Source organism: Enterococcus haemoperoxidus ATCC BAA-382 (genome assembly GCF_000407165.1).
GTDB lineage: Bacteria > Bacillota > Bacilli > Lactobacillales > Enterococcaceae > Enterococcus_L > Enterococcus_L haemoperoxidus.
Genome location: NZ_KE136480.1, coordinates 922,744 through 980,414, shown reverse-complemented (window position 1 = coordinate 980,414; position 57,671 = coordinate 922,744). Strand labels below are relative to the sequence as shown.

At 36.0% G+C, this 57,671-nt stretch carries 49 protein-coding genes (2 of these 49 only partly in view); 6 read left to right on the top strand and 43 right to left on the bottom strand.

The window, feature by feature from the left end; translation table 11 throughout:
- From mutL to I583_RS15100, 10 genes are all read right to left on the bottom strand, one after another.
- Window positions 1-1,769: the 5' portion of a DNA mismatch repair endonuclease MutL gene (gene mutL / locus I583_RS15145; RefSeq protein WP_010762289.1), read on the bottom strand. 316 nt of this gene lie to the left of the window's left edge; the window shows 1,769 of its 2,085 coding nt (coding positions 1-1,769); it begins with the start codon at window positions 1,767-1,769; its stop codon lies beyond the left edge, outside the window.
- Window positions 1,770-1,807: 38 nt separating this feature from the next.
- Window positions 1,808-4,375: a DNA mismatch repair protein MutS gene (mutS, locus tag I583_RS15140; protein ID WP_010762288.1), complete on the bottom strand. Its 2,568-nt coding sequence runs from the start codon at window positions 4,373-4,375 to the stop codon at window positions 1,808-1,810.
- Window positions 4,376-4,377: 2 nt separating this feature from the next.
- Window positions 4,378-4,746 (bottom strand): YlbF/YmcA family competence regulator, encoded by a 369-nt coding sequence (locus tag I583_RS15135; RefSeq protein WP_010762287.1) that lies wholly within the window; start codon window positions 4,744-4,746, stop codon window positions 4,378-4,380.
- Between the two features lie 251 nt (window positions 4,747-4,997).
- Window positions 4,998-6,050, bottom strand: a complete 1,053-nt coding sequence (locus tag I583_RS15130) for a WxLIP family cell surface protein (RefSeq protein WP_010762286.1) — start codon at window positions 6,048-6,050, stop codon at window positions 4,998-5,000.
- Between the two features lie 86 nt (window positions 6,051-6,136).
- Complete coding sequence (locus tag I583_RS15125; RefSeq protein WP_010762285.1) at window positions 6,137-6,721, bottom strand: WxL domain-containing protein; 585 nt, start codon at window positions 6,719-6,721, stop codon at window positions 6,137-6,139.
- The gene (locus tag I583_RS15120; RefSeq protein WP_167584609.1) at window positions 6,722-6,994 is read right to left on the bottom strand and encodes an LPXTG cell wall anchor domain-containing protein; all 273 of its coding nucleotides are present in this window, start codon (window positions 6,992-6,994) and stop codon (window positions 6,722-6,724) included.
- 13 nt (window positions 6,995-7,007) lie between these two features.
- On the bottom strand, window positions 7,008-9,413 hold the full coding sequence (locus I583_RS15115; protein WP_010762283.1) for a MucBP domain-containing protein: 2,406 nt from the start codon (window positions 9,411-9,413) through the stop codon (window positions 7,008-7,010).
- 288 nt (window positions 9,414-9,701) lie between these two features.
- Entirely contained in the window at window positions 9,702-11,210 is a 1,509-nt protein-coding gene (locus tag I583_RS15110; protein ID WP_010762282.1) for a helix-turn-helix domain-containing protein, read from the bottom strand.
- 202 nt (window positions 11,211-11,412) lie between these two features.
- Window positions 11,413-12,210, bottom strand: coding sequence for a TIGR00282 family metallophosphoesterase (locus tag I583_RS15105; protein ID WP_010762281.1), 798 nt, complete (start codon window positions 12,208-12,210; stop codon window positions 11,413-11,415).
- A 117-nt stretch (window positions 12,211-12,327) separates the two neighbouring features.
- Window positions 12,328-13,236: a helix-turn-helix domain-containing protein gene (locus I583_RS15100; RefSeq protein ID WP_010762280.1), complete on the bottom strand. Its 909-nt coding sequence runs from the start codon at window positions 13,234-13,236 to the stop codon at window positions 12,328-12,330.
- Window positions 13,237-13,712: 476 nt separating this feature from the next.
- Here I583_RS15100 and I583_RS15095 point away from each other — a divergent pair, with 476 nt between their 5' ends.
- Window positions 13,713-13,910: a helix-turn-helix transcriptional regulator gene (locus I583_RS15095; protein ID WP_010762279.1), complete on the top strand. Its 198-nt coding sequence runs from the start codon at window positions 13,713-13,715 to the stop codon at window positions 13,908-13,910.
- 117 nt (window positions 13,911-14,027) lie between these two features.
- Here I583_RS15095 and I583_RS16605 read toward each other — a convergent pair whose 3' ends face one another.
- From I583_RS16605 to I583_RS15060, 8 genes are all read right to left on the bottom strand, one after another.
- A complete protein-coding gene (locus I583_RS16605; RefSeq protein ID WP_279625133.1) occupies window positions 14,028-14,255 on the bottom strand; it encodes a family 1 glycosylhydrolase in 228 nt (75 codons plus the stop codon).
- Window positions 14,256-14,373: 118 nt separating this feature from the next.
- Window positions 14,374-18,156, bottom strand: a complete 3,783-nt coding sequence (locus I583_RS15090) for a SpaA isopeptide-forming pilin-related protein (RefSeq protein ID WP_143139994.1) — start codon at window positions 18,154-18,156, stop codon at window positions 14,374-14,376.
- A gap of 118 nt (window positions 18,157-18,274) precedes the next feature.
- The gene (locus I583_RS16800; protein WP_143139993.1) at window positions 18,275-18,901 is read right to left on the bottom strand and encodes a hypothetical protein; all 627 of its coding nucleotides are present in this window, start codon (window positions 18,899-18,901) and stop codon (window positions 18,275-18,277) included.
- On the bottom strand, window positions 18,831-19,994 hold the full coding sequence (locus tag I583_RS15080) for a WxLIP family cell surface protein (RefSeq protein WP_010762276.1): 1,164 nt from the start codon (window positions 19,992-19,994) through the stop codon (window positions 18,831-18,833). Before I583_RS15080 ends, I583_RS16800 begins: the two co-directional genes overlap by 71 nt.
- Before the next feature lie 72 nt (window positions 19,995-20,066).
- Window positions 20,067-20,885, bottom strand: a complete 819-nt coding sequence (locus I583_RS15075; RefSeq protein ID WP_010762275.1) for a WxL domain-containing protein — start codon at window positions 20,883-20,885, stop codon at window positions 20,067-20,069.
- 58 nt (window positions 20,886-20,943) lie between these two features.
- On the bottom strand, window positions 20,944-21,792 hold the full coding sequence (locus I583_RS15070) for a WxL domain-containing protein (RefSeq protein WP_010762274.1): 849 nt from the start codon (window positions 21,790-21,792) through the stop codon (window positions 20,944-20,946).
- The gene (locus I583_RS15065; protein ID WP_010762273.1) at window positions 21,789-22,082 is read right to left on the bottom strand and encodes an EF2685/EF0750 family sortase-dependent surface protein; all 294 of its coding nucleotides are present in this window, start codon (window positions 22,080-22,082) and stop codon (window positions 21,789-21,791) included. Before I583_RS15065 ends, I583_RS15070 begins: the two co-directional genes overlap by 4 nt.
- A 126-nt stretch (window positions 22,083-22,208) precedes the next feature.
- Window positions 22,209-22,889, bottom strand: coding sequence for a winged helix-turn-helix domain-containing protein (locus I583_RS15060; RefSeq protein WP_010762272.1), 681 nt, complete (start codon window positions 22,887-22,889; stop codon window positions 22,209-22,211).
- 377 nt (window positions 22,890-23,266) lie between these two features.
- Between I583_RS15060 and I583_RS16355 the strand changes: the two genes are divergently transcribed.
- From I583_RS16355 to I583_RS15045, 3 genes are all read left to right on the top strand, one after another.
- Window positions 23,267-25,195, top strand: coding sequence for a MucBP domain-containing protein (locus I583_RS16355; protein WP_010762271.1), 1,929 nt, complete (start codon window positions 23,267-23,269; stop codon window positions 25,193-25,195).
- Between the two features lie 62 nt (window positions 25,196-25,257).
- Window positions 25,258-26,703: a helix-turn-helix domain-containing protein gene (locus tag I583_RS15050; RefSeq protein ID WP_010762270.1), complete on the top strand. Its 1,446-nt coding sequence runs from the start codon at window positions 25,258-25,260 to the stop codon at window positions 26,701-26,703.
- Window positions 26,681-27,019, top strand: a complete 339-nt coding sequence (locus I583_RS15045; protein WP_010762269.1) for a MucBP domain-containing protein — start codon at window positions 26,681-26,683, stop codon at window positions 27,017-27,019. The genes I583_RS15050 and I583_RS15045 overlap by 23 nt, the downstream gene beginning before the upstream one ends.
- Before the next feature lie 90 nt (window positions 27,020-27,109).
- Here the strand turns inward: I583_RS15045 and I583_RS15040 are convergent, their stop codons facing one another.
- From I583_RS15040 to I583_RS14940, 21 genes are all read right to left on the bottom strand, one after another.
- Window positions 27,110-28,582, bottom strand: coding sequence for a MucBP domain-containing protein (locus I583_RS15040; protein ID WP_010762268.1), 1,473 nt, complete (start codon window positions 28,580-28,582; stop codon window positions 27,110-27,112).
- Window positions 28,583-28,749: 167 nt separating this feature from the next.
- A complete protein-coding gene (locus I583_RS15035) occupies window positions 28,750-29,349 on the bottom strand; it encodes a response regulator transcription factor (protein ID WP_010762267.1) in 600 nt (199 codons plus the stop codon).
- Window positions 29,342-30,442 (bottom strand): sensor histidine kinase, encoded by a 1,101-nt coding sequence (locus I583_RS15030; protein WP_244264890.1) that lies wholly within the window; start codon window positions 30,440-30,442, stop codon window positions 29,342-29,344. The genes I583_RS15035 and I583_RS15030 overlap by 8 nt, the downstream gene beginning before the upstream one ends.
- A 27-nt stretch (window positions 30,443-30,469) precedes the next feature.
- The gene (locus tag I583_RS15025) at window positions 30,470-31,222 is read right to left on the bottom strand and encodes an ABC transporter permease (RefSeq protein WP_010762265.1); all 753 of its coding nucleotides are present in this window, start codon (window positions 31,220-31,222) and stop codon (window positions 30,470-30,472) included.
- Window positions 31,219-32,103, bottom strand: a complete 885-nt coding sequence (locus tag I583_RS15020; protein WP_010762264.1) for an ABC transporter ATP-binding protein — start codon at window positions 32,101-32,103, stop codon at window positions 31,219-31,221. The genes I583_RS15025 and I583_RS15020 overlap by 4 nt, the downstream gene beginning before the upstream one ends.
- Before the next feature lie 174 nt (window positions 32,104-32,277).
- Window positions 32,278-32,985, bottom strand: a complete 708-nt coding sequence (locus I583_RS15015; RefSeq protein WP_034683632.1) for a hypothetical protein — start codon at window positions 32,983-32,985, stop codon at window positions 32,278-32,280.
- A gap of 28 nt (window positions 32,986-33,013) precedes the next feature.
- Complete coding sequence (locus I583_RS15010; protein ID WP_010762262.1) at window positions 33,014-35,626, bottom strand: YfhO family protein; 2,613 nt, start codon at window positions 35,624-35,626, stop codon at window positions 33,014-33,016.
- 28 nt (window positions 35,627-35,654) lie between these two features.
- Entirely contained in the window at window positions 35,655-36,263 is a 609-nt protein-coding gene (gene lepB, locus I583_RS15005; protein WP_010762261.1) for a signal peptidase I, read from the bottom strand.
- A gap of 18 nt (window positions 36,264-36,281) precedes the next feature.
- On the bottom strand, window positions 36,282-36,797 hold the full coding sequence (lepB, locus tag I583_RS16600; protein ID WP_244264889.1) for a signal peptidase I: 516 nt from the start codon (window positions 36,795-36,797) through the stop codon (window positions 36,282-36,284).
- A gap of 196 nt (window positions 36,798-36,993) precedes the next feature.
- Window positions 36,994-37,659, bottom strand: a complete 666-nt coding sequence (locus I583_RS14995) for a hypothetical protein (protein WP_010762259.1) — start codon at window positions 37,657-37,659, stop codon at window positions 36,994-36,996.
- Window positions 37,660-37,842: 183 nt separating this feature from the next.
- A complete protein-coding gene (locus I583_RS14990; RefSeq protein ID WP_010762258.1) occupies window positions 37,843-38,916 on the bottom strand; it encodes a WxLIP family cell surface protein in 1,074 nt (357 codons plus the stop codon).
- Window positions 38,917-39,008: 92 nt separating this feature from the next.
- On the bottom strand, window positions 39,009-39,803 hold the full coding sequence (locus I583_RS14985) for a WxL domain-containing protein (RefSeq protein WP_010762257.1): 795 nt from the start codon (window positions 39,801-39,803) through the stop codon (window positions 39,009-39,011).
- Window positions 39,804-39,831: 28 nt separating this feature from the next.
- Window positions 39,832-40,635 carry a WxL domain-containing protein gene (locus I583_RS14980; protein ID WP_010762256.1) on the bottom strand — a complete coding sequence of 268 codons (804 nt, stop codon included), beginning with the start codon at window positions 40,633-40,635 and terminating at the stop codon, window positions 39,832-39,834.
- Window positions 40,636-40,642: 7 nt separating this feature from the next.
- Window positions 40,643-40,990, bottom strand: a complete 348-nt coding sequence (locus I583_RS14975) for an EF2685/EF0750 family sortase-dependent surface protein (protein WP_010762255.1) — start codon at window positions 40,988-40,990, stop codon at window positions 40,643-40,645.
- A gap of 18 nt (window positions 40,991-41,008) precedes the next feature.
- Window positions 41,009-43,558 carry a lectin-like domain-containing protein gene (locus tag I583_RS16350; protein ID WP_010762254.1) on the bottom strand — a complete coding sequence of 850 codons (2,550 nt, stop codon included), beginning with the start codon at window positions 43,556-43,558 and terminating at the stop codon, window positions 41,009-41,011.
- Between the two features lie 44 nt (window positions 43,559-43,602).
- Complete coding sequence (locus tag I583_RS14965; RefSeq protein WP_010762253.1) at window positions 43,603-44,289, bottom strand: winged helix-turn-helix domain-containing protein; 687 nt, start codon at window positions 44,287-44,289, stop codon at window positions 43,603-43,605.
- Window positions 44,290-44,537: 248 nt separating this feature from the next.
- Window positions 44,538-45,698: a tyrosine-type recombinase/integrase gene (locus tag I583_RS14960; protein ID WP_010762252.1), complete on the bottom strand. Its 1,161-nt coding sequence runs from the start codon at window positions 45,696-45,698 to the stop codon at window positions 44,538-44,540.
- A gap of 662 nt (window positions 45,699-46,360) precedes the next feature.
- Window positions 46,361-48,013, bottom strand: coding sequence for a peptide ABC transporter substrate-binding protein (locus I583_RS14955; RefSeq protein ID WP_010762251.1), 1,653 nt, complete (start codon window positions 48,011-48,013; stop codon window positions 46,361-46,363).
- Window positions 48,014-48,184: 171 nt separating this feature from the next.
- Window positions 48,185-49,741, bottom strand: coding sequence for a ribonuclease Y (gene rny, locus I583_RS14950; RefSeq protein WP_010762250.1), 1,557 nt, complete (start codon window positions 49,739-49,741; stop codon window positions 48,185-48,187).
- Window positions 49,742-49,999: 258 nt separating this feature from the next.
- Window positions 50,000-51,049, bottom strand: coding sequence for a recombinase RecA (gene recA, locus I583_RS14945; protein WP_010762249.1), 1,050 nt, complete (start codon window positions 51,047-51,049; stop codon window positions 50,000-50,002).
- Window positions 51,050-51,156: 107 nt separating this feature from the next.
- Window positions 51,157-52,404, bottom strand: coding sequence for a competence/damage-inducible protein A (locus I583_RS14940; protein WP_010762248.1), 1,248 nt, complete (start codon window positions 52,402-52,404; stop codon window positions 51,157-51,159).
- 181 nt (window positions 52,405-52,585) lie between these two features.
- Here I583_RS14940 and I583_RS14935 point away from each other — a divergent pair, with 181 nt between their 5' ends.
- On the top strand, window positions 52,586-53,761 hold the full coding sequence (locus I583_RS14935; protein WP_010762247.1) for a hypothetical protein: 1,176 nt from the start codon (window positions 52,586-52,588) through the stop codon (window positions 53,759-53,761).
- A 53-nt stretch (window positions 53,762-53,814) separates the two neighbouring features.
- Here the strand turns inward: I583_RS14935 and I583_RS14930 are convergent, their stop codons facing one another.
- From I583_RS14930 to I583_RS14920, 3 genes are all read right to left on the bottom strand, one after another.
- Window positions 53,815-54,603, bottom strand: a complete 789-nt coding sequence (locus tag I583_RS14930) for a TraX family protein (RefSeq protein ID WP_010762246.1) — start codon at window positions 54,601-54,603, stop codon at window positions 53,815-53,817.
- A 177-nt stretch (window positions 54,604-54,780) separates the two neighbouring features.
- Window positions 54,781-55,404: an NAD(P)-dependent oxidoreductase gene (locus tag I583_RS14925; RefSeq protein ID WP_010762245.1), complete on the bottom strand. Its 624-nt coding sequence runs from the start codon at window positions 55,402-55,404 to the stop codon at window positions 54,781-54,783.
- Between the two features lie 70 nt (window positions 55,405-55,474).
- Window positions 55,475-55,897, bottom strand: coding sequence for an Rrf2 family transcriptional regulator (locus I583_RS14920; protein WP_010762244.1), 423 nt, complete (start codon window positions 55,895-55,897; stop codon window positions 55,475-55,477).
- Window positions 55,898-56,086: 189 nt separating this feature from the next.
- On the opposite strand from I583_RS14920, the gene I583_RS14915 reads away from it, so the two are divergent.
- Window positions 56,087-56,890: a hypothetical protein gene (locus I583_RS14915; protein WP_010762243.1), complete on the top strand. Its 804-nt coding sequence runs from the start codon at window positions 56,087-56,089 to the stop codon at window positions 56,888-56,890.
- 58 nt (window positions 56,891-56,948) lie between these two features.
- Here the strand turns inward: I583_RS14915 and I583_RS14910 are convergent, their stop codons facing one another.
- Window positions 56,949-57,671: the 3' portion of a VOC family protein gene (locus tag I583_RS14910; protein WP_010762242.1), read on the bottom strand. 258 nt of this gene lie beyond the right edge of the window; only the last 723 of its 981 coding nucleotides appear in the window; its start codon lies beyond the right edge, outside the window; the stop codon is at window positions 56,949-56,951.

The window sequence follows — 57,671 nt, the reverse complement described above, 5'->3', positions numbered from 1 at the left end:
CTATTTTGACCAAAGTCTTCTAAATGAATACCAACTTCTGCTAAGGTCTCTTTTTGTTCTTTGATTTTTAGCGCATCACTGTTTGGATAATCAATGACGATTGGTACTAATAACTCTTGTAGGTCGTTTGTTACTTCACCAATTTTTTCTCTAAAATACTCATATTTGATTCGTTCTTGGGCTGCATGTTGATCGATGATATATAGGCCATCTTTGCTTTGAGCAAATAGATAGGTGCCATGCATCTGACCAAAATATTCTAGTTCTGGAAAACGTTCTTTAGGATGTTCATCCGCTAACTTGTTTAACACTTTATTTAAGTCATTTTGAGCTCCAGTTGCTGAAAAATCAAATTCTGGATGATGGCTTAATTCTTCTTCATAGACCTGTTCATCAACGGTCACCTTTTCTTTTGAATCAGGCACTTCTTCCGACTCAGTCGCTTCTGTTAGATGGCGCTCATCAGAAATTTTTGGCTCTTCCATTTCAACTGGTGAACTAAATGCATACGCCATCAATGCTTCTTTTTCAAGCTCTTCTTCTGTCTGTGGTTCAGCTTGTTTTGGCCAATTGTTAGTAGGTGCTTGAGGTTTATATTCTGGCGACGTTTCTTTAACAAAGAAATTTCCACTACTAGGATCATAGCCTAAACTTCCTGGTTTTCGAATAGGTTTGCTAGTTTCCTCAGGTTCTGTTAAAGGAATTTCCATTTGCTCAACTTTTGGCTGTAGCTCGACTTTCTTTTTAAAACGAAGATTATCTACAGCGTTTGGAATCAACTGTTCATGGCTTAATACTTCCCGAATCTCTTCACTGATCAAAGCCATCAATTCTTTTTCTTTACTTAAACGGACTTCTTGCTTTGTCGGATGAACATTGACGTCAACAAGTAACGGGTCCATCTCGATCTCTAATACAGCAAGAGGAAAACGACCGACCATCAATTTCGAGCCATAACCATCTACGATTGCTTTATTGAGCGCAAAGTTTTTGATATAGCGACCATTGATGATCGTTGATAAATAATTCCGACTTGCTCTAGTGACTTCTGGTAATGAAACATATCCCGTTAACTTAAAGTCTAAATCTTCCGCTTCGATCTTCAACATTTTTTTCGCAGTCCCAATACCATAAATTCCAGCGATCGTTTGTTTCAAATCGCCATTGCCAGCAGTATTCATCATCTTATTTCCGTCATGAACCAAGCGAAAAGCGATTTTGGGATGACTTAACGCTAAACGGTTAACGATATCGCCGACATTTGCTAATTCAGTTTGAATCGTTTTGACATATTTTAAACGAGCTGGTGTATTAAAAAATAGGTTTGAAACCGTGATTTTTGTTCCTTTTCTTAATGCAGCTGGGCGATGTTCTTCAACCTTACCGCCCTTCATTTGAACATAACTACCTTCTTCTTCTTCAGAAACAGCCGTTTCTAAGACGATTTCTGAAACGGATGCGATACTGGGCAGGGCTTCTCCACGGAATCCTAAACTGCGTATACGAAACAAATCGTCTCTGGTATGGATCTTACTTGTCGCATGGCGTTTAAAGGCGCTAAGAATATCTTCTTTTGCGATTCCTTCCCCATTATCGATTACTTGGATCGTTTTAAGTCCTGCTTCTTCAATAAAAATATCGATTTGAGTGCTTCCTGCATCAATCGCGTTTTCTACAAGTTCTTTGACAACTGATGCAGGACGTTCTACTACTTCACCAGCAGCGATCTGATTGGCAAGCTGTTCTGATAATTCTTGTATTTTCCCCATCTAAACGATCCTTTCCTTGCTCAGCTTTTTTATTTCGTTTAAATTCTTTTTTGCAGTTCATGCAATTTATTTAAGGCATCCATTGGTGTCATTTCTAATAAATTGATTTTCTTCAAAGTATCAATCACACCTAACTCATCTGTCGATACTTCTTTAAATAGTGATAATTGTTCCGTATCTTCTTTGATCTCATCTTTGTATTCCACAGCTTTAAGTGGCTGTTCATCTGATTCTAAAGCGGTAAGAATTGTCGCTGCACGTTCTAATAACGCGCTTGGCAACCCTGCGATTTTAGCTACGTGGATCCCATAACTTTTATCAGCTGGTCCATCCATCATTTTATGCAAAAAGACGACTTCGCCATTTTTTTCTACTGCACCGACATGGATATTTTTCAAACCAGTCAAGGTTTCATCTAAGACAGTTAATTCGTGATAATGGGTCGAGAATAATGTTTTTGCATTAACTTCTCTATGGATATATTCAATGATCGCCTGAGCCAGTGCCATTCCATCATAAGTAGCGGTTCCTCTACCTAATTCGTCGAATAAAATTAAACTGTTCGGTGTTGCATGACGTAAAGCTTGATTTGCTTCCATCATTTCCACCATAAAGGTACTTTGCCCAGCGATCAAATCATCTGATGCCCCGATTCTTGTGAATATTTGGTCAAAAATCGGTAAATCCGCAGATTCAGCTGGAACAAAACAACCTATTTGAGCCATTACGACTGTTAGTGCTAATTGTCGCATATAAGTACTTTTACCGGACATATTAGGTCCCGTAATCAATAGAATGATATTCTCTTTGCTCATATGAACACTGTTAGGGATATATTCTTGATGACCCAAAACTTTTTCTACAACTGGATGGCGACCTTCAACAATATGCAACTCTTTGCTATTGCTTTTTAGAATGGGACGGACATATTGGTATCTTTCACTGACTGTTGCAAAAGCCTGCAAGACATCCACTGCACTGATTGTTTTTGCTAGTTTTTGTAGACGTTCAATATTGGCTTTGACTTGTTCTCTGACTTCTAGGAATAATTGATATTCTAAATCCACTGATTTTTCTTCTGCTTCTAAAATCAAGGTTTCCATTTCTTTTAGTTCAGGTGTGATAAAACGTTCAGCGTTTGCTAGCGTTTGTTTGCGTTCATATTTTCCTTCGGCTAAGTTGGCTAAGTTGGATTTTGTCACTTCGATGTAATAACCAAATACTCGATTAAACCCGACTTTTAAGGTCTTGATCCCTGTTTCTTGGCGTTCTTTAGCTTCTAGTTCAGCTAACCATTGCTTGCCGTGGCGCATTGCATCACGATATTCATCTAATTTTTCATTGTAATTGTCTTTAATGATATTTCCTTCTGTGATTGCAAGCGGTGCTTCTTCGTTGATGGCATTATTGATCAGTTCAACGATATCTTCGGCCGGGTTTAAATCTAATAATAAGTCATTCCATTCACCTTGATTGATACCAACGATCAACTCACGAACCAACGGCACTTGTTCTAATGAGGTTTTTAATTGAATCAAGTCGCGTCCGTTCACATTTCCAAATGCTACACGCCCAGCTAAACGTTCTAAATCATAGACTTTTGTTAAGGTAGATTGTAAGTCAACACGCTCAAAGTATGCATTCAATAACGATTGAACCATTTCTTGTCTTGTTTGGATTTGTTTCTCTTGAATCAATGGACGATCTAGCCATTGCTTTAATAAACGTCCACCCATTGCGGTTTTTGTTTCATCTAGCAGCCATAATAAAGTCCCTTTTTTCAATCCAGTTCGAATCGATTGGGTCAATTCTAAGTTAAATTTAGAATAATGATCCATTTTCAAGAAATGATCTGGTTGATATTCTACTGCTTTTTGAATGTGTGACAATCCACGTTTTTGCGTCACGGTTAAATAGGTTAATAATTTGCCTGTTACTTCCACTTCTAGCGGATGGGTCAATTCACTTGTTAAAAAGCTAAATTCAGCATTTTCTTCTGCTTGATTTTGTTCAGAAAAAATAATGTTCAAACGATCTTTTAATGTTTGCTGCAGCGTTTCTGATAATACGCTACCTAATACGATTTCTTTCGTCTGCAGCGCTGATGCTTCATTGATTACAGCGTCTTCATCGCTTAATACAGCAGTTTTTAGTTCTCCTGTACTTAAATCTACATAGGCCAACCCAAACGTTCCATTCTCTTCAACAATAGCCGTTAAATAATTATTGTCTTTAGCATCTAAGCCTTTACTGGTCATCACAGTTCCAGGCGTAATCAGTTGAACAACTTCTCGCTTGACCATGCCTTTGGTCGTTTTAGGATCTTCCACTTGTTCACAGATCGCTACTTTATAGCCTTTTTCGATCAATGTATCGATATAGCCTTGCGCTGCGTGATGAGGAATCCCACACATTGGAATCGGGTCATCCGCATTGCGGTTACGGCTAGTCAAAGTTAATTCTAATAATTGTGATGCGTTAATTGCATCTTCATAAAACATTTCATAAAAGTCGCCTAATCGGTAAAACAAGAAAGCGTCTTGATACTGGTCTTTGATTGCTAAATATTGTTCCATCATTGGTGTGTGTTTTGTTTTTTGTGGCATTGTTACCCTTCCTTCTCTAGTTCTTCATTGATTCTATATTGGATCATATCTGTGACGTGCTGCAAGAGGTCATTGGCTTCCATCAATTGTTCTCTATATGCCACAACTAAAGGATGTTCATCGAATTCTTTTGTCAGCTCATCTGCTCGTTTGATTGCCGCTTTTTCTGCCTCTGGTTTATCATAATGGGCAAATTGAACGGCATCTTTTTGGGCTGCTTTGATTTGTTCTACTAAATCAGTGAGCTTTTCATTTTTTTGAACTTTTTCTTCTAATTCTTTATAACGTTGAATCAATTCATCTTCACCAAGTAAGGTTAATAATTTCATTAATTCTTCGTTGATTTTTTTATCTTTAATGGATGGCTCCATGATTTCACACCTTTATTCTGGTTAAGATTTTGTTATAAGTTAGGTCTACTTATTTTAACATAATTCCAGCAGAATCAACAGTTTGTGGAAAATAAAACAGCCTAAGTTTCTTTTTTTGTATGACTTAAATGTCCGCTGAAAAGACATCCTCCTAGAGAAGAAACTATAAAAATAAGTAAATCGAAAAAAACAGAGAACCTTTTTTTACTCAGGTTTCTCTGTTCTTTCTCATGATCATTCGCTATGCATGGTTATTTTTTCTTTAATTCTTCGACTTGTTCTTCTAAAGCTTTGATTTTTTGTTGTCTTTTTTTATATAAAATAAACAAAAGTATCAACACTAGGAAGATTAAAAATAGAATTAGATATAACCAGTAATTATGTTTATCTTGATGAATATACGCTTGATCGTTCATTTTTTTTGCTTCTTCGGCTTTGATTTCAAACTCTTCTTCAAAATCCCAGTTTTTCCCTTTAGACTCTGCGTGTAAGGATAGCAAATACTTACCTGGTTTAAACTCAGTTTCTTGTAAACTTATTGGATAGTTAAAAATGGAATTTGGCGCCATTTGTCGTTCGTTTTTTTTCGTTTCATATAGTATCTTATCTGTATTTTTTTTCTTGATCGTCGCTGTTAGATTCAAGCGGTTCAGATAGGCCGCTTTTGGATTAGCTAAGTGAGCAAAAATGACATTTCTATTATTAACTTGTCCTAAACTAACTTTTGATAGGCTTAAATCTGGTTCTACTTCGTTTTTACCATGTAAAACTAGGGCAATCACGTACCCAAATTGATTTTTTATCGCTACACTTGCAGTTGAGTCTTCCGTTTGGTCTGTATTTTTACTTGTAAAAATAATTCCGCCAGATAAAATTCCTGAAAAATCTTTTTCAGGCATTGTTATTGTGTATTCAACTTCTTTTGATTCATGAGGTGCTAATTTGATTTTAGGCGTTTTCGTTTGGATCAATTTACTCAAATCATAGGGTAGGTCGATTGATTGATTTTGATCGCTCTTGATATATTCAACAACACCATTTGAATTAGTCGTTGCTGTCTTGACTTGAGTATTGATGATTCGTTCTTGATTAGATTGATTGGTCACTTTGACTTTTATTGTTTCACTTTCTTTAGGTTCAATCCGTAGATCAAAATATGTTTTAGCCTGATCGACTTGCGTTGCTGAAGGAATTGCTTTTACTTCATAACCTGCATCTTGCGCCCAAACATTCACTGTTCCTACCAAACACCCCAAAAAAACAACTACTAGCGGCAACAAAACTTTACGTATTCGTTTTAACATGTATATGCCTCCATTTTTTTATTTCTATGTACATTAGGAGTGGACGTAAACTGTTTTTTAGTTCTGTTCCACTCCTTACTATAATGTTAATTATTGGCCGGTTGATCTAATAATGTCCAGGTTAATGTTGTTTCATATTGTTTAGCAATTTTAACTGTTTCTCCTGGGACTTCTAAAATTGCAGCATTTGTGTCAAAATCTTCAATCGTCACACCATTACCTTGACCTTCTGTTGCTTCTAAAATTGTTGTTCCTGAACCATCTGTATTTAAGACAACATCTGTCTTAACATCCGCTGAACCTGTTGATTTTGCTGAAATTGTTGGTGTTTTTAGTGTGATTTGTGCATTTGACAATTCTTTTGCACCAGCTTTAAGTTGACCGTTTTCAGCTACTTGGACAGTCCAGCCAGCTTCTGTTCCTCGGATATCTTGAACTGTTGTAGTTGTTTCGGCTTTATTTTTATACACTTCGTCTTTCGCTGAAATTGGATTAGAACCAAAGTCGAAATCAGCAACATTTAATAATGTCAATGCGCCTTCTTCTGGTGCAGTAAAACCAATATCACTTTTTGATTCTTGATTTTCAATTCCCTCTGCATTTACGACCATACTTCCACTAAATACCATTGATACGACTGCAAATCCTACTAAAATTTTGTTTGTTTTCATTTAAATTCTCTCCTTATTCTTTAAACTTTTATATGATACCATCCCTGTTACGAATAACAGAATGAATACTCCACTTATCAGTAACACTGTGTTTTGTACCTTATCACCAGTTTTTGGCAAAAATCCGATTGCCTGCTGTTCTTTTTCATCTACTTCATAAAAGCCAACTGTCACTTTTGTGTTCTCTTGCGCATAGCTTTCTTCCATTTCCGTTAAATATAAAAAGTAGCAACATAATAATAGTACAAGCCATTTTATTTTTTTATTCTTCACTATTAAACGCCTTTCAATCATTTGATACGACATCATATAATTCCCAGCGAATCTCACCAGAGTACTGATCCGCACGCGCTTCTCCCGACTTCACAGTTACTTTCAATCCGTCATCTGACGTTCCCCATTGATGACTTAGGTTGTATTCATCATGGCTCGTTGTAGTGGCTGATTGAATGATTGTTGATGAATCTGTGGCTAACGTAACTGGCTTTCCATCTTTTATATAGGATAGCGCTTCTGGAAGTACGTGTTTTGTTTTATTTCCAGTTAGCGGCTTACTCAACGTTGCTCTCAATTGCCAATTAGAACCTAGCATTCGTGTATCTTTTATGACAAGGTCTTTATCCTTTGTCTTGATCTTGTATTCTTCATCCTTAGCTGAAAGCGAATGTGTCCCAAAGCTGATCTGTGTTGGAACAGCTGAAAAATTCAATTGTCCATGATACTTATACGTAACGGTTTGTTCTTCATCGGAAAAAAATCCATTTTCATTTTCTGGAGTTTGTAGCAATGTATAACCAGAAATTTCTTTGGCTTTCGCTTGATAAGGTATGCTTACTTTACCGTCTAAAATTTCTGTTGATGCAATCTCTTGTCCATCTTCGTTTAAATACTTCACAATAACTGATTTTCCTTGAACAAAATCAACTATCAGATTGGCTTCATTACTTGCCTTGACTTGCTCATTAGCGGTAGTAATTGCTGTATTTGCAATCATAAGTTGGTCGATTTGTGGATCTGTGAGTTCTTCTGGTTTTACTTTGACACTGCCAATCAATTCAACCGTGTATGTTTTACCATAAAATGATTCGTCCGCTAAACTTTCTGGCGTAGCTTCAAGTAGTAACTCGTTTTCTGTATTTTTATCAATCGTAAAACAATCAACTACATCTGCACCCGACTCATCTTTGATCATGACATCTTCTGTCGCAATCTCTAATGAGTCTGCCAACTTATCCGTCATTCTAAAGGTATGAATAGGCGTTCTGGAAGAGTATTCTGGAACTTTTTGAGAAATACTGTATAATCGTTTTTTCTCGTTACCATTATAGTTAAACTGTTCACCCACTTTGACAGGTGCTTCCAGCTCTTGTCCACCAACAATATCTCCTAATCCTGGGAAATCATCATAATCAAACATGGCTGTACTTTCTTCGATGCTGATTGGCATATTGGTGTGGATATCATGCCCGGAAATAACACTTCCTAATACTCGACCTTGTGTATCATCTAAGGTCACTGAAGCTCTTGGCGCCAAAACTGTTCCAATAAATAATGAAGCATTACTTCTAAACTGAATTTCTTTTTCCTCATCATTAAAATTATGAATAAGATGTGTAGCTACTTTATAGGTTTTATCTTTTAATTCGTCAGCAATCGTATGACTGTCTGATCTTATTAAAGGAACAGCTTGATCTGCGTATTTCCCTTCGAAAAAGACACCTTTATTCCCTTCAAACTCGTATTCTTTATTCCCTGGTAAACTTGGGTACGCTGCCGCATGGAAGAACGTGCTACCACTGAAATTAAACGATGGGAAGTGTTTATAATTGATAATCACATACGGTGGTAGCATTGTATCTGGATCATAGTTGGTATAATTGATTGAAATATCTTGAGCATCTTTAAAGTGCTCGATTCGTCCATCTATATCAACAATCGCAACAGCTTGACTTGTTACGCCTTTTTTCAACGCGATATTGATTTGAATCGAAGATTGTCCGCCCCAATCATTATAGTTCACAACTTTTTTCTCTGTATTTACTTCTGCAGATTGAACCGCTGAATTACAGAGCACAGCTTGATCAGTATCGATCAATTCTGCATAATAATCACTGACCGTCTGAATATTACTTGTTACTTGTGAAAAATTAGAAACGCCATTGTCTACAAATGTTGGAAAGGAGTCAAGCGACTCATTATAGATTCTTTTAGAAAAATTGTCCCGCATCCCTGGATAATATTGCAAAGCATTGTTCAGTTCATTTTCTGTAGGCGGATTACTTATGTAATAATGCAAGTCTTCTCCTTCTACATATTTAAAACTTGTTTCATTCGCGTACCAGCGAATAACATCACTTCCAGTGATCGTTTCAGAAACAACAGCTGGATCGATCTGTTCTAAATCCCACTGCCGCAGTGAACCTTGATAATTTTGAAAACCACCTTTTGATAATCCAGATGAACCATTAGACGTGATATTTTTTGCTAAAAACTGACCAACAAGTTGTTTTTCTTGTAGCTGATCCGTATTAAAGTAAAGTGTACCGCCAGCTGTCAAATTCGTTTTTGTTGAAACACCTAGCGGATAACCCGTTGGTGGAGAAGGTGTTTCTGCAAAAACGGTACCTGCTGAACCAATAGTATGTACAAGACAGAAAAACAAAACGATCAAACTTAAACTATACTTTTTCATCGATTCTCCTATCTGCTTATTTCATTATATAAGACTTATACAAGCAACTCTTTCGCTACAATGAATAATACAATTTTTTTCAGAAAATAATTACATATTTCTGAAACAATCTGTTTCAAAATTTGAAAAACAGCATTCAAAAGTGATCAAAAACCACTATTAACAGTCAAAAAAGGCTAAAACAAAACATTTGATTGTTTCGTTTCAGCCTTTATAAAAAAGAAAAAATTGATATAATCCGTACATAATATATATTTTTCCCATTTCATGACCCATTATGTTCGTTTTTCACAAACCTAAAAAAATTGTTTTATAAAAAATTTGATTGATTTTATCGATCATCTTACCCCATTGCTCTGGATTTAACTGTTCATCAAAGTAGAAATGTTCTGTTTCAGGATTTACAGCTTCATAAGAATCAGAAATAACTAAATCAGCGAACATTGGATCATTCGTAAAAATAATTCGATCACGATTATATACATCTGTAATAATCTTCTTGATCCCATCTGCCAAAATCAAATTATTATTAAAAATAACACAAATCGACATATTCCCTACTTTTTTATTTAAATACATCCCGGAATAGATTGTTAATGAAAGAATCGACATGACGCCTTTCAAGGATTTCTTGTTTATTTTAGAATAGAACTCCTGTTGCTCAATAATCTTGGTGATTTTTTTAAAAACCTCCACATTTGCTTCATCGTAGTCGATTATGGAATGAAACGAGAGCCCGTTTTTATAGTAGCCGGAAATATCAATATTGATGTGTTTGATATAAATCAACAAAATAACCAGATAAAAATAAAAGTTTATATACCCTTCTTCCGTGTACTCCAAATCAAATTCTTTTTGAACTTCTGCCATCAACGTAGTGGTGTATGCTGCAATCGATAAGGAGGATTGTTGATAATTTTGAACGATTTCTTTTTTTGTTTCCAGAGAGTCCAAATTATAAATCAGTCCTCTCGTTGCATATAATAACAAAGCTCTTTCTTTACAATACACCTCTTTTGGTAATCGCTGTTTCAATGAAGTCAGCAATGCCGACTCTTTGGTATCGAAATAAGCAATATCTGCTAGAAAATCTTTGGAGATTTCTATATAGTTTTTTTGCCAGAGAACTCTTTTCAGTGTAATTAGTTGAATAAATCGTAATTTTGCCCGTTGTGATTCTGACAACGTAGCCGTATGATCAAAATATTCTTCAATCTCATTTATCTTCCACCATGATTCAGGATAATTTTTGTTATCAAATTCTATCGACTTGAACACAGACCAATAGGAATAAAAAGCAAACAGACGGATACCAAGCTCATTACCAGTTAAAGGACTCGCCAGTTGCTCAAACGAAATCTTCCCTCCAAATGGAACTAACATCTGCTTTAATTCACGTACTTGCTTGTAAACGGATGAGCTACTCATATGTAAATCAAGAGCCATCGCTTCAATCGAGCTATAATGATTTTTTAATAGCGCATCTAATATGAAAAAAACACCACTTTTTTTGACGTAAAACAAATGGGTATAATCAATCAAATACCCTATACTATATGGTTTAGTCGATTCGATTTGATACATTCCTGTCTGGTTGTTTTGGATCAAATGAACTTTTCCACCGAATATTTCACCCACTTCTTGCGCTAGATCATTGATATATCGACTAAGTGTACTTTTCGCGAGGTCGTATTTTTTCATTAGCTCATTAAAACTTAACCCGTTTTTTGAGAAAACGATCGACTTAAATAGTTCAAATTTCATTCGCTCTTTTTTTCCCATAAAAGAATTCCGCATAAAGACCTCCTTACAATCTGCTTTATAGCCATTCTACTGTCATTCTTGCCTTAATTATAGAACACTTTACTTCTCACTTGTTCAAAAATGCTCAATCACTGTTTTTAGCAAAAATAAAAAAGCCAGATGCGACTCCTTTTAATACTTTGGAGCTAACTGCTTCTGTCCTTTTTATTTTTATCTTAAGATAACGCTAACCATACTATTCTTCAAAGGGGCGATCTTCACTGATTTGGATCGGTTCGATTTTTTTAGCTTGTCCAGTTTGATCATCAATGTCAATGACACAAGCCGATAATAAGCTTCGACCTTCTTCAACGACTTCAAAACGTTTTGGTAATGCTGTCCTGAACTTCTCAATGATTGGTCCACGCTTCATCCCTAAGATACCATCATATGGTCCTGTCATACCAACATCACTCAAATAAGCTGTTCCTGCTGGTAAAATCCGTGCATCATTAGTCTGAACATGCGTATGGGTCCCCACAACAGCACTAACCTGTCCATCTAAAAACCAGCCCATTGCTTGCTTTTCACTAGTCGTTTCTCCATGAAAATCAACAAAAATCAGCGGCGTCCGCTTGCGAGCTTCGGCAATCAGTTCTTCTGCTTTACGAAACGGATCATCGATATCTGCCATAAAAACACGAGCCTGCATGTTGATCACAGCCAGTTCAAGTTGATTGACCTTAACAAAAACCATCCCTTGTCCAGGTGTTCCTTCTGGAAAGTTAGCTGGGCGAAGCATTTTTTTAGCATCGCCAATAAATTCAAATATTTCTTTATTATCCCATGTATGATTGCCTAATGTGACAACATCTACACCATCTTGTAAAAATTTCTTATAAATCTTACCAGTGATTCCGCGACCTGCTGCAGCATTTTCGCCATTAAGAATCGTTACTTGGGGACGATATTTTTTCTTTAATTTTGGTAAATAAGTGGTTATCGTATCGCGACCTAGAGATCCTACGACGTCTCCTATAAATAATATACGCAAAAAACTTCCTCTTCTCTTTTGATTTACTGTTTTTATTATAGAGGTTTTTGGAGTAGAAAGGAAGAGGTGGAGATATCTTGAGAGTTTGACTGTGCTGAGTGTATAAGAAAAAGGTACTTAAGTATATTTTACAAAAATAACTGGATAATCTTTTTTATCAATGTGTTCATCAATACCATCTAAAACTAGTTTAACATCAGTGCTAATTTGATTAGCTAATACAAGGTCTCCTATATCCTTAAGTAAATGAATATACTCTTGAATTCGCTGAATATATTGATAATCACCGATAGTTATATAATCTAACAAATTCTCTAAATATTTTAGATGAATTCGATAATTAATATTTTTTCGTTCCTTATCCTGCATTTTTGCTAAATGAATATATTTTTTAGCACTAGTATAATCCTTTTCATATATTCTTGTTGTCGTTGCATTTAAGAGGATATAATAGAAAGCATCATCCATAGGCTCCGTTTGTAGTTTATTTTTTTTAGTGGAAAAAATCTTTTTAATCAATATATCAGCCTTTTCCTTTTCAAGAATTCGCATCGCATTTCTGATAATTATATAGTCATAATGTTGATAATATTCTTTATTAGACAACATAGTAAATATATTATCTAATTCCTCCACACCGATCTCATCAACTTCACTCCATACTTGAGCAAAGTAACTCTTTATAGCAAAATAATTGGATAATTCTCTTAAATCTTTATTTTTATCAGATAGTTCATAGTAGTAATTAATCAAGTCATCTTTCCTATTCTCACCGTGTAAATTCTCTGCACAATTAGTAAACAAAAAATGAAATTTTTGTTGATCTTTACTTAATGGTGCCATAGAAAAAACTTCTTCTGGTAAAAGCGATAGGCTGTCTAATATTCTTTTCAAGTCATTTATTTTGAGTTCTTGTTTTCCACTCTCAATTCTAGAATAAACAGAAGGATCTACATCAGGTAAAATTTCTTTTTGAGTAAAATTCAATTTTTTCCTAAAAAATCGTAAAGCTTCATATATTTCCAAAACTTACTCTCCTTCCAATGACATATTTGCACAAAAACATTGATTTTCACCTTATTTCTTATTACTTTATGAGGATTTAACAATTTATTTAATAATATATTTATAACCAGCTTAATTTTTGTTAGTATTAGCATTAGATATCATATATTTATGATAACTTGATAAACATAAATATGCTTAAGGAGGAAAAGAAATGTTTTTTACTGCACTCGCTTGTATTATTAGTGTTTATACTTGGCAAGTAGGACCTTAGTACCTAAAAAACTCCTAGCAATCATAAAACTTGGGGAAGTTATTCATGCTAGAAGTCATCGATAAATGGATTGTTTTCCATTTATCTGTAGTTCACCACTACGTATTAAATATAACACACTAAGGTCAAATTAGTATATATTTTTTTGAGTAAAATTTGTTAGTAAATGTTTTGTACGTTATTTTCTTACCATCATAATCACTAAAGAAAGAGGCGATTCACTATGAAAAAAACAATCAAAAATAATTTGCAAGAAACCCGTAATAACAGCAATATGACCCAAGAAGAACTTGCCAATCAAGTCGACGTGTCGATTCAAACGATCCAAAGCATTGAAAAAGGAAAGTATAAACCTTCTGACTCATTAGCGCTTAATATTGCCCGTTCACTAAACAAGGAAGTTACTGAGATTTTTTCTTAGGTCGCTAAAATATAAGCTTTTTTTTGCAGAAAAAATTGACAGAACATTCAAAAAAGATCAGATTCCATCTTACCTAGAATCTGATCTAACTTCAATTTGCCCCTTCAAACTCTATCGTTACAACTTTTTTCCATTACTCTCGATAACTCTTTGATACCAGTAAAAGCTATCTTCTTTATACCTAATCAATTCCCTGTTCTCAGTATCTGTATGATCTACGTAAACAAACCCATACCGTTTTTTAAAGCCACTGGTCGTGCTGATTAGATCAATAAATGACCATAGGCAAAAATCAAAAACGCCCACGTTATTTTCAGTTATCGACATCTGAATCTGCTCAAGCAGTTTCTTTAACTACTCAATACGATATTCAGCAGGCACTTGTTGCTCTTCCGTCAGCGTATCGATTGCTCCTAAACCATCTTCAGTGATAAGCAGAGGAATTTATATTGTTTCAGTAGCCTTACGGTTCTTGAATGATTTCCCAAGTAACTTCCCCTGTATATTCATCAGCCAATGTCCCTTTAGCTGGTACTTCCAGTTTAAAGCCTCGGTTTTCACTTCCCGCTGTATCTAAAATGAAATTAAAATCTTTTTTCCCTTTATCGTTAGCATCTTGTTTATTATTCACTAATTCCCCACCCGATCCATTTAAAACAATATCGGTTCCGCCATTTCGGTAAATCAAACGGGCATCTTTCAAGACCTTGTTTTCTTGTGTCGTAAATTCTTTCGATAGAAAAGCATTCAAGCGAATGTTGCCTCGTGTTTTCCCTTGTTTCGTTGTGGAAGATGTAGTGATTTGGCGACTGTCTCTAAAGGCAACCTTAAAATCATCTGAATTAGCATAAGAAAGTACCTGTGTAAACGGTGATACAAATCCTGTTTCAAAATTTAACAGCTCTGGCACCTTCAATGAAATCAGCCCTTCGTATTTATAGTAGACTGCTTCACTATCATAAGGAATCGTCAGCGCTTCTTCTGAGCCGTTCATTTTCCCTTTATCAAAGGTTAAAAAACGATAATCTAGATTTTCTAGCGCTAACGCATCAAGTTGGTCTGTGATTGCTTTTTGCTCTTTTAAATTAACGATAGTGCCATTACCGCCTTTGATTGTTATCGGATCAATCATTTCTATATCCGTTCCATCCTGGTAGGTAAAATGAACATTGATTTTCCCTTCTTTAACGTAGGGAATCGTCAGTTTATTTTCACCTGTTGGCGTCAAAGTGATTTCCTTACCTGGATCTTTATACTCCTGATTAGACACATAGCCCTCTGGCGGACTGATTTCTTTCAAGGTATAGTTTGTAACGACATATTCTTTTAAAAGGATTTGTCCATTTGCATTTGATGTTAGCGTATCTTTTACCTTTCCATCTTTATCGATGATCTCGTATGTTGCACCAGCTAACGGTTTATTGGTCACAGAATCGATCATATTAATCGTCATATCTTTTAAAATCAGATTTCCGCCGCCACCTGCTCCAGAATTATCGATATCAAATTTTCCTGACCAATTATTGTTTGAATAATTTTGCGTTGTTGTGTACCCCCGATAATCAATAAACGGATGGCTTGAACTTCCACCTGAGTAGCTTTTCGAACCACTAGTGTTAAAATTCCATTTTAATTTTACGATCAACCCATTTTTCAGCTGATCATCATTGATGGTGATATTCCACGCTGAATAACCACCACCACCCACTGAAATAGTTGATACTGGTAAAGGATTGCCGTCTACATCTGTCACTTCTCTTAAACTTGAGAGTTCTCCCGAGTCCCTTGGCGGAATAATATTTGCAAGGTCGATTTTCGTCCCTTTGATTAAAGCAAATCCGTTGTTTTTATTGACTGTCAAGGTTCCTTCAGCAATATTGGCGTACGCCTCACTTGTTTTTAGTGTAAAACTTTTTACTAACTGGTTATTAAAATAAAGACTGGCCGACGTTGCATTGACTGGGTCAAAGCTATCATTTGTTTGACTGATCGTTGCATAATCACTCGCAGCATTATAATAATTATTTTTGCCTAAAGTAAAACTAACGATGATTGATTGGGTCAATTTTTTGTTTTTCACGCGAATTTGATTCTCTTCGATACTTATTTCAGGATAGTCTTCACTGTCAGAAGTGATTTCTTCATCTGGCAGCAGTTGGGTATAAGCTGTTGTAGAAAATTGTTTGACCTTGTTTACTGTAAACTTTTTATCTAAAATCGATACATCCATACTTTTATAATTGATAACGACCTCATTATTTGTAAGATCAGTTCCTGATGGATTTATCAGTAATTTCACTTGGTTTACAGGTTGTCCTTGGATTTTTTCAGCCAGATCATACATGCCATTTTTTCCTAGTACAAATGGTGAATTTGTAAAAAGATAACTTGGTATATAAGCGTATCCATCCGTTGGAAATTCTTTTTCTGTAGAAGAAGCAAATGCCAGTTTTGGGGTGATGGTGTTTTTCGCCCGCAATACTTTAGGATCGATCGTCTGAAGATCAACACCTGTTTCGTAGGTGATCGTAAGTTTTTCTTTGGTTTCTTTTAAGAATTTGATTTCAAAAGTGTTGGAGGAATCAATCACTTCATAATCGGTTCCTTCAACTAACTCCTTTTTCACACCATTTCTTCCAAATTCCACAGAGCTGATTTTTAAATTTTTCAAGGTTCCAGCTTTGACACCATCACCAAATGTATCTGTTATTTTCGAGATTTTTTGATAAAGAGAATTGATGGTTGCTGTCCAGGTAATACTACTCTTCTCTGTATTGAAGTCTCCTTTTTTTACATTATGGGAATTTCCTTTAAAGGTTGTTTTTCCGCTTGTTTCGTAGCCATTCCCTGAAAGTATATAGTTACTATTATACGATGGTGTAACCGTCTCATCTATTCCAGTATAAATATCCAAGCCAAATGTGTTCGTCGTATCCTCACCTAAGTATGTCAGTGTTATCTCACCGAATGCAGTACTCGTGATTTTCCAGTTACTGATTGCTTTTTTAGCCCCTTCGACAATAGAGCCATTGGCATTGAATGTGACATTATATTCTTGAGCCAATTTTGTATCAATTGCCACCAAAGCTGGATCCTTATCATTTGTCAGAGTGAATGTATCCCCTTTTTTTAGTTGCTGATTGGTTCCATTGATGTAGATCGGTGTTTTAACAATCATTTCACTTTCTTTGACATTAGTATCTGCAACAATTGTCCCTAATCCTAAATAGCCTAATTCCACGACAAAGAAGTTAACTGAAAACCGGCTGTAACTGATAAAATTATCAGAAGTTGTTCCTGGATAAACATTAAATGTGTTCCAAGATGATACTGTTCCTCTTTTCCCGTTAGAGATAGGGTTAAAACCAGTGTAGTCAAACTTTATTTCCCCCTCTGAAACTTCTAATGCTTCATGGAATCTCTCTTTAAACTTAATTTGGCTCAACACATTTGTTTTTTCAATCACATCAAAATCTTCATTGACCTTTAATTCTTTTTTTTCACCTATGCGCGTTCCATCAATCATTGTTTCATACGTATAGAATTTAAATGATGAAAGGTCTTGTGTTGCATTAACGTAACCGTCACTCCAACCACTTGGCATTAATTTTGTTGAGAAACTGACTTGAAGATTATTTTTTGATAAATCTACACGGGCGTAATTGACGTCCATTGCGCCATAAGCACCGCCACTTGCCGGCATCAATGTTGTTTCATTCTTATCTTTGTCAAAAGCCTTTCCATAAAGATATTGTGTGCTGGTTTTCTCATATAGATGAAAGATATAATTTGTTGGCGTTTGTGTTTCAAAAGGCATGGTTTGTTTGGAATTCAGTTTGCTATCAAATTTGATACGTGTGACTAAATCCAATTTATATTCTGCCGACTGGACATCTTTTATCATCGTTAAAGCTAATTTTCTTGTTACTGGATCAATGCGATAAGCCGCTGTATCACTTAACTGACCTTCTATGACTTGCGAAAAAGTGAACCCTTCTGGTAACGTCGTTTCAAACGTATCGCCTGTTTTATAATTTTTATTCGTGAATTTAAACGTCATCGTAGCTTTAACTTCCGAATCATTTTTGAGGTAATCTTCTTGCTCTAATACTCGACTTTTTTCGCTTGGAACGATGATTTTCACTTCTTGAAAAATATTATCTGTGATTGCTCTGGTTGGTTGTACTTCTTGCGCTTGGAGCTTATTTTTAGAACTTAAAGAAGTAGCGATAAATATACCTGTCACTAAACTAACCCCTAAAATAAGCAAAGAGAGAATATACTTTTTTCTTTTCATAAGCCGTGAAATAGAACACTATTTCAACTGTTCACTCCTCTCGTTTCGTCCGATGTTCCACAACACTTTATATTTCGTTTTCACCTTTGTACGTAAATTCAATCCGTTCAGTAGAAAAGTAACTGCTATTTAGGTACAACTTTTCTTTCTGCTTCGTCCAATGACTATTTTCTAACGTCATATGTACGACTTTATTCAAATTAGAACCTGGCTGAATTTGTTTGATTCCTTTTTTTGTGTACTGCAAGGTAAGCTCTTTTTCAGTTTGATCAGAAACTGTGTATAGATCGGACTTTTTTTCCAATGTATTGATTTCCTCTTTAGAAAAGCTCGCTTTCGCTATTTTAGCGAATAATTGTACTTGTTTCCCATCATATTTATTGACCCCTGCGGCTGTCCATTTTCCTGTAAACACAAGCGTAAACCCTTTTGTTTTTTGGTAATCCGCAATAGCTAATTCCCACATATTCCCTTGGCTCGTTAGCTGCATGGCTTGATCGGTCGATACCCAGTTGCCGCTGATTTTATTGGCGAATGGATAACATATATACCCTGCAATACCACCGCTTATTAGAAGCATAAGTAGTAATGTCAGAACAAGGTAGAAAGAAAAAGGCTTTTGCTTATCTTCGTTTATGGTTTCCTGAACTTGGGGAAGATCGTTTATCGGTTGTTCGTTGTTTTCGTTTGTCATGTTCTTTTCCTTTTTTTTGCTTTTTTTGACGCGCTCGTCTTGCTTGTTCTTTTCGTTTTTTCTTCTTTTTGGATAAAATGACCAATAGAATAATAAGAACAATAACAAGTAAAATGAAGATTCCCCCACCAATCAAGATATAGAACAAATAGTCCTTCTCAAGATCCACTGCTTGTTCATTCAGCTCGTTTGCTTCTTTTGCACTGATGACAAATTCTTGATCGAATTGCCATTCTTGTCCTGTATCTTCTGATTTTGCTTTAACTTTGGCAACATATGTACCTGCTGAAAAAGGTTGATTCTCCCAGCTAATCGGAACATTATAGTTAGTGTTTGGCGCTACTCGATAGCCTTTTACCTTTGTTTCATGCAAAGGCGCGTTGTCTCCTTTTTTACTGACAGCAGCATCATAGGAGACGTTATCGATAATCGTTGCTGTGGGATTTTGCAGATTTACTTTTACTGTATTGCGCCCTGCAACTTGGGAGGCAAAGACTTTTTTGAGTGCTAAATCGGATTTTGGCAGATCGTCTGATTCTCTTAATTGAATCGCTACTGAATACGCAAAATTATTAGAAATGTTGAAACCTTTTTTTGTTTCTTCGGTTTTCTTTTCTCCTGCATCGGCACTTGTCACACGAATTGCACCAAGAATCAGTCCTTCAAAAGGCTCACTTGGGATATCTAATGTTACTTTCGTAACGGTCGTGCCTTTTGCTGGAATGCTGACCGTTTGTTCTGAGGTCGCAATACTTGATAAAGGATATTTTAAAGAAGAATCTTTGTTGGTTTCATCTTCTGTATAGACAAATGAACCGCCATCTCCTGTATAGGCTGGGTTGATGTTGATATTGACTGTCGCGTCTTTGTCCCCTTGGTTATAGAGTTGAAAAGAGAGTTCCTGTTTTTCTCCCGGGTTCACTTTTAAATCATAATAGCCGGCATCTTTTGTCACTTGATTATCTGGTAAAATTGCTTTGACGGAAATGGGAATTTCTTCTCCATACGCTGGAGAAAATGGTAGTAGGATCAGCAAAGCTAAACATAAAAAGACTCGTCTGCTCCAGCTCATCGATTGTTTTAGTAGAGTCATACATTTTTCCTTTCTAACAAAATTGGCAAAAAGTTCCTAAAAATGGAACTTTCCACCAATAAAAACTGGGTTTTACGGTCCGACCGTTAACGTCCAATTTAATTTAGCTCCGTAAGCCTTGGCTTGTACACCATCGCTTTGTGGAACATTTAGTTTTACATCTGTATTTTTGTCTGTTAACGCTGGGGAATCAGCTTTTCCGTAGTTTGATTCGTCGTAATCTTTTTGGAAGACAACTGAACTGATGGTTCCGTTTGTGGTTGTTTGGTCAGTCTTTCCAGCTTTAGATGTTAGTACCGCAATACTGCCAGTTGTATCCACACCTTTTACAGGAACTTGAACAGCACCATCACTTGGGATCGTCAATCCTGTCACAACATCCGCCACATTTCCAGTTTGAACATTATTGGTCAAGGTTTGGTTGTATAAATTGACTCTGGATGCTTTCAAGGCATGTCCTCCAGTTTCTTTAAACAGCGCTTCTTGTTCCACTGTCACAGCCCATGCTGTTCCTTGCACACCAGAAACATCACCGACTTGTACAAAGTGAGGAATCGCGTATTTTGTCGTATCGCCTGTTTTTTGATAATGTTCATAAATAGCATCATAATTTTTTGTATCAACACTTGTTTCGTTACTACCAAAATCAAAATCTGGAACATGCATTAATTGAATATTTTCAACGGTTACTCGTTCGTTGTTTCCGTCTACGATATCGATTTTTTCATCTGTACCAGGTTTGATCGTATTGATGTCACCAGATTGAGGCACAAAGGACGCTTTTCCATCTGTTTTTACTGCTCCTGTTTCGGCAAAAGCGGGTGTTGCTAAGCTTAAAATTCCCGCTGCTGCTAAGCTTAATCCTAAAATTCTTTTTATAGTTGTTTTCATTTTTCCGCTCCTTATCTTTGTTGCTGATGAGATGTTTTTTTATTTAATGATTCGATTTTTACGGTTCTACAGTCAATGTCCAAGTTAAATTCGTTGAATAAGCTTTCGCTTGTGATTGATCACTGGCTGGCACATTTAATTTGACCCCTTCGTAGCGAGATGCTGTAGGTGTTTTAGTCGCATCGTAGTCTTCTTCAATATAACTATTTCTAAAAACAGAAGAAGTATACGAGTTCAATGTGAAGCCAGGTGTTTTGTTTTCCAACACCACTAATTCATCTTGTGTATCACTTTTAACTGGGATCGTTGAAAACGCGCCAAATTCATCCGTCTCATTTAGTGCAACACCTGCAACTTTGTCCACTAAATCTGCGGCTGCATAGGCGGTACTTGTTAATGTATTTCCATAAATTCGAATACGAGAATTGTCTAATTGTTTCGGTGTGCTATCGTTTGTTTTGAATACGTCATCTTGTTGAACACTCAATTTCCATTTTGTTTCACTATTCCCGGATAAATCTGCTACTTGAACAGAATGAGGCATATAAAATGTTTCAGTGCCTTGCCCTTTTGTTCTTTTTTCAGTTAGCGCTTCGTATTCAGTTGTTTTCAACTCTGTTTTATTTGTACCAAATGAAATGTCTGGTAAATGGGTGACATAAACATTATTTGCTTCTGGTAGTGGTTTGGGTTTCGTTGGATCTGTCGGATCTGGGTCTGGATCTACTGGATTAGGATCTTTTGGTCCTTCTTCTGGTTTCGATGGATCGGGACGATCCCCTGCAGTAAATTCTGTTTCAGCTTTTGTTTTGGCTGCTGCACTTGTTTCCTCTGCATAAACTCCTGTAGAGCCGTAACTTAATACCAATCCACTCAACAATAAACTTGCAACTAATTTCTTTTTCATTCTTGTTCCTTCTTTCGTGTGTTTTTATTTTTTAAGTAAAACCCTAGATAAATGAAAATCAACAGACAAATCCCGATAATAAGTAAGTACAGGCTTAACGCTTCCCCTGTATGAGGAAGTATTCCTTTTTTATTTCCAGAAAAAATAGTATCAATAATCGGTTTTTTCGGATGGTCACCTTGAATAAAAGTAATATCTGATTGCGTTTTTCCAGAGGCTTCTGCAGTTGTTCCATAAAATAGGACAAATAAGAGCAGTAAACAAATACTAGATTGAATTAGTTTTTTCATAATTGCCTCCCCTCTGCCTTAAATAACGATATTCTTTTCTACTAAGTACCGATTTTGTTTGTCGGAGGATTTGCCTTGTCTAATGACTCGTCAGATTCTATTGCTCACCTCCTCTCCATGTTTGCTTCATTCGGATAAAGTTAGCATGTAGCCTCTTGAGCGGATTGTTTTGAGCAACTCTTTTTTTCCATCACTGGCTTGGGCTATTTTTGCTCGAATTTTACAAACAATATTCGCTACTCTACTTTGCCCACTTTCACCCAATAACTCACTATCTTTACCAAAAATAGATTCCGCAAGCATTTCATAGGTGCAGACCTCTTCCTTGTTTTCATAAAGAAGAGCAACCAGATAATATTCTGATTTTGTCAGTGAAATGGTTACATTATTAACATTAAGGCTTAGCTTTAACGGATCTAATTGCAACATTGACTCTTCTTTCATTTTCATGTGTTGCGTCGGTTTCATTGTATTTAAGCTGTTGCTAATAGCCAAATCTATTTCTTCAAGGGAGTAATCTTCAAAAATCCCACAAACACCTAATTGTAAATAAATGTTTTTTTCCTCTACTTGTTTTTCAGTAGTGCTTATCCAGATCGGAATCGAACGACACATTTTACTTTTGATAACCCATTCACAAACCTCTACAACACTGAATGTCTGATTTTTACAAATGAGTAATGCATCTATATCTTGTAAGTCCTTCTCATCGACTACTTTTTTATTTTCTACTAAACATCCAGAGGCTTTATAGGAAATAAATGTTTCACTACTCTTTTTTTCTGTGTTTAGTATCCCAACCCTCATAACATTCCTCTCCTATTCAATAAAAAATCTCAAAAACAAATCACAATTATTTTTATTTTGCTTATTTAATATTCGTCTAGATACAAATAAAATACAATCACACGAAAGAAACTATTTTCCCGTTTTTTTGCAAATGTCCGCATTTTTTCCGAACTTACAAAAAAATAAAGAAATTCTTTTGATTATTTTATAGATGTTATTAGTGAAAAAGTGTACTATATTAGTTGATTTCTTTTTCTTATATAAAATATTTTTGATATTAAAAAGTTATCCAGAAAGAATAATCTATAAAAATAGACGATTTTTAATCAAAAATAAACTTCACAAACAGATTGATTCTTTCACTTTATAACTATATTTATTGAGGAGTATTACTATTGAACAACGCAAAAAAAATTTTCCTACCTTCGATGCTCTGTTTGAGTATTTATACTTTAGTAAATTTGCCCATCGAAGCGACAGCTATCAACCAAGATGACCCAACGACAATTGAACCCATACCTTCTTCTGAATCGGCTCCGTACAATTCTTCTCTACACTCATCCAGTCCAGATCTTCCTTTTACAAGAGTTGCATCAGAAATAGTATCCGTTCCTGACAAGGTTCTAAGAGAAACTATTTTAAAGAAATTAGGAAAATCAACAGATGATGTACTTACTAAGCAAGATATGGAGAGCCTGACTTCTTTAACGATAACGAATGATACGTCTATACAAATCAACAATTTGGTAGGTCTAGAATACGCGACAAACTTAGGGGCTATCTCTTTAGATAATAACAACGTGGCGGACTTTACCCCTTTAGAACAATTGACATCGCTCGTTTTCGTCAGTTTAAGTGGGAACTTTTTAACCTCTAGCACTTTTCCTGATCTAAGCAAAAGTACTGGAATTACTCATATCTCAGTAACTTCTAGCCAACTAGATAATGCGGTCTTATCAAAATTCACTACATTTATGAGCCTTGAACGTCTATATTTGGATAAAAACATGTTTATTACGACACTTGAACCTTTGAAAAATTTACCTAAATTACGTTCCATTTCTGTTCAATTTTGCGGTATTACAGATTTTACTGTAATCAATGATTTTCCAGCGTTGAATGACCTAGCAGCGTTTGGGCAAAATACCGGTCTAACAAGTCTTCCAGTAACGATGTCCCGGAGTATCTTAGACTATGATGCCACACAGCAAACAATGTTTATTCCATTTGCTGGAATGCCTAACCGACTCACAAATTTTGATGGTTATGTGCCGCCATTTACCACATCAACTTCTGCTAGTAACACTGTACTTGAATTCAATGATGCACAATTGCCGGCAGATCGCTTACAAATCACAGATCTCGGAATTACTGTCTCAGCTGTTACAGAAGAGGAATTTCATAGTCTCGCTAGTATTACATATAATGCTCGGATAAATAATCCTGTAGGAAGCTATGAGACCCCACCTCATTTTAGTTTCTATGCCATTTCTGCTGGAACGTACTTCCAACAATTTAACGTGATTGACGAACCTGAAGACGGAGCACCAGTGACCATTAAATACCAGGATGAAGCAGGTCAGCCCATTAGTGAATCTACTGTCTTAGAAGGAAAAATCGATGCCTCATTCACCGCTGTACCTAAAGACATCAATACTTGGGTATTGAAATCAACCACTGGGAATACAGAAGGCTCTTTCACACAAAATCCACAGGAAGTTATTTTTACCTATGAAAGAGCACTTGGTGAACCTGTAATGATCTACTACACAGATATAAATGGGAATACACTTGTTGAACCAGAAAAATTGCAGGGAAAGCTTGATACACCTTATACTTCTGTAAACAAACAAATAACAGGCTGGCAACTAATAGCACTTCCTAAAAATGCTAGTGGCTCGTTTACGAATCAAGCACAAGCAGTCCATTACTTGTATAAAAAGATAGAGAAACCATTGATTCCTTTGACCAATTCACATTCTACATTCCCCAGAGAATATTTTGGTTACGGAACTGACCCTATCATTAGCAGCATTACTCACATCGTTAAGAACCAAGTAGACGTTTCTGAGGCATTGAAAGAGGCTCTAGTGTTGCCAACATTGTTTCCGAATACGCTGCCAGCCACTGAAAAAATGATTGATTCCAAAGAAACGGTGAAACAACAATCTAAGGAAAAACAAACACATCATGATGGTAAAGGCTCTGTGACGATTAAGTTTGTTGATGAACAAGGCAATGAACTTGCTGCGCCGAGTACTATTACAGGGAAAATCGGAGAATCTTACAGAATCACAGCCAAAAAAGTAAAAAAAATAAACTAAGCACTGGCTTAGAAGCAACTTTTTTAACAGCTTTGCTTCTGACCAACAATGGGGAGAAAATCATGGAATACTTACAATTTTTAGATGAAGAAGATCGCGATAAGTTACACTTACTTATGAACTTACAACTTTACAACGATCAATATTTAACGCAAAAAAGATTACTGGAGCTCACAGGGTTATCGAAGTTTTTATTGGAAAAATATATAAAAGAGTTAAATGAAGAGTGTCCAGAAATAACGATTTCTGAAGAAATTTACGATGAATTGATTTATCAGCCGATCTCTAATGATATGATTCAAAAGATACAACATACTTTCGCTCAACGTTCATTGAAATTTCGTTTTTTTATTGAGGTGCTAGTAGAAGAGAAAACGATAAAAAAATTTCAAGAAGAACAACATATTGCAAAAACAACGCTTTACCAAATTCGCAGCAAAGTGTTAACTCAGCTAAAAAAAGAGCGGATCGTGATTCAAAAAAACAAACTGACTGGAAACGAGATGAAAGTACGTTCCATTATTTTTGACCTTGTTTCTTATTTCTATTTTGGAGAAGACTATCCATTTTCCAAGGATAGCAATCAAGAAGTACAACAGCTTTTACAGTTGTTGACTACGCATTTTGATTTAGACTTAACCTTTTTTCAGAAAAAAAAGTTAGCATTATTTATCCACATCGTCTACATTAGAATAAAAAAGCACCACGATGTAAAAGAAAACCTGTGTTCTATCAATAAAAAGACCAATCACTCACTTGCACAACAGATGACCTTGATTGAGCAAGCACTTCATCCAACAAAAGACTCGGTTCCTGAATCGTTCAATGAAAGTAACTACTTATTAGCCTTTCTATTTGTTTCTGAAATGTTTACACCTGAATTGACATTCAATCAAGAGTTGTTTACGCAAAACCAAGAGGCTACACAAGAACTAGTAGAGCGTATAGCTGCTCAATTTCAAATTACAGATTTACAAAAAACGCAGCTATATGATTCTTTTTTAAAAAAATTGTTAAGTCTATCTATTTTCAAACAAAGTTATACTACGTTTGTCGAAACGGCAGCGTATAGCTATTTTGCTGAGGTTTATTATCCCTTACATACATTGATCTTGCGGTTTATCCGAAAAACTCACTTTCTGATAGCTCTAGAACTGTCCAAAAACGATCAAGCAAAACTTTACTATGACATAATGTTTTCCGTATTATCTATTTTAGAACCTTCTCAATTAGGAACACCGATCAATATTTATATCGATTTTTCACATGGAATAGCCTATACAGAGTATATTTGTCAAAGCTTGCGGCGCTTTCGTGATTTAAATGTTAGTATTCAGAAGAAATTTAACAATGACACCCATATCTTTTTGTCTGATTACCATCTAAAAGAAACAAGTTGTCGGCAAATCATTTGGAAACAGCCGCCAACTCCGTCTGATTGGGCAAAATTTGCTGATTTAGTGATTGAATTAAGGGAGAACGAAAATGAAAAAAACAATATCTTTTAATCTGTGTGTATTAACAGTTTTTCTTGCTTTTTTACTAATCGCCCAGCCAACAACGATTATTTTTTATGCTAAGGAGGAAGAACGTCAATACTGGGAATTAGTGAGTCACTCTGCTTCACAAGAAGGAATATTTACAAACGAACCTCAAGAAGTTGTTTTTGTTTATCGGAAAAAGACAGCCTCGATTCCCTCGCGAATGCTCACAATAGAATATCCTACTGTAGTGGTTCCTCCTGGACAGAAACCGACCACACAATACGGAATATTATTAGGAAATCTTTCCGGGATCTTTCTTTTTGGTTCAACTCGATTGTAATCATTGAATGAGAAGCTGATCCAAAAAAAATAAGCATGAAGCAACCTTTGAACAGTTTGTCTTCATGCTTATTTGAAGTTTAATAGAGCCTCAAGGTTCTGGAATCGCAATTGTGATATAGCTTACTTCATACGTAACATTTATTTCAAGTTGATCTGCCGTTCCTTTATAGTTTTCAGGAATGTACTCTGGTCGTTCACTAAAATACAAGTAGTTGGAATAACTATAAATACCTGCGATCCATCCACCTTCAGATGTTACAATGACCTTTGGAAAAATGAAGCTATCCATTGTTTGTCCATCTGGTTTGGTGATCAAAAATCTGATTTCTTTTGGTAATATATACTCCGTTCCAGCTTTTACTGTTACTTGATCAGATGATACAACGCTACCTGAGCTATATGTTTTCCCATTATAGGAACTCGTATAATAATAATCATCAATATCACTTAGCTCTGGTCGTAAGTAATCAGCATAGTAGTTTAGAGAGTTCAACATAAGTGGTTCTTTCGTGCTTTTATTAATGTAATGAATGTTAATTTTCACTTCATCTGTATAATATAACTTGATAGTTGTTTCTTCCAGTGAAAATACCCCATCAAATTCACCTTCTGCGTGTTTAAATAAAAAGTTTGGAATTTCCTTTTTCTCAACATGGAAAGCCTGGCCGATTTCCCCACTTAAACTATCAGGTGGCATGATGGCAACACCATCTGTATTTAAATAATGAATCGTGACCTTTCCTTCTTTATCAGCCTCTTTTTCGTACTCATACGTGACTGTTTGCTCTTTTTCTTCAAACATACCAGTAACATTCACTGGTAATTTAGCCTCGTTTAAAGTATAGCCTGGGATTGCTAATACATATTTTTCTGTCGATGCATCATAGTTTTCACCAATTGTCCCCGTAATTATCTGCGATCCATGAAGTTCATTGTTATTTCCGTCAACATAACGGACAATGATTGTCGAGTCTCCTTTCGGCGGATTAGTTTGCCCTACTGGAAAATAACCTACATAGGTATACCCTTTGATCACAGTAGGCTCAATACTTTTTACTTCCCCTTTGGAAAGTGAAATAGTTTCTGTTGGAATCAATGATTCCCCCGCTGCTAAGACCGTCATTGAACGCGTTCCTATCGAAGCAGGAATCAAAATAACCAATAACAACTTGCTATACTTTTTTCGTTTATACAAAGTAAATAAACTAATCGCAATAACGCCACTTCCGTATAAGAGTAAATTAGCATGGTCAAGTTCTCCCGCTTTTGGTAACGCGGACTGGGTCGTTGACTTTAAAGCCTTTCCAGAGTTTCCCTGTCCAAATGAACCGCCTAAATCAGTATGTTCATCCGTTCCATCGCCTGCTGAATCCTTTTGATAAACAATCGTATACTGCTCATACTCTGAACTTATTGAAGGTTTTTCTTTGATAATAGCTTCTTTTTCCTGTGAACTAAGTGTATCAATATCATAAAAATTAAGTTGTGCTGCTTCACTTGATAATGGCAATAAAAATACCGCTGTTGCTAAAATTATCATGCTGACAATAGTCTTTTTCATAATTAAGCTCCTTTTTATAAAATGTACTCTCAAATAATAAAAGAAAAATTAGATAAATACATTTTATATCACGGTACTTATTAAAAAATTAATCAATAAAAAATGTTTTTTTACTATATATACATACTCGATTCCTACTCTTATTTACTTTACATGTATCTTCCTAATCAGATCCAGCCTTTTTCCTTCGCAATACTCACTGCTTCAATTCTATTTTTTGCCCCTAGTTTATTCAAAATCTCTGACATATAATTCCGTACCGTTCCGCTCGTCAAGAACAGCTTTCCCGCAATTTCCTTAGAGGACAAGCCTTCCCCTACTGCCAGCAACACTTCTTGTTCTCGTTCAGTCAAGGGATTTTCTTGTTGTGAAAATAGTCCCGTTACAAGTTCAGGGGAATAAAATTTTTTTCCTTTCATAACAGCGCGGATATTCCCAATCAGTTCATCCGTGGGTGTATCTTTTAACAGATAGCCCGATACATTCGCTTTTACGGCTCGTTCAAAATAACCTTCTCTAGCAAAAGTGGTTAAAATAATCACCTTTTGTTCCTGATTTTGCAATGCTTCTGCTATATCCAACCCCGTTTTCAATGGCATTTCAATATCAGTTAAACAGATATCTGGTTGATGCTTTTCGATCAACGCTAATGCTTCTACGCCATTTTTAGCAATACCTACCACTTCCAAATCATCTTCCAAGCCCAGAATCGTTGCTAAGGCAGATGACAGTAACCCTTGATCTTCTGCGATAATTAGTTTAATCATGGATCTTCTCCTCTTTTTTATCCACAGGAACTGTGAATAGAACCTTCATTCCATTTTTTTGCGTAAATTCGAGTTTTCCACAGACGCTTTCGATTCGTTCTTTTAACCCCGTCAGTCCATTCCCCTGAATCAAGTCTTTCATTCCTTTACCATCATCTTCAACTGTAAAGGTATAATTTACGCCACTCTTTTCAATGATGATCCTACAGTGACTAGCTCTACTATGACGAATTACATTCGTGACACATTCACGCAAACAATAACTCACGGTATTTTGAAGATCTGTGGCAATTTCTCCAGTTAATTCTTCACCCTCTGTGGCTAAGATGATTTTCGCATCCCTTAAGCTTTTTTCAATTGTTATCATTTCTTCAGCAATCAATACATGACGCATACTTGAAACGATTTCCCGTACTGTTTGCAAAGTACCTCTAGAGGTTTCAGCAACTTCTGCGATTTCTTTTTTAGCCAGCGCCTGATCTTTATCTACCAACTTCCCTGCTAACTCTGCTTTGATCGTCATGATCGATAATGATTGTCCCAATGTATCATGCAAATCTCTAGCGATTCGGTAACGTTCTTCTTGTTTGATCACGTATTCCATCCTCTGGGTAGATTGATATATTTGCTTACGTAACTCTGCTTGCTTACGAATTGAACGACCAGCAAAAGGTGCCGCACAGATAAAAAAGCCATAAACAAAAATCGTGATTTTTAAATCCTGTGTTACATATTCTGGCAATCGGCTTAAACTAAACGGCACAGGCGTCAGCATACATAATAACGCAATATAATAATACTTAAACACGTGCTTCTTCATTGGAATAAAACCAATCATCCACGCTGGATAGATAAACAAATAGATATAACCAAAATATATCGTATAAAACAGTGATATTCCATACATCAACGCCATCCAAAACGGAAACCATTTCCCATTAAATAAACAATTTCGATAGGTCACTACAAAAATTCCTAATGTAAACAGTGCTAACTGCTTATCAAAAGTATCGTACGGAAACATTGCAATAATCGGAATCAAAATAAAAATCAACCATATAAATGAAACAAAGCCATCCTCTTTCGGGTACACCCTAAACTTCCCAATCATCACTTTCCCCTAACGTTTTATTTCTTCTTTACGACCATTCAGATATATTGATAATACCATAATTCCTACAAAATAAATGAAGATGATCAACAGTCCTTTTCCATCTGGTAATTGTCCAGCTGCCAACTCTTTCGCTCCTTGTGCTGCATAAAAGGTCGGTAACCCTGTCGCAATTTTTTGAACGACTTCTGGAAACATGTCGATCGGCCACCACAATCCACTTATGATCGCAAGCGGCATTAAGATTATATTGTTCAACACACTAGCTGTATTTGGATCTTTCACCAGACTTACGATCGTTGCTAATGCGACGATCGGTAAACAACCATATAAAATCCATAATCCACTGGTAAGCCAGGTCATAAAATTCATTTGAACCCCATTTACAAAATGTCCTACTAGAAAAATAACGATTAATAACAAACTATTGATCAAAAATTGCGTTAAAATCTTACTCGTATAATAAATACATTCCGGCATAGGTGATAGGCGTAAAAACTGCTTCACACCTTGTTTACGGTCTTCAATCAACGTCATCGAAAAAGAAAATAATGAGCTGATCATCACACTATAGGTTGCCATTTGAATCATACTGTCTTTATAGAAAACAGCCATGTACTCTTGTGGAACTCCCATATTAAATACTTTGGTAAATAGAAGATAAAAACCAACTGGCATCCCTAAAGAAAAAAAGATAAATGGTTTGCTTCTCATTAAAGAGCGGTTTAAGTCTGTTTTAGTTTGCACAACGAATGGATTCATTTGTCTTCCTCCTCAACTAAAGTATTGAAGGCTGTTTCTAAGTTCCCTGGACTAATTAATAAATTCTTGAATTTAATTTCGGTTGTGAACAATTCTATAAGCGTTTCATCACTATTTGACGAATAGAGAGTTACGTTGTTTTCTACTTTTTCAATTGTTGATACATAAGGTAAATCAACTAGTTTTGCTTCATCAAGAATGTCTAGCAACTGAAAGCTCAATTTATTTTGCAGCATTTCAGACTGAATGCTTTCCAATGTGCCATCATGAACGATTTCACCTTGTTTCATCAGTAAAATTCGAGTAGCAACTTTTTCAATTTCCTCTAGGTAATGTGTGGTTAAGATAATTGTTTTGCCTTGCTCTTTTAACATATTGATTTTTTTCCAGAAAATTTTGCGGCTCGTTACATCCATTCCTGTTGTCGGTTCATCTAAAAAAAGCAACTCTGGATTGCCGATAATTGATAAACCAAACGTTAGCCGACGTTTTTGTCCGCCAGATAATTTAGTTGTATATGTATTTCGATGTTCGGTTAGTCCAGTTATATCTAACAAGTCGTCTAAAGAAAGTGGCTTGGGATAAAAACTACGGAAAAGTGTCAGCAATTCTTTGACTTTGACATTTTCTAACGTTGTGCTTTCTTGCTGCATCACACCTACTTTAACCTTATTTTTTTTATTCAATGGATTTGTACCAAAAAGGCTTATTTCTCCATTTGTCGGGCGAATCAATCCTGTTAAGCAATTGATCAAGGTAGTTTTTCCGGCACCATTTGGACCAACTAAGGCAATGATTTCACCTTTGTTTACGGTAAATGAAACGTTGTTTAAAATTGTTGCTTTATTCATCATTTTTGTGAGTTTAGTGACTGTAATCATTTTTTTCTCCCCTTTACTTATGCCCTCATTTTATCTGATTATGGGAGCTCTCGTTAGAGGTTCTTGTCATCACTCTATATGACATTTGTCATGCAACCCAGTTTTATCAGCAAATAAAGCGAGACGATGAACTAACTCAAAGAGTTGTGTCACAGTCTCGCTTTATTTTAATCATTACTCAATCGAAATCAATCCATATATTTCTTTAACAAGATGCTTCTCGTCATAGGAAATAGTTAGAATACGACTAGCCCTCTGTTGTTTTTTTGCTGTCTCACTATCATTATAGATTTCGAGCAACTGGTTAGGTCCTTCATTTTTTTCATGGGCCATCTTCTTCTCAGATTGTTTCATTACTTGATCCAAGTCAGGCAATTCCATTGCTTCGCCTACTCTTTTTACTAGTGACCTGATTGAATCTCCCTGAAGCGCATTGCCTGCTGCTATATTTTGAATCAGTATCGATTGTTTGGTTAAATAAACTTGTTTTCTTTGTTGATTCACTTGAAACTGAGCTTCTGCTAATCCAACGGAATTGGGCGATTTATCCTCTTTTCCTGTCATACCCCCTCGAATCGTCAAAATTTCTGCATCACTCTTTATTGAGTATTGTACTTGATTCTCGATTCTCAATAATTTTTGTGTTAGTGCTAATGACTGTTCAAAAAAAGACGGTATTACTAACTCAAACTTTTCTTCCATCAACTTTTCTGCTTCTGTCTTAGATAGTTCCGGGTAATCCAATGAACTAAATAAATTGGTACGGGGCTTTGACCATTTTGCTACATCCTTATTCTGCTTAGAAGTATTTTTTTCGATTCCGTTAGTACACCCTACAAGAAGTAAAATGCAACAAAACATCAAAATCCTTACTTTTTTCATCTGTCTTACACCGCCATTTCTTCGGACTTTATTCGTAAAATGGATCTTTGCCACGACGAATTAGATAGTGTTGATACACACCGAAAACGATCACGCAAAGGATAAATAAAAATGTACCTGCTAATACGCCTTGTGGCAGATAGATGAATTCCACTTGATGTTTTCCTGCTGGCACCGTAATACTAAGCAGGCCGTCATTGATTGTACGGATCGGTACTATTTTTCCATCTAGTTTCGCTTGCCAACCTTTATCAGCTGGAATTGTTGTGAATAGAATACGCTCTTTTTCCGTAGTAACCTCAGCCGTTGCCTTTCGTCCATTCACTTGAAAATCCACGCCTTTTTCTTGGGCTTTTTGTACCGCTTCTTTAAATTTGACTGTATTCAATACCCTCACAGTTGGTTCAAACAATTCTAGCTGATCCGTATAATAAAATGTTGTTTCCACCGTGATTTCTTTGGCCTTTTCGTAGTCACCTAAGGAGTAAAATTGGCCGGTCTTCGTTAATTGCGTATTTGTTTCCTGTTTAGCTGTTGTCACATGTACTTTTGTACGATCTTGACCTGTAAAATCAGCTGGAAATAAATCTAGATATAGCTGAGAATGAGGATTGGCATTGACTTTCCACTTGATTTTCATTGGCTTATTTTTATCCTTCGCTTTTAAAATCAACGTGTTACGATCATATTTAATCCCTTCGCTTAATACCGTATTTTCAGTTTCGACCAGTTCTGGAAAGGCTGTAGCATAGAGCGCTTCTTTAACACCTGAAAGTGCCAACAATAGACTAGCAGGATCATTGGCCGTATCTTCATCATAAATCCCTTCATCCGTTACCATCCCCATTGGCAATGCATACTGGTTTTTATACAATTGATAGTCACCACTTGTAGCTATCTTTTCAAAACCTGCTTTAGATAGGTCCTTGTTTGATAGGTTATATTTGACTCCCATCAGTGCATCCATCAAAATAGTATTATTTTGATATCGGATAGATAAATTGGTATCATATGAGCGAAAACCTAATGTGTTCATATAAAAAGAAGAATGCCTATTTCTGATTGATGAAAACATTCCGATGCCACTGTACCCATAGCGAAAACTTTCATTAGGAGAACTGGCTGTGATATTTTCCATGCGATAAAAGGAATTATTTTCATCTTTGGTTTGTTTTACTAACTTTTGAATATCTTTATACTCTTTGTCATAACCTGAACGCTGTGCATAGCCCCAATCAGCATCGATCCCTTTCACCAATAATTGCGCATTCAGGCCCAATTCTAAGAAATATATCCCCGCAAATAGGCAAATAAACACCCTTTTTTTCCCTTTCCCCTTATAAACAAAAAAGAAGAAAAGCAAATATGCTGCTAGAAAAATCAAGGTTAAAATAAATGAAGTATGGGTCAAATACTCGTAATCATGACTTTTCGCTGTAACGACACGGACAACCACAAAGAGTACCATCAAACCAATAAAAATATTGACTAACTGCTCAAAATCCGTTTTTTTATACACCGACCAGCCATATCCAGCCAGTAGCAAAATTGTAAAAGAAAATAAGAAACTAAACCTAAAAAGAAACATATTTGGTGCGTGTAATCCATGCCAGAATAAATTCAACGGTTCTACATAAAAGCTGACGATCAATACGATCAATAATATCCCGTAACAAATTTTATCTCGTCCTATAATCTTTTTACTCATGAAGAAAAACACGCAAAAAACGAGCGGCAGTAATCCAACATATATAAACGGAATCGAACCATAGCGCGTTGTGTCATAAACCCCGACCATATTTTTTATGATCAAATCCCACGGTCCCGTAACGGCTGTCTTCCAACCTTTTATTGCAGTCAATGCCTCTCCATTTGTTTGTAAATCGATCAACGTTGGCAAAAGTAAAATCATTGAAGATCCTCCTGCTAACAGTGAAGTAAACAAATAACTTGGCAGACGTTTTATGTAACGCCTCTGATTCGTAAATAATCGCACGATAAAATAAAGAAAGGAGTACACACCGATCATAAAACCAATATAAAAATTAGAAATAAACAGCAGAAAATAACTGATAAATAAAAGCCCTGGACTGCGTTTATCCATGATAAGATTTATGCCTAAAATCACAAAAGGAAAATATATCAACCCATCTAGCCACATGATCATTTCCGAATTAGCGATCGTAAATCCCATCAAAGCATAGCTGAGACTCAGTAAAAGATCGCCCCACTTAGGTAAGTAAAATGTCTTTGTAGAAAAATACCAAAAGGCTAGACCCATCAAACCAACCTTGATCAAGGTTACATAATAGATGAAATCAGGTATTTGCTGATTATCAAAGAAATAAACAAGCGGTGTAAAAATACCACCTAAATAATAACTGATTAGTGACAAATAATTTAACCCCAATGAACCTGACCATGTATAAAAAATACTCTGATCACTTTTCATCATATTGTTGAAACTAGCAAAAAAGTTGGCATACTGGCCAAATCCATCACTAGCTAAAATACTCATTTTACTTCCTGGATAAATACCAATGGACAGATAAACACCGACTAATATCAGTACAGGCAATATAAAACTTGCTGCGGCATATCGAACTCTTCCTGAAAAAAATAGTGCTTGTTGTTTTTTCATAAAATTCCTTTCTATTGCTATTCGACTTTTAGTGCAGTCTTCCTAAACGATTCAATGGATAATAACGATACATCGCCACACCTTCAATTTGCTTTGCTGAAACGAATCCAAATGAGCGACTGTCATTGGAATGATTACGGTTATCCCCTAGCACAAAGTAATGCTCTTTAGGGATTTGATTCATTCCTTTTATTTTTGAGGCAACTGCTTTATTCACCGTAATCTTGATCGTGCCATCTGGAAGTTGGCTAGACTTGCTATTTTTCGGCTCAAAAATAAAACTAGACGACTCCTGATTTAAAAATAAACTCGTTCCCTCTAGCCAAATAGAATCGCCTGGCAAACCGATTACACGTTTTACATACGATTCTTTCTTCTTTTTTAATGGATCTAGCGTTATGATCGAATATCGTTTTGGTTCTGCACCTTTATTTACAAAAATTCGATCTCCGTTTTCTAAAGTTGGAAACATCGAGGAACCTTCCACCTTATGTGTCTTCACTTTGAATAGAAATAATAAGCATAGACAGACACAAAGGAAAAACACGCTGTTTGATACTAAATTTAATAATTGTTTACGCTTTTGTTTACGCTTCTTTTGTGCTCGTTTATTTTTATGTTTTATTTTCTTTTCCATCTGTTTATCCTTTGATTTTTAGTAGCTTTTCAGCTTATGTAAAGGCCAAATCCTCATTTCAACCGTTCCGATGATTTCCTTTTCATCCACTAATCCATAGTAGCGTGAGTCTGACGAATAAGGACGATTATCACCCAATACTAAGTATTTGCCTTTTGGTATTCGGTCAAATTTGTTATTAGGAATTTGTGGCAACCGAAAATCATCTGTCCATAATGCTTCATTTTGTTCTGCTCGTTTTAGTTGGCTTTGTAAAAAACGCTCAATTGATTCTTGTTGATTGATAAAAAGATGATCATTTTTGTACTGAATATTTTCTCCTGGTAAACCAATCACACGACGAATTGATTTTTCTCCACTATCGGGGACTTTAAAATAAATCAAATTAAATCGTCTAACGGTGCCAAACCGATTCACAAAGACTCGCTCACCATCGTTGACTGTTGGCGCCATGCCATAGCCTTCACTTTTTGGCAAAGCAAAAATAGTTGTCGATAGGATAATAAAAAGAAAGAGCACGATAAGAATAGTCAATCCTATTTCTTTCCAAAGTTCTCTTGTCGATTTTAGTTGTTTTCTTCGTTTCCTTAGCTTCTTTTTCTTTTTAAAAGAGGTGTTGCTTATTCTTTTTCTATTTTCTCGTGTCGTGTACCTTTGTATTTTCGAACATTTTTTCTTCGTGAGGTTCTGATTGTTTCCCTTTTGTTTTTCAGTCATTATTTTCATCTGCTTATTTCTTTTGTTTCAATGCATTTTCATTGATTTTAAAATAGGTAATGATCTTCGATTGGATTTTTTGTGCTTTTTGCAAATCGTTGATATATGTTTCACGTGTTTGAGTATTTTCCACCATTTCCACACTTTGATTATTCAAATTTAGTCCTAATTCTTTGACTTGATTATAATAGCGAGTCAATAATCGTTGGCCTTCTGCTGTTAATCGGCCATCGGCACCACGCATTCCAAAACTTGATAGTTTCGCTGCTAATTCACGTAAATTATTCTCTGCCTTCTCTGGATTACTACTTTCATTCAAAATATTGATTTGATTCTTCGTTTCATTGAGTAAATAGTATCCTTGGACAATTCCCTCTGAATCTCGTTCTCCTAAATTTGTCGCTTGGTAGTAACGTGCATAAAATGCTGTCCCACTCATAATGCAAGCTAACATGATAAACACCACTAGATTCCAACCTTGTTTCTTACGCTTTGCTTCAGTTTTTTTCAACACTCGTTTGATTTTCTTTCGTTTTCGTGCGTTTTTTGTCCTAATTCTCGCTAGCTGCCGAACTTGATTTCGAGTACTGAAAAGGAAAATAACGCTTAGTAAAGAAAATAGTGCAAAGAGGATAGCACTTGATAATGTTCCAATAAATACCCAATCCAGTAATGACATACTTCTATCCTCCTAATATAAAAGCTGAAAGAGCTCTGTCAGCCTTGACAGGAAAATAGAAAATAGAGGCGTGACGCTTTTTGTCACAGACATATTTTATCTTTTTCCCGAAAGGCTAGCTCTTGATGCTAGATATTGTATGGTAACAACGTCTTACTACGCTCCATCTTATTCTTTTCAACATCAGCGTTTTTTACGTCCAACCACTTTTCTTTTCTTCTTATTTTTCTTTTTATTTATGACGCGAACACTAACAAATATGATCAAAATAACTACAAGAACACTTAAAATAATCATTACGATCAATTGCCAATTAATTCGATTTTCCTGAAGCAAACTAACATCTTCTTGGTTAAATTTATCAGCTTCTTCATTTGTAATAGTAAAGTTTTCTTCCCACTCCCATTTTTCACCCGTTTTAGCTGTCACCAAAATATGTGCACGATAGTTTCCCGGCACCATTTTTTCGCCATTCATCGATACAGGAAAATTGATTTTGGAGTTAGGGGCCATCCGCATTTTTGTTTGCTTTGTTTCATACAGAACTTCATCAGACTTTTCGCCCATTACTTGAACATCCACTGCCATCTCATCCAGATAAGCCGGTTGGGTATTTGAAAAATCAACAATAATTGTATTCCGATAGTTCTTTAGATCTGCATAAACTTTATTCAATTCCAAATCTGGTTTGATTTTTTTATCCGTTTCCGTAAGTAACATTCCCACTAGATAAGCATATTTATTTTTGATCATGCCTGCTTGTTTCTCAGATTCTTGGTCTCTTTGGATCATATAAATACCACCAGAAATAACACCGTCAAATGTGGTTTCAGGCATCGTAATTTCTAGAGGGTAATCAACGGTCTGCTTTGGCGGAATTACTACAGATTCTTTTCCTTTTACGATTTCAGCGAAGTCATATTTTAAAGAGGGATCTTTCTCTAAACTTGATGGCCCATTCTCTAACACACCATTACTATTGGTTTTAGTAGCATTCAAACTAACATCAACTGTAATTTCCTTATCCGAATTGTTGCTCATTTGGATAACGGCTGTTTGTTTTTGCCCTGGCTTCATTCTTAAATCAAAATAGCTCACTTCTTTATGTTGATTCTCCGGATAGATTACTTTATAAGTAAACCCACCAGCCGCAGCCTGTTCACTTTTTTCATCTGCCGATACACAATTAGGGATGGCAAAAAGTGGCAACGCTATGTATATAATGCTTATTAACCAAATACTTACTTTTTTCTTCATTCTCTTGCCTTCTTTCAAAGAGAACAGGACTCATCACAAAAATAAAACTGATGAGTCTGTCCCAAACCTACTTATATTTTATGATTCTTAGATTATTCGCCTTCTTCTGGAACCTCAGGAGCGCGTGTATCTGCAATTGTCCAAGTGATTGTTGATGTATATTCACTTGCTGTTGATAATTTATTGTTTGCTGCTGGAATCCAGAGTTTGATTGACTTATCTGCATTTCCGTCAGCTATTTTACCGAAGACTAAATCAAAACGACCAAATCCTTTATCATCTGCATCTTGGTTTACAAATTCAGAAGGTGTTGTTCCGTCAGTCGCTAATACTTTTGTTGTCGGAGCTGCTGCTGAATTGATTTGCCCAGCATCACCTGTTGTTGTTAGACGGATGTTGTCGTATGTTATTGTAGCAGCTTTCAATTCTTTCCCAGCTGTATTGGTGAAGGTTGTTGCTTTTGCAGTTAATGTGTATTTATTTGGTTTATCATCTGCACGTTCGTCTTTGAATGTAACAAAGTTTGGCATCTCAACTTCATTTGATTCATTGCCTTTTTCAGTTGTTTTAAAGATTTTTGCATAATACTCCCAACCACCTGCAGTTGCTGAAGTGATTTCATTTGTTCCAAAATCAAGTGGTGAAATAGCAATCACTTTCAATGGACCATTGTCTGTATTTCCAGTTGGTTCTGTAATTTCAGGACCATCCGTTTCTGGTGGTGTGACCGTATCTGTTCCTGTACCTTCTTGGGTGAATTTTACTTTACCGGTTGAAGAGTGAACTTTTTCATTTCCTCCGTCCGCTTTTGTTGCTGATGGTAAAGCAAGTCCGATTCCGACCGCTGTTAATAACGCTGCTCCGCATAATTTGTGTGCTAATTTCATTTTTGTTTCCTCCCAAAATGTTTTTTATTTATGGCAACTCAGATAATATCCAAGTTAACATCGTTTGATAGTGGACTGGGTCCTTTTTTGTTTTACCTGGTATGAATAAAGAGACTGCACTGTTTTGATAGATTGGCTGATTATTAAAATCCGAATCTAAAAATGGCTGGCCTGATTGGTCGATCCTAGGGCTTAATGTGTCTTTTTTCCCCTGGCCATTATCGATGGAAGCACCGAAGATGATCGACCATGTCCCCTCGCCTGTCCCTGGTTTTGCTTGTGCTAAATCATATGTCTCTCCAATATTATTGATATGGATCACTTCTTTTGAGACATTTGGCGCGTATGATGGACTATTGATTGAATTCGTCCATGATTGATCAAATGAAATCACAGAACCTTTCAATTCTTTATTTTTTGTAGACGCATTGATCAATTGGGTTTCTTGGCGAACTTGTAAACTCCAGCCGCTGCCTTTTTCCCGATAGTCAGAGAGTTGGACAAAATTTCCTCTTGCACCTGTACCGTCTAAAAACAGTTGTGCATTTGCATGATATACTTGATCTTTTTCTGAAATTACATTGTTCCAAAAATTTAACTGAGGAACAAAATCGAATCTCAACGCACCATCTGTCGAAGGACTAGGACCTGGATCGACACCTTTATTTGGATGTTCTGGATCGACAATACCTTTAGGATACTCTCCACTAAATTTGACTTTCCCGCTGTCTGAATGACTAAGTGACTCAGCATTCACACTTATCGGCTGAATGAAGGAAAGGATCATGATCGTAACGGTTGCTTGAAGAATTACGCTATTGGTTTTCAACATGAACGATTCACTCCCCCTTTGTCTTTTCCTTTTGATTATTCTTTTTCCGTTTCCATAAAATGAATAAGGCAACAAAAAGAATAAGAACAACTCCGCTAAGTGCTACACTTTTTTTCACCAGTTCACCTGTAGAAGGATATCTGCCTATCGGTTTCTTTGAAATATCTGACTGAGTAGTTGCGGCTGTAGTCTCTGTTGAACTGCTACTTTGTGTACTTTCCTCATAAAAACCAACACCTGCATTTGTCTGAACTTGTCCTATTTCTTCAGCATCAACAGTCAAAAAACTACTTAACCCAAAACTGAAGCAGATTACAGAGGTCAATAGGAAATAAATTAGGTTGTTTCTCTTCATTGATTTTTCCTCCAATATTTAATATGCTTCTTCTACTCGCCAAATCAAAGTTGTTTCATAATCACCAATCAATTTTACTGCTCCAGAAGGTACATCTAAGCGAAGGCCTTGTTTATCAGGTCCCCATGTTTTGTTTGAAACGTTATATTGTCCTGATGCTTCGTGTTTTGTTTGTAATACTTCTTGGGCATCGACAGATAGTGTTTTTTTGTCTGTTGCTGTTTGATAACTCAACACGCCATTCAGCACATGTTCAGGATTGTTTGGCATACTTAATTCATCTTCTAACTTGACGGATAGTTTCCAATTATCAAGGGTTTTACGATTATCCCAAATAATCAAGGGTTGATCATACGTTGGGTTCGCATCTTTTGTCCCTTTCCAACTGACCTCATGACTACCAAAATTAATTTCTGTGGGTCCTGAGTAAATTGATAAGGTTCCTTGAAATGTGTATGTGGCTTTCGCTCCATCAGCACTGATTTGAACTGTCGTCTCATTAGTGGGACGTCCTGAGTTTTCTAGCAAATATCGTTTAGCCAAGACATTCGTGATCGCGTCTTTTACATCTTGATCTTTCGTCAAATCAATTTTTTCACCAATCGTTTTTTCTTTTACAATTGCATCGTGAAGTTCAGCTCCTGATTCGTCTAGAAATTGAACGGTCAGGTTTGCTTTCGCTTTTTTGTAATAGAAGTACACATCCTGTACGGTTTCTTGAACTGTGTCAGATGCATTTCCTTCTGTTCGATCATATAGGTAATCAGCGATTGTAATAGGCGTTTCATCATACGATGTACCGACTTTTTGGTTTATTATTTTAGGTGTTGCCAAGTCAACTTTGTTTTCATCGACATAATGAATTGTCACCGTTCCTTTTACTAACGGAATATTTGCAACAACGGGATTTGATGAGGAGACCACTTCATCCGCTGAAGAAAGATAGTCAAATGTAGACTTTAATTGAACATCGCTTTCATTACTTGTGACTGTTGCTTCTAGACTTAATTCATACGGAAAATCTGCACGTGAAAATGAAAGGTTAGAAAGAATCAACTGATTGTTTACCTGCTGAATAGAGCTTTCTGGTATTTTTACACCATCTAATACCAAAGAGTCCGCTTTATAGCTTAAACCTTCGGCTAAATTGACCCTCATTTTTGTTCCGTCTGTACTCATGATGCTGTTTCCATCAAAAACGATCGTATCCTTCAGTTTTAACGTATCATTTTTTTTAGCAGCTATCGTTTCTTGCGCTTGACTATTTTGTGTAAGATTTTCTATCTGTGCCGTTTGCTCGACGTCACCTGGTAGTTGTGTGATAGCTATTGCATTTTCTTCATATGATCCACCTGTCGATCCGGTAAAGCCCCAATAAACTTCTGTACCACCAAATTTTGCATTTAAATCAGGAATTCTATACGAATCTGAACCTACTCCAGATAGAGTATAAGACAAAGTTTGAGTGGCAGAATCCCATAATACATCCAGCGTTCGCCATGTATCGTTAGATAAATACTCAGGTGATAAAATCCAACTATGATGCTGACCTGTATAGCTATTATTTTGTGTACTAGGTGTAACAAAGGCAACGTGTCCCTTTTTACCATTCTCACCAACTTCTCGGTCCATGCGATTACTTGAGCCATTATTAAAATAAGTATCGAACTCGATTGATAAACCTCTTTGAACATATGGATTTCCAGAACGTCCGCCATAATAAGCACCCAATCCCATTCCAGAAGAACCAATAACTGATGTCGGTGATGTCGCCATTCTAGGATCATTTTGCAAGGTAAACGTAATCCCATCTCCAGCTTTTGCTCCTTGATTGCCTAGATATAAATAAGATTTAAGGTGAAAATCTTTTTTTAGATTTATTTTTTTTTGTGACCAGATCGCACCAATTTGGCTACCTGTATTTTTTGTGACCCGTAGGACTTTTCCATCATTGATCAATTCCGGCCCTGTTCCTATCGGTGCTCGAAAAACTTCTAATAATGGTAAGCTATCAACAGGCGGTGTTGTGGCATCTCTTGTCAATGCTCTAGATTGTTTCGTTGGCGGCGTATTTAAATCTTGAGTTTCTATGGATTCGTTAACTTTTGATGCTTCAGCAAAGGCAATACTTTTTTCTGCTACATTTTCTTCAGCATCTCCCATTAAACGAATCTTTCCCTGTGTGCTAGCTTTTTCTTTTTTTACGGGGAACGATAAAATCAGTGGTTTGGTGCCATTCTCAATGCGTAACTTTTTACGATTTTTGGCTTCTGTTTCTTCTACAGTAATTTTCCCGTCAAAGCCTGAATCAATTCCACTGTTTATTAATTTTTTGTCAACTTCTTGGATTCCTTCTGTTTGCAGTATTACATTTTGTTTTTTAGTATCTCCGATCGTTAAGACTACAGTGGCTTGATCCAAGTCCGCTTCAGCAAATGAATCGATTTTGATTTGATCATTTGGTTGCTCCGCTGCTTTGATTGGAGAAAATGATTTTATCGTAAAAAAAATGCCAATTACTGAAATACATGCTACAATCCAAACAAATACTATTGTTCTTCTTTTCATTTTTTAGTTGTCCCCTTTCACCAAATGAAGTAAAACGTTTTTCCTTATGTTTTACAAAGTAAATAACCTCTTGATCGTACCGTTTTTATGTAGATTGGATTTGAAGTATCTTCTTCTATTTTTCCTCTAATATGGAACATAACATTAGCGATCTTATATTTTTCGTCTGTATATTTTTTGTGCCAGACTGCTTCATAAATTTCTGCATACGTTACAGTATTTCCTATGTTATCTGCAAGAACTTGTATTGTTCTATACTCTAAATTGGTTAGCGGAGTAGTTGGCTTTCCTGCAATCTTCATAACTTGGTTTCTATTATCTAAAGTAAATGATGTTGTTTCTTCATCTTTTGTCGATGATAATTCTTGTTGGTCTATTCGTTTTCTTTTCAACGCATTGATCATAGTTAAACGAAAGATATCTAGAGATTGCTCATCATCAAAGTTTCCATCCGCACCTAATTGGAGAAAAACAACTTTGCTGATAGTATTCATTTTTTGTGCAACAATCCAAATAAGCGTATTCGACCGCTCTTTTATTTTTAAAATGATTTCGCTTGTAGCACAAATCGTCTCATCGTTTTCGATAAAAATGATGAGACCGTCTATCTTTTCTAACTGTTGCGCTGATATATTTTGATCGATTTTTTCAACCGAACATTCCTTTTCGATTGAATGTATGTATTTTTCTTCATTTATTTCTGCTAATTTTACATAGCCTATGTGATACATATCTGTTCCTCTCCTTCCAACTATTGAGGGTTCTTAACCTATATTTACCTTGATTTTTTCTTTTACCAGTGATTTCCAAGCTATTTTTTACCAAAAATCTATTTTTAGCTGTACAATACCTATAGTCTATTTCCTTTATCTTTATTGTTTGACAATATAGATAAAGCCTAATGCAAACTGATATTACTTGATTTATCTATCCATTGACGATTTTACTGACGGCGCATAAAACAAAAAAATCGTAGGAATCACCCTACGATTTTTTCTAATTTTTGCTTTTCAATAAAGTTTTGTGAAGAGGAAGATAGTAAATAATCAACTGCGGAAATAGCCGCTCGTCTATTTTCCAACATAGAATCTGTATATGTATCCAACGTCATTTTCACTGATGTATGTCCTAGTAAACGACTTAAACTTGTAATATCGGCACCATTTTCCAAGCAACGAGTAGCAAAAGTGTGGCGCAATGAATGAAAATGTATATTCTCTAATCCAGCTATACAAAGCAAGCGTTTAAAACGATAATTGATCAGTCTGGGCTCTGATATTCGTCCTTTGTCAGCAATAACATATTCACAGTTCATTTCCTTTTTTTTATCTAATAAATATTTTTTTAAATTTTGTGATAGTGGAATAATTCTTCTTGAGCTCTCTGTTTTTGGTGTTCCTTCAACGAGTTGCGTTTTCATTTTATCACCTGTGGACTTACTAATTCTGTAAACCGTTCGCTGAACATGGATTGTTTCTGTTTCAAAGTCAATATCACTCCACTTTAATCCACTTATTTCACCTATCCTCATTCCTGAATACAAAGCTAAAATTATAGGTGAACAACTTTTTGATTGAAATGCCGCCAACTCAAGCTTACGTTGCTCTTTAATGGTTAACGCATGTACAGGTTTTATTTTTGTTTTCGGCAATGTGATCCCTAAACAAGGATTCTGATTGATGTATCCTTGCTTTTCCGCTTCACGCAAACAAATTTTCAAAATATGAAAAATATTCCTTATATATCCTGAAGACAAGTCTAAATTTTCCAAGTACTCAATGAATTCTTGAATATCTATAGAATTTATTTTTGTTAATCTTTTTTTATTAAAATACATTAAAAGGTAATTATTGATAACACCTGAATAAACAGAAAATGTAGTTTGTTTTACCATTTTTTTTAAATATTTTTCTCTCCAGAATAATAGCCAATCTGGGAAATCACCATAATAAATATTTTGTGAATTTTGTTTGCCAGTATATTTTGCTTTCAAAACGATCAAACGTTCTTTAACCTCAGTATATTTTTTCCCATAAACATAGCCGTATTGAATTTTCCCGTCAGGAGTACGATTTTTAATATAACGTCCTTCCCAACGTCCGTCTTTTCGTTTATAAATATTTTCTCCTTTTTTCGACATATTGATTTCCTCCAAGTTTTTGACGGTATTTTTGACGGCTTATTTTTAGAACCCTCTTTAAAGCCTGTTTAATCAGTGTTTTGCATATAAATAATACAAATAATTATTAATAATTCTCTAATTTTTAAAATATTTTTAAAAAAAATGAAAATAATAAGTTTATCCTCCCATTGACTTACTTGCGTTTTAACATTAGAATCGTAGATGTAATAGAAATAATTATTTTCTATTTATATTTCATTCTATATTGTCAAACAATAAAGAAATTCCATCAAAAATATCTTAAATAAATATATTTTTGAAACTGATTTTATACCCTGCGTACCTATTTTAACGCATATAAATTACATTACTATTTATTTCCAGAATTTTTTTGGGAAATTTATCCTTTTTTATATGAGAATCAATATAACCCGAAATAAAACGAAGATTCAGTTTTATTTCGGGTTATTTATCTGTATAAATAGTGTAAAACTAACAATTCCTTCTTTCTTTTTCGAATCAAAACACGTTGTTTTCTTACTCACTTTTAGATTTCCTCAATGTTTAACTCTTACTATTCATTATTTCCTAGATACTATAAACTAAAAAAGAGATGAGAAAACAACTTTATAAGTTGCTCTCATCTCTTTCAACAGAATAACATTCTATTTTCCGACTAATTATTCTTCAATATATGCCCATTTAAAGTCATATTTTGCACCAGTTGAGTGGTAGACAATATCTTTGACCTTATCAGAGCGAAGATGTGCTTCAGCTTTTTGATACAACGGGATAACGCCCATATCATCCATTAATACTTTTTCTGCATCCAGCATGTCTTTCCAACGCGCTTCAGGATTATTTGCGTTCGTCGTTGCAGCACTTTCTACTAATTTATCATATTCAGGATTTGAATAGTGTCCTCTATTATAAGAATTACCTGTTGTAAATAAATCTAAGAAACTACTTGGATCCGCATAGTCTGCACCCCAAGCGCTAACGGAGATTTGGAAGTCTCCTTTATTAGAACGATCTAAACGAACAGAGAATGGCACTGGACTAACAGATACTTTTAATCCGTCTAATGTATCCGATAATGAACCTTGAAGATATTCAGCCATTTTCTTCGCATTATCCGTATCATCAATCAATAAATCTACTGATAATGTAGAAACACCTAATTCATCTTTGGCTTTTTTCCATGATTCTTTGGCTTTATTAACATCGTAAACAACTTCGTCACCTGATTCTTTGGCAAAGTCTTCATCTGTTTTAGGATCAGTCGCTAGACCTTCTGGAACTAACCCCGTAGGAACTGCTGAACCGTTTGCCAAAATTTGTTCAACTAACGCTTTGCGATCGATCGCATATGATATTGCTTTACGTAAATTCACGTTACGATAGGGTGAGTTTTCTTCTCTTTGATTTGGTTCAAGATAGAAAGTTGACGCACCTTTTAACACAATATAGTTTGGTTCATTTTTCATTTGTTGCGCCAATTCACCAGACAATGGAACTTCATCTGCTTGTCCATCTTGGAATAGGTTCAATGACGTTGGCGCTTCTTTTACAACATCGATTGCAACTTTATCTAATTTTACTGTATCTTTATCCCAGTATTTATCATTTTTCGTGTAAGACCAGCTTGTATCAGTTCCAGGTCCATCAAAATCAGTTAACGTGAATGGTCCATTATAAACTGCTTTATCACTCGCTGTTGTATAGTCTTTGCCATATTTCTCAGCAATATCTTGTCTTTGCGGTAAAAATGATGGGAAAGCTAATAAGTAATCAAAGTACGGTGTAGCTTTTTCTAATGTGATTTCTAATTCGTAATCACCAAGTGCTTTGATCCCAAGATCTTCTTTTTTCATTTCGCCTTTAGAAATTTTTTCAGCATTTTTTACAGAGTTAAACATATATGCGTATTCTGATCCTGTCGCAGGATCAACTGTTCTCTGCCAACCATAAACAAAATCTGCCGCTGTTACAGGTTTATCATCTGTCCATTTCGCATCTTCTCTTAATTTAATTTTGTAGGTTAAACCATCTTCGCTAACTGTAGCCATTTCAGCTGCTCCAGCAGGTTGTGGTTTGCTATCTTTATCTAGTCGATAAATTCCTTCATAAACATTGTTTAATGCAACAAAGCTTACTTCATCTGTTGCAAGTGAAGGATCCGCACTTGGCATTTCTTGTCTTTCAATGAATCTAAATACATTTTCATTACTGCCAGATCCGCTGTCAGTATTTTTAGAATTTCCGCCGCAAGCAACTAGGGCAATACTTGATACCGTAACCAAGCCTAGTAAGGCAATTTTCTTTAATTTCATATAAAAAACCCCCATTTTAATAAAATCTATAAAGAATATATCAGATTTACGAGGCTATGATAATTAAAATATTACAACTGGTTTAGTAAAAATATTCTGAATTTTTTCTAATTATAATAAAAAAAGAAGCAAAATACCTAACGGCTTTGCTTCTTTCCAAGTAATATTTACTTATTTCGCATAATCTACTGCACGAGTTTCCCGGATAACTGTCACTTTAATGTGCCCTGGGTAATCTAGGTCGTCTTCGATCTTCTTACGAATATCTCTAACTAAGCGAACAGCTTCTAAATCTGTGATTTCATCTGGTTTGACCATTACGCGAACTTCACGTCCAGCTTGTACGGCAAAACTAGATTCAACTCCTTCAAATCCATTAGAAATATTTTCTAAGTTTTCTAAGCGTCGAATATAATTTTCCATTGACTCGCTGCGAGCGCCAGGTCTAGCAGCTGATAACGCATCTGCTGCAGCAACCAATACAGAAATAACAGAGGTTGCTTCTACATCGCCATGATGGGATGCAATAGCATTGATAACTGTTGAATTTTCTTTGTATTTAGCAGCTAATTCTGCACCGATCTCAACGTGCGAGCCCTCGATTTCATGATCCAGCGCTTTACCGATATCATGTAATAATCCGGCACGTTTTGCTAATTGGATATCTTCGCCTATTTCTGCGGCTAAGACACCAGTTAATTTAGCTACTTCAATTGAGTGGTTCAATACGTTTTGACCATAACTTGTACGGAAACGTAAACGACCTAAAATCTTGATCAAATCTGGATGTAATGTGTGCGCACCAACTTCAAAAGCTGCTTGTTCACCGTATTCGCGAATACGTTCATCCATTTCTTTACGAGATTTTTCAACCATTTCCTCAATACGAGCTGGGTGAATCCGTCCATCTTGAATCAATTTTTCAAGAGTCATACGAGCGATTTCTCTACGAATCGGATCAAATCCTGAAAGTACCACAGCTTCCGGCGTATCATCAATAATCAAGTCGATTCCTGTTAAGGTTTCTAATGTACGAATGTTACGACCTTCACGGCCAATGATTCTTCCTTTCATCTCATCGTTTGGTAAACTAACAACAGAGACAGTTGTTTCGGAAACTGAATCCGCAGCACAGCGTTGAATCGCCAGAGAAAGTAAATTTTTGGCTTTCCGATCCGACTCTTCTTTAGCCCGTTGTTCGGACTCTTTAACCATTACTGTTAATTCATGACTTAATTCTTCTTCTGTTGATTTCATGATAATATCTTTCGCTTCATCTTTAGATAGTGAAGCAATACGTTCTATTTCTTGGTGTTGCTTTTCAACTAGTTTCTCTACATCTTTTTCTCGCTCATCAATTAATTGCTGTCTAGCACCAAGTTTCTCTTCTTTTTCTTCCAGTGAGTTTTCACGTTTTTCAAGAGAATCATCTTTACGATCTAACGTTTGTTCTCTTTGTAATAAACGATTTTCTTGAGATTTAAGTTCTACTTTGCTTTCTTTCAACTCACTTTCAATTTCTGACCGATACTTCTGGTTTTCTTCCATAGCTTTTAATAAAGCTTCTTTTTTCAGAGTCTCTGCTTCTTTACTGGCACTTTCAATTATACCTTCTGCAGAGGACTTTGCACCATCTATAGCCTTTTCATGACGTGATTTTGCAACGACTAACCCTAAACCAAGACCGACAACTAAACCGATGATAGCGAGGAGAATTCCTAAAACCATTGTTTCCACCTCCGTACTATCTTCAATTTTTCAATATTCATGTAGTTTTCTGATAAACTATAATCAATTATCAATATGCCTACTTGCATACGTGTTTTGCACACAACTTTATTCTAATGTTTGTACACCAGTGTGTCAACTTAAAAAAGCCCTTTCCCGCTGAAAGGTCTTCAATGGGAAAAAGAATTTGCGATACACAAAAAAACAAACCAATGAAATGCTTTTGACAGCTCTCATTGGTTTACTTTGTACTCTATATTATTCTTCGTCAAGTGGAAGTTCTTCTTGTGCTTGTTCTTCCTCAACGATAGCCGTTCCATCACCAATACCAAATGCATCACGAACACGTTTCGAGACTTCTTCAACCATTTCTGGATGTTCCGTCATATAGACTTTAACGTTCTCGCGACCTTGACCGATACGTTCTTCTTTATAGCTATACCAAGCTCCGCTCTTATCGACAATATCTTTTTCGACAGCCATATCAAGTAATTCTCCTTCTTGAGAAATCCCTTGACCGTACATGATATCTACTTCAGCGACTTTAAATGGTGGTGCTACTTTGTTTTTGACAACTTTAATTTTTGTACGGTTACCGATAATATCTGTTCCTTGCTTCAATTGTTCTGCGCGTCTTACTTCCAAACGAACAGTTGCATAGAATTTTAAGGCACGACCACCAGGTGTCGTTTCAGGATTACCGAACATTACGCCGACTTTTTCACGAATTTGGTTAATAAAAATCGCAATCGTCTTCGTCTTATTGATTGAACCTGAAAGCTTACGTAAGGCCTGTGACATCAAACGTGCTTGCAAACCAACGTGACTTGCACCCATTTCGCCATCGATCTCTGCACGAGGTACTAGCGCCGCTACAGAGTCAATAACAACGATATCGATCGCACCACTGGAAACTAATGCATCAGCAATTTCTAATCCTTGTTCACCAGTATCTGGTTGTGAAAGAAGTAATTCATCGATATTTACACCTAATGCTTGTGCATATTGAGGATCTAATGCATGCTCTGCATCGATAAATGCAGCTGTTCCGCCTTGTTGTTGTACAGAAGCAATTGCGTGCAATGCAACAGTTGTCTTACCAGAACTTTCTGGTCCATAGACTTCTACAATCCGTCCACGAGGATATCCGCCGACACCCAATGCAACATCCAAGGCCAGTGAACCACTAGGAATAGTCGAGATTTGTTGATCGATCTTTTCCCCTAATTTCATTACTGAACCTTTACCAAAGTTCTTTTCGATTTTTTTTAGTGCGGCATCTAAGGCCACTTTACGATCATCTGCCAATCGATAATCCTCCTTATATATAAACGATTTAAATTCCTTTTCAATAAATATATCATAACTGGTTTATTTAAAAAAAGCAAGAGAAAAACGAACAAACATTCGCCTTTTTATTTTTTCTTATCAACTGCTCTTCGAATCAGGTCTAATCCTTTCATTACAGCGCTTTGACGAATATAACTTCGATCACGATTAAAATGCTGGAGTACAGCAATCGTCGGCTGACCTTTTTCTGCTAAACCAATCCAGACGGTTCCAGCAGGTTGCCTTTCTAATTCATCTGGGCCTGCTACACCTGTAAATGATACTGCAAAATCTGCATCTGCTAATTTTCTTGCTTGTTCGGCCATCGCGATTGCACAAGCCTCGCTAACTGTCCCTTCCTTTTCAAGCAATAGAGGATCGATATCTAAAAATCGTGCTTTTGTCTCAGCAGAATAAGTGACGAATCCGCCTTTAAATACTTTCGAAACACCTGATATATCTCCCAAAGTACTTTGAAAAAGGCCTGCTGTCAGACTTTCTGCAGCCGTTACCGTTTTCCCAGCTTTCTTTAATGCCTCAACTGTGACTTTTACTAAACTGTTCTCATCACCATATCCATAGAAATACTCGCCAACTTTATTCATGACTTTTGCTTCAAGATTGTCTAATAACTTCTTACCTTCTGTTTCATCCGAAATCTTAGCTGTTAAGCGTAATGTTACTTCATTTGGTTTGGCATATGGTGCGATCGTCGGGTTTGTTTGAGTGTCGATCAATTCTTTTAATTCTGTCACTAATTGTGATTCACCAATCCCATAAAATCTCAGAACTCTAGACATCAATTGGTCTGCTTGTGGAAAAAGTTCTTCTAATAATGGACGAGCATGTTGCTGAAACATAGGCTTCAACTCATTGGGAGGTCCCGGTAATAACAAATAAGTCGTCTCGTTTTCAGTGATCAATGTTCCCACTGCCAACCCTGTAGGATTTTGAACAGCGATTCCTCCTTCGATCATCAAAGTCTGCCTTAAATTGTTTTCGGTCATTTTGTTTTTTGAAAACTCAAAAAATTCATGAAGACGAGTAAGTGCCAACTCATCCTGAACTAAAGCATGTTGGATATGTTCAGCCACAGTATCTTTGGTCAAATCGTCATCTGTCGGCCCTAATCCACCGCACAACACGATCAAATCACTACGATCCTCAGCTTCACCCAACAATTGCTCTAGACGCTGCGGATTGTCTCCTACAACGGTATGATAATACACCTCGATTCCTAAATCTGCTAATTCTTTTGATAGAAACGTCGCATTTGTATTGACGACTTGTCCTAGTAACAACTCTGTACCAACTGCAATGATCTCAGCTTTCATTTTTCTCCTCTTCTCTAATAAGATACGTAAACGATTCTGATTTCATTTTATCACAGGAAATTTTTTTGTTACTATGAAACGGCTTTATTTACTTTATAGTTTAAAACAGGAAAATAATTATCATTTATATAATAATATGATACAATTTGTATATTGATAAAAAAGGAGGATACATATCAAAATGACAGCACTTATTGGATTATTAAGTTTTTTAGGTATAGTAATTGGAGGATTTCTCTCATTAAAAGCAGTTTTCAAAAAACAACCGAAAAAGAAGGCTTTAATTTTAACTGGGGCTAGTTTTGCCGTAATGATTGGTGCAGCTTTAACACCTACATCGTCGCCACATATTGCCCTCACCGATAAAACAATAGAAACAAACAATCAAGGAACCGCAATCATTGAAGGAAAAACGAATGATCAAAGTAAAATCACGCTGGATGGAGAAAAAATCGAAACAAAAAACGGTGAATTTTCTTACAAAGTTACCTTAAAAGATAATCAACCTCAAAAACTAACATTTGTAGCTTCCATCGGTGATAAGGACAAAGCCGAAACAATCGAAGTCAAACCATCAAAGGCCTTCGTTGCTTTTTTAAATGAAGAAAAACAAGATCAAGAAACCCTGAAAAAAGCGGAAACCGCTTTAGTTTTAGCCGAAAGTAAGCCTACGCAAAAAAATTACGATGAAGCTGCAACACGCATCACTTCATTAACAAAGGAAAAAGAAGACTTCACAAAACGTTTAGCAATCGTAAAAGAAAATGTACCGATTTACGAGGCTGTTGAACTGGCGGAAACAAAACAAACAAAAGAACAGGTCGATTCAGCAACTGCCTTAGTAGCAAAAGCAACTCTAAATAAAGACTCTTTACTAAAGCGTTTAACAACTGTTCAACAAAAAATTACTGAAAAAGAAAAGACAGAAAAACAAATCGCCTCGGCTCGTGAAGCTGTAGAGAAAGCCGAACAAGAACCGACAGACGATCATTACAACCAAGCAATCGCGAGAATCAAAGAACTGCCAAATGGCAATGCTGAATTAACAAATCGAGCCAACAGTGTAAAACAAACACTTACAGCTCAAAAAGAAGAAGCAAAAAAAGTGGCTGAAGCACAAAAGAAAGCGGAGCAAGACGCCCAAAAAGCTGCTGCAGAACAACAACAAGCACAAGCTACTGCCGCTCAAACACCAGAAACTCCTGCACCCGATACACAAGGAACTGGAGAAATGGTCCTAGTTACTCGGACGGGAGAAAAATATCATAATCGCAAGTGCGGCAATGGAACCTACACTCCTGCAACACTAGAAGAGGCACAAGCACGCGGTCTAACACCTTGCTCTAAATGCTATTAAATTATAGAAAAAATAGGCCTTCCTACGATTGGAAGTGCCTATTTTTTTCTCTATCAATGCATAAACATATAAGCTGAAATCAAATACAAAATCCAAATATGCAACGGATAGAAGAAATAAAAGAAATTCTTCATTCCTCTTCCTTTTTCACCATTAAACAACATAATAGGAATCACGGCAAAAATCATCATCCATTGTGTTGACCCTTGGAAAAAGAACATCACTGCTACTGAAGCTATCAGCACACATTGCAACCAACGCTGATTTTTTGCCAAATACATCAACGGAATCAACAAGACCATCACACTATTTTCTGCAAACAGTAATGCTGGAATAAAATTAGCACCCCAGACAGCCGCCATGATCGTGCTTGGATTTGACATAAGCGACATCAAAATTACCGAAGAGATAATTGGAAATAGTATAATAGCAATCCCTACTAAAATTTTCACAATTTTTTTACTTGAACGACCTTCAGAAATTTTATCGATTCCATACATCATTATTGCTCCGACTAAAAGGTCACGAAAAATATTATTCATCAGCTGAACTTCTTCATATCCAACAATCTTCTGTAAAGCAAAGCTTCCCAATGTCATGATCACCATACCTAAATACAAACGCAGCATGTATTTTTCCTTGCTTCTTGTATGACTAAACCCAACCACACTGACAAAGAAAAAAAGTGTCGCAACCGGCCGGCCAAACCAATCCAACCAATTCGGTGCACCCATTGGAACAAACATTTGATGGATATGATCGATAAACATCAGAACGATCCCCATTATTTTTAAATCAAAAGTCGTAAACCCCTTAAACTTACTTGTTGTTAAATTATCCATTATTATACACTCCTCACTTATGAACCTAACGTATTATAAAATAAAGGATCTTTTTTTACCTTAGAATCATCTTGCAGGAATCTATCAATTTTGTCATTCAGGGAATTTCGGTTCAAAATAAAAAAGCAGTTAAAACAAAACCTTTCACAGCTTTGTCTTAACTCCTCAAATATTTTTCTATTGATGAACACTAAAACGTTGGTTTGGATGTGCATTTTTCTCAATTTCATCTACCATTGCAATCGCATAATCAGCGTATGAGATATAGCTTTTACCCTCGCTATCAACTTCTAACTCTTCGCCAGCCGTAACATATTTACCAGTTTCTACCCCTTCTGCATCAAATTCTGCAGCTGGGCTAATATACGTCCAATTAACATTTTTTGCATCTTCTAACAACTCTAACCCTTTACCCATTGCAGTCGCTAATGGTTTAAATGCTTCTGGAAAATCTGGTGTTTCACTTAAACGTACAGTGTGTTCTGGATTTACAAATAAACTTCCAGCGCCACCGACAACGAACAAACGTGTTGTTTGATTCGTTAAAATGTCGATCAAATGTTGTGTGGAGCCAGAAAATTCACTAACGTCGCCCCAGAACCCTAAAGCACTGACTAAAACATCAAAGTCCTTCACATCTTCTGTTGTTAAATTATACACATCTTTTTCGATAACAGGCGTACCATCTGTGATTTTGGCAGCATCACGAACGATGGCTGTCACAACTAGTCCTCGTTTTTTTGCTTCTTTCAAAATTGCTGAACCTGCTTTACCGTTTGCTCCTAAAATTGCTACTTTCATGTTTTATTCTTCCTTTCTTATAATGAAACTTTTTTTGTTACATTTACTCTTAAAAAGAGAAGAGACACGTTTAAGTCTCTTGTTGCTTAATTTGATGAATCACATCAGCTAAGGTAATTTCTTTTAATTCGGCTTCCATACTTTGCTGCACTCTACTATATTGTTCTTCTAAAGCAGATTGGATATTCGCTCCAACAAGGCAGTTCGGATTAGGATTTTGATGAATGTTGAATACTTCATGATCTAACTCGACCGCTTCATAAACATCATACAGAGAAATATCTTCTGGTTTTTTCAACAAATAGGTTTGAGTTGCGCCTCTGCTTGTGTGGATAAGTCCAGCTTTTTTTAGCTTACTCATCAACCTTCTGACGACAACCGGATTAGTATTTACACTTGATGCAATCAATTCAGAATTGACACGATCGGGTGGCCCGATCTCAATCAAACTGAGAATGTGGATTGCGACACTTAATTTCGTCGACATGGCCATGTCTATCACTCCAACTCTTAGTAACAAATTAAGTTACATTTAAATCATACTGCGATTATTTAAAATTGTCAATGGATAAACTTCTGTCAAAAGATTTATTTTTATTTTCATGCTAAAATCAAACATAAGTAATACTTCAATAAAGAAAATAAATACTACCTATAAATCTAGTTTCTAAAGGAGCTTAACATGGAAATCAAATTATCTGTCCTTATCGCAGAGAACAAAACAACCATTGCATTTAATGACCACCAAGACGTTATTAATATATTGGACAACAGCGAATCAATCACACTAGATCGACCTGTAGTTTATATTTTACTAAAAAATAACATCATTACTTCAATAGGAAAATCTTCCGTAGGCACATTCAAAAGCGAATTAGATTTCCATAAAATCATCACGATCGCTCCATCATGGGACATCGAGCTAAACTATTTAGTCCAACAATTCATCACAGAAGCAATTGAGAACGACATCAAACTTGCTACTATACCTGAGCTAGAAACAAAAATTCCAACAAGTTATGAAAAAACAGTCACAGCTTATAAAGACCAAGTTCTTTTGGTACTTGAAACATTTGGTTATCACCTAAAACATCATGAGGAACCTAAAAAAGCCAAGTCAAAACCTGCAAAAGCGCGTCACAAGTGGACAAAGGAAGTCAGCCAAATTGAATTTTCTATCGATACTAGGGAAAGCAAAGCCACCGCACTTTGGCATAAGCGTAATGAAATGCTTCTAAAAGCTGGCGCAACAATGATGGCAGAACCGCCACTTAATAAAGATGGCTCTCTAGGATTTTCCGCAAAAATGGGACAAAGAATTCGAGAAGATCATCAAGATAAAGTGAAAAATTTCGTTACAACTGAAGATATCATTTTAAAAAGTGTCAATGAAGTGGGCTTGTTTTTGTATTTTGGCGGAACAAATAGCTGGCTAGAACTCGTCGATGCCAACGGTAAAACACTTAATGAATGGACAGTTGTTTAATAAAAAACTAGGAACCATGTCTTTAACCCAATAAAAGACATGGCTCCTAGTTTTTCTATCATTTACTATCAGTATGTTTTTGGACGCTCAATAGTTGTTCGATCTTCTCACGTTGATCATTTAAATAATTTGGAAGATACAGTGGGATTTTTTGAAAATCATGGCTTTGATTTGCATAAACTTCAGATGATAAATGACCCTCTTCTGTCGCTACCTCAAACAGTAATTGATTTGGTTCACGATAATAAAGCGACTGGAAAAACTCTCTATTTTTAATACCTGAATTGATAAAATTCCGCTGCTCTAACGCTTGGTCGACTTCTCTTAACCGTTCAATAGAATGTACCCCGAACGCAACATGATGAACGCCGCCAATCCCTGGTTCGGCAATTGGATTTATTCGATCTTGAATAATATGGACTTCTTGATAAAATCGATCATCTTGATTATCCAATATCGTCACTTGATTATCACTCGTAAAAAATGATGTTTGACCTTTCACTTGCCAGTCTAGGGTCAATAATTCTTTTTCACTAGCGTCCGCATATTGAACTCTCAACTGAATTGCATCAATGCCTAAAATAGCATGTTCAGCTGGAACAGTCTCTTGTACGTAGGGAAAATAATCTTCTATGTTCTCAAATGATCTTAGTGGCGTTAAGGCTAGTTGCGTATTATCTGGTGCCTCAAATCGAAGAATCGGTCGCCCATTAAACAGCTCGATCCCATATTGACAAATCCCCTTTTCTTCCAAATAGACTTGCCAAAAATCAAGAGATTC

Coding starts and splice junctions, on each gene's coding strand:
- lepB (WP_010762261.1), bottom strand. CDS start 36,263: ATGGAAAAGAAAATAAAACATAAAAATAAACGAGCACAAAAGAAGCGT.
- I583_RS15065 (WP_010762273.1), bottom strand. CDS start 22,082: ATGAAAAAACTAATTCAATCTAGTATTTGTTTACTGCTCTTATTTGTC.
- I583_RS14980 (WP_010762256.1), bottom strand. CDS start 40,635: ATGTTGAAAACCAATAGCGTAATTCTTCAAGCAACCGTTACGATCATG.
- I583_RS14985 (WP_010762257.1), bottom strand. CDS start 39,803: ATGAAATTAGCACACAAATTATGCGGAGCAGCGTTATTAACAGCGGTC.
- I583_RS14940 (WP_010762248.1), bottom strand. CDS start 52,404: ATGAAAGCTGAGATCATTGCAGTTGGTACAGAGTTGTTACTAGGACAA.
- I583_RS14975 (WP_010762255.1), bottom strand. CDS start 40,990: ATGAAGAGAAACAACCTAATTTATTTCCTATTGACCTCTGTAATCTGC.
- I583_RS15035 (WP_010762267.1), bottom strand. CDS start 29,349: ATGATTAAACTAATTATCGCAGAAGATCAAGGGTTACTGTCATCTGCC.
- I583_RS15080 (WP_010762276.1), bottom strand. CDS start 19,994: ATGACTCTACTAAAACAATCGATGAGCTGGAGCAGACGAGTCTTTTTA.
- mutS (WP_010762288.1), bottom strand. CDS start 4,375: ATGCCACAAAAAACAAAACACACACCAATGATGGAACAATATTTAGCA.
- I583_RS15020 (WP_010762264.1), bottom strand. CDS start 32,103: ATGATTACAGTCACTAAACTCACAAAAATGATGAATAAAGCAACAATT.
- I583_RS15070 (WP_010762274.1), bottom strand. CDS start 21,792: ATGAAAAAGAAATTAGTTGCAAGTTTATTGTTGAGTGGATTGGTATTA.
- I583_RS15115 (WP_010762283.1), bottom strand. CDS start 9,413: ATGAAAAAGTATAGTTTAAGTTTGATCGTTTTGTTTTTCTGTCTTGTA.
- I583_RS14965 (WP_010762253.1), bottom strand. CDS start 44,289: ATGTATCACATAGGCTATGTAAAATTAGCAGAAATAAATGAAGAAAAA.
- rny (WP_010762250.1), bottom strand. CDS start 49,741: ATGGTTTTAGGAATTCTCCTCGCTATCATCGGTTTAGTTGTCGGTCTT.
- I583_RS15050 (WP_010762270.1), top strand. CDS start 25,258: ATGGAATACTTACAATTTTTAGATGAAGAAGATCGCGATAAGTTACAC.
- I583_RS15135 (WP_010762287.1), bottom strand. CDS start 4,746: ATGGAGCCATCCATTAAAGATAAAAAAATCAACGAAGAATTAATGAAA.
- I583_RS15075 (WP_010762275.1), bottom strand. CDS start 20,885: ATGAAAACAACTATAAAAAGAATTTTAGGATTAAGCTTAGCAGCAGCG.
- I583_RS14930 (WP_010762246.1), bottom strand. CDS start 54,603: ATGGATAATTTAACAACAAGTAAGTTTAAGGGGTTTACGACTTTTGAT.
- I583_RS15060 (WP_010762272.1), bottom strand. CDS start 22,889: ATGAGGGTTGGGATACTAAACACAGAAAAAAAGAGTAGTGAAACATTT.
- I583_RS14955 (WP_010762251.1), bottom strand. CDS start 48,013: ATGAAATTAAAGAAAATTGCCTTACTAGGCTTGGTTACGGTATCAAGT.
- I583_RS15110 (WP_010762282.1), bottom strand. CDS start 11,210: ATGCGGAATTCTTTTATGGGAAAAAAAGAGCGAATGAAATTTGAACTA.
- I583_RS15125 (WP_010762285.1), bottom strand. CDS start 6,721: ATGAAAACAAACAAAATTTTAGTAGGATTTGCAGTCGTATCAATGGTA.
- I583_RS16800 (WP_143139993.1), bottom strand. CDS start 18,901: ATGACAAACGAAAACAACGAACAACCGATAAACGATCTTCCCCAAGTT.
- I583_RS15040 (WP_010762268.1), bottom strand. CDS start 28,582: ATGAAAAAGACTATTGTCAGCATGATAATTTTAGCAACAGCGGTATTT.
- I583_RS15095 (WP_010762279.1), top strand. CDS start 13,713: ATGAAAAAAACAATCAAAAATAATTTGCAAGAAACCCGTAATAACAGC.
- I583_RS14960 (WP_010762252.1), bottom strand. CDS start 45,698: ATGTCGAAAAAAGGAGAAAATATTTATAAACGAAAAGACGGACGTTGG.
- I583_RS15025 (WP_010762265.1), bottom strand. CDS start 31,222: ATGAATCCATTCGTTGTGCAAACTAAAACAGACTTAAACCGCTCTTTA.
- I583_RS14915 (WP_010762243.1), top strand. CDS start 56,087: ATGGAAATCAAATTATCTGTCCTTATCGCAGAGAACAAAACAACCATT.
- I583_RS14995 (WP_010762259.1), bottom strand. CDS start 37,659: ATGTCATTACTGGATTGGGTATTTATTGGAACATTATCAAGTGCTATC.
- I583_RS14925 (WP_010762245.1), bottom strand. CDS start 55,404: ATGAAAGTAGCAATTTTAGGAGCAAACGGTAAAGCAGGTTCAGCAATT.
- I583_RS15010 (WP_010762262.1), bottom strand. CDS start 35,626: ATGAAAAAACAACAAGCACTATTTTTTTCAGGAAGAGTTCGATATGCC.
- I583_RS14920 (WP_010762244.1), bottom strand. CDS start 55,897: ATGGCCATGTCGACGAAATTAAGTGTCGCAATCCACATTCTCAGTTTG.
- I583_RS15045 (WP_010762269.1), top strand. CDS start 26,681: ATGAAAAAAACAATATCTTTTAATCTGTGTGTATTAACAGTTTTTCTT.
- I583_RS15130 (WP_010762286.1), bottom strand. CDS start 6,050: ATGTTAAAACGAATACGTAAAGTTTTGTTGCCGCTAGTAGTTGTTTTT.
- I583_RS14990 (WP_010762258.1), bottom strand. CDS start 38,916: ATGAAGAAAAAAGTAAGTATTTGGTTAATAAGCATTATATACATAGCG.
- I583_RS16350 (WP_010762254.1), bottom strand. CDS start 43,558: ATGAAAAGAAGAACAATAGTATTTGTTTGGATTGTAGCATGTATTTCA.
- I583_RS15015 (WP_034683632.1), bottom strand. CDS start 32,985: ATGAAAAAAGTAAGGATTTTGATGTTTTGTTGCATTTTACTTCTTGTA.
- I583_RS14935 (WP_010762247.1), top strand. CDS start 52,586: ATGACAGCACTTATTGGATTATTAAGTTTTTTAGGTATAGTAATTGGA.